Source organism: Micromonospora sp. NPDC049240 (genome assembly GCF_040647835.1).
Classification (GTDB): domain Bacteria; phylum Actinomycetota; class Actinomycetes; order Mycobacteriales; family Micromonosporaceae; genus Micromonospora.
In genome coordinates this window covers 1-57,671 of sequence record NZ_JBEZCX010000011.1, presented here as the reverse complement: position 1 = coordinate 57,671, position 57,671 = coordinate 1, and the positions used below count along the sequence as shown (strand labels likewise).

Genomic DNA, 57,671 nt, shown 5'->3' with positions numbered 1-57,671 from the left:
GCCACCGCGGATCGCTCCGCACCTGCTCACCGCCGACGAACTGGCCGAGCCGTGGATGGCGCAGACCCTGCTCGACGCCGGCGAACAGGCGCTGGCCGACGGCGACGTGGACACCGGCCGGCGCTACCTGCGCCGCGCCAACCGGGACTGCGCCGACGAGTGCCTGCGGGCGCGGATCCGCTCCGCCCTGGCCCGCGCCGAGTGGCGGCTGGACCCGCAGGGCGCGGTCCCCCACCTGCTCGGCATCGCCACCGCCGTACGCGCCGGCCACCTGGACACCCGACAGGCCGCCGGTCCGATCCAGTACCTGCTCTGGCACGGCCAGATCGGCCGGGCCATGGAACTCATCCACCACCTCGGTGAACGCGCCGACGGTGCGGACGCGCGCTCGGCCGGCGACCTGATGATCATCAAGGGCTGGATGGCCACGCTCTATCCCGGGGTCCCGCTCGACGCGGTTGCCGCACCGGCCGGCACCACCCGGGACCCGCTCGCCCTCGCCCGGGTCCGACACCGCCTGCGCGGTGTCCTCCTGCTCGACACCGTGCTGGGTCGGGGCGACCTCGGCGCGCTGGAGAACGCCGAACGCACGCTCGGGACGCTCGGGCTGGACGACGAGCCGAACATGTGGAGCGCCGTCTGCGCGGTGATCGCCATGATCTACGCCGACCGGCTCGACCTGGCCGGCGAGTGGTGCGACCGGCTGGACCGGATCGCCTCCGCCCGCCGGCACCGGACGCCGCGTGCCCTGCTCACCGCCGTCGCCGCCACCGTGGCGGGCCGACGCGGCGACCTGCGCCGGGCGCGTGAACTCGCCGAGTCGGCGCTCAACCGGCTGTCCCCGAAGGGGTGGGGTGTCGTCATCGGCGCGCCGCTTGCCATCCGGCTGTGGACGCTGACCTGCCTCGAGGAGTGGGACGAGGCGGCGGCCTGCCTGCGTACGCCGGTGCCGCCGACGCTGTTCGAGACCCCGTTCGGCCTGCACTACCTGCACGCCCGGGGTGTGCACGCCCTCGCCGCGGGCAGCCCCGAGGCGGCCCTGGCCGACTTCCAGCTGTGCGGGCAGCTGATGACCTCGTGGCGGCTCGACCAGGCGCCGCTGGTCCCCTGGCGGACCGAATCGGCGCGGGCGCTGCTGCGGATGGGCCGCCGGCAGCAGGCCGAGAAGGTGGTCCGGGAAGAGCTGGACCGGCTCCGCCCGACCGACCTGCGCTACCGGGGCGCCGCGCTGCGGGTGCTCGGCACCGTCCAGGAGGGAGCGGAGCGGATCCGGCACCTGCGGTGCGCGGTACGACTGCTGCGCCAGTGCGGGGACCGGGTCGAGCTGGCGCGCGCCCTCGGCGACCTCGGCCAGGCCCAGCAGCAGGCCGGCGACCTGCGTCAGGCACGCAGCACGGCCCGCGCCGCGCGGGACCTCGCCGAGGAGTGCGGAATCCCGGTGCTGCGGCCGACCGCGGCCGGCCGGGCCACCGCGCCCGATCCGGCTTCCGACGCCGGAATCCTGCTCACCGGCCTCAACGACGCGGAGTCCCGGGTCGCCGCGCTGGCCGCGCAGGGGCACACCAACCGGGAGATCGCCGAGCGGATGTTCCTCACCGTCAGCGCCATCGAGCAGCGGCTGACCCGGATCTACCGCAAGCTGGACGTCAACTCCCGCAGCGAACTGGCCGCCCGGCTGCGGCTCGACCGCTGAGCCGACCGGCCACCCCGTACCCCTGACGGTCCGCCCGCGGCCGGCCACTCGGCCGGCGGGCCCCGCCGAATTGTGGTCTCCTCTCCTCGATCGGCCGTCACCTGCTGTCCATCGGGCCGAAACCGGCCCGTCATCCGGTCTGCCCACGCCCCCCTTCCGGACGGCCACGCAACCCCTAACGTCCGGTCGGCACCGCAGGTTTACCGCCGAAACGGTGGGGTCCCGGGACCGTTGTCGCACGCCAGGGCCGATGCCAGACTCGCCTGGAGCCGGAACGGTCGTCCGACGACACGCTCCGGTGGGGAGGATTCCAGGGTCCACCCGGCCGGCGACCCGGTGCGCTTCACCCCTGTTTCGCGTCTGCGGCGGGTGTGGTGAAGGGGTCGTCGACGACACCGGGCGGAGCGGCCTGCCGGCGGCGGTGACCCCGTCGCGGCGCCGCCGACGAGAAGGGCTGACGACACACGTGCTGGTACAGCGAGAGGAACAGCTCACCCTGCTGCGCGAGACCTTCCAGAACTGCGAACGGCAGCGGAGGGGACACGTCTCGCTCGTCACCGGCGCGGTGGGCAGCGGCAAGACGAGCGTGCTGGAGTCGTTCGGCGACTGGGCGGCCAACGCCGGTGGCCGGGTGCTCAGCGCGACCGCGTCGCGCGCCGAGCGCGGACTGCACCTGGGGGTGCTGGGGCAACTCCTGCAGGGGGCGCGGCTCGACCCCGAGACCGGGGTACGGGTGGAGCGCCTGCTGCGCCACTCCCCGACCGCCCCGCCGGAGCCCGGACACGGCGGCGACGACGCCGCCGACCAGGTGTGGGCGCCGGTGCTGCACGGCCTGTTCAGCACGCTGCTCGAACTGGCCGAGACGGCGCCGCTCGTGCTGACCGTCGACGACGTGCACCACGCCGACCCGGCGTCGCTGCACTGCCTGCTCTACGTCGCCCGCCGGCTGCGGCACACCCCGATCATGGTGGTGCTCGCGGAGGCCCGCACGTTGCGCCCGTCGCACCCGCACTTCCGGGCCGAACTGTTCAGCCAGCCCCACTTCACCCGGATCACCCTGCCGCCGCTGACCGTGGAGGCGATCGCCCGGCTGGTCGACGACGACGTCGAGCCGGCGGCCCGCGAGGCCGCCGAGCGCTGCCTGCGGATGACCGGCGGCAACCCGCTGCTCACCCGGGCGCTCATCGAGGAACAGCCCCGGCCGGCGACGGACGAGGAACCGACCGTGGACGCCACCCTCGGCGACGCGTTCGACCAGGCGGTGCTCGGCTGCCTGTACCGGCACGAGCCGGGCGTACGCCGGGTGGCACAGGCGATGGCGGTGCTGGACCGGCCGGGCGGCCCGGCGGACCTGCTCGGCCACCTGCTCGACGTGGTGCCGGAGTCGGTCACCCCGATGGTCAGCATGCTGCGCACCACCGGCCTGCTGGACCATGATCGGCTGCGGCACCCCCGGATCCGGCGGTCCATCCTGGCCGACATGTCCGTCGACGAACGACGCGACCTGCACCAGCGGGCCGCCGAGGTGCTGCACGAACACGGCGTCGAGCCGGGCGGCGTGGCCGAGCACCTGGTCGCCGCCGGATGGGCGGAGGCCGGGTGGACCGTGCCCGTGCTGCACGACGCCGCCGCCCAGGCGCTCGCCGCCGGCCGGCCCGACGTGGCCGCCGGCTGCCTGCGCCTGGTCGGCCGCGCCGAGGTGGACGACGAACAGCGGGTCGCCATCACCGCCATGCAGGTCAGCGCGCGCTGGCAGATCAATCCGCTGGCCGTCAACGGGCAACTCGACCAACTGGTCGACGCCGCCCGGGCGGGCGGCTGGCCGGCCGACGCCGCCCTGTCCGCCGCGCCGTACCTGTTGTGGCAGGGGCGGGTCGAGGAGGCCGACGAGGCGATCGCCGGCTGCGCCGGGGACGACGAGCAGGCCCACGCGACGGGCCGTCGCCGGACGATGCACCTGCTGCTGGGGCTCTCCCACCCGGAGCACCTGGCCGCCGTACGGGAGGCGGCCGGTGCGCCGCGGACCGCGCTGCTGGCCGGCGGCTCCTCACCGGCGCAGGCGCTGGGCCTCGTCGGCGCGGCGCTGACGCCGACCGGCGACCACGACGCGGTGGCCGGCGCCGAGCAACTGCTGCACCGCCACCACTGCGACGACGGCATGCTCCCCATGTTGGCCGCGCCGCTGCTGGCGCTGCTCTGGGCCGGGCGCGCCGACCGGGTGGCCGCCTGGACGGCGGCGCTGCTGGAGCGGCCGGCCGTGCGGCACGCCCCGCTCTGGCGGGCGGTTCTGCGGGCGCTGCGCGCCGAGGCGGCGCTGCGGCTGGGCGACCTGACCGTGGCCGACCAGCAGGCCCGGGCCGCGCTCGACGACCTGCCGGTGGCCGCCTGGGGAGTCGCCGCGGCCGGCCCGCTGGCCACGCTGATCGCCTGCGCCACCGAGTCCGGGCGGCACGCCGAGGCGGATCGCTGGCTGGCGCAGAGCGTGCCGGCCGGCGCCTTCCGCACCCCGCTCGGGCTGCACTACCTGGCCGCCCGGGCCCGCCACCACCTGGCGCTCGGCCGGGCCCACGCGGCCACCACCGACCTGCGCCGGTGCGGCGAACTCATGCGCGCCTGGGGCGTGGACGTGGCCGGGCTGGTGCCCTGGCGGCTGGAGCTGGCCCGGGTGCAGCTCGCGGTGGGCAACAAGGCGCACGCCACCCAGTTGCTCCAGGAGCAGTTGCGGGTGCCGCACGGGGTGGACGACCGCACCCGGGGCCGGGCGCTGCGGCTGCTCGCCGGCACCACCGCGCCGGACCACCGGCGCAAGCTGCTCTCCGAGGCGGTGAACCTGTTGCAGGGCTGCGGCGACCGGCTGGAGCTGGTCCGCGCGCTCGGGGACACCGGGCAGACGCTGCAACGGGCCGGCGACTCGGCGCAGGCGCGGCTGCTGGTCCGTCGGGCGTACCAGCTGGCGCAGGACTGCGGCGCCTCGGTGCTGGCGCAGCGGCTGGTCCGGCGCGAGCCGGGCAGCGTGCCGGCGGGTCCGCCGGCCGAGGCGCCGGAGCCGGAGGACGGGCTCAGCGAGGCCGAACGGCGGGTCGCGGCGCTCGCCGCGCAGGGCCACACCAACCGGCAGATCTCCAGCAAGCTGTTCATCACGGTGAGCACCGTGGAGCAGCACCTGACCCGGGTCTACCGCAAGCTCGACGTCAAGCGCCGCTCGGACCTGCCGGCCCGACTGGTGGCCTTCGCCGAGCCGCTGGGCGAGGAGATCCAGACCGCCGCGTCCTGACCCCACGGGTGTAAGGCGGGGCCCCTTGTTAACGCCGGGCGTTAACAAGGGGCCCCGCCTCTACCGAATGCGTTAGGAAGGGGCCCTTCCTAAACCGCTCAGCACCAGGTCGGCGGCGGCGGTCACCCCGCCGGCGCGGCGCAGGCAGTCACGCCAGCGGGCGGCGCGGTCACGGAAGGACGGCTCGGCCAGCAGCCGGCGCAGCTTGCCGACGACGTCGTCGACGTCGAGCGGGTCCTCGTGCTCGACCGCCAACGCCACGCCGGCGTCGACCACCCGCACCGCCCCGTCGTAGCAGTCGAACCAGAACGGCATCACCAGCTGCGGCACCCCGAACCAGGCCGCCTCGTGGATCGCGTTCGCGGCGGCGTGGTTGAAGAACACCCGCACGTGCGGGTGCGCCAGCACCTCCACCTGCGACGGCAGCCACGACTCGACGCGCAGGTTGGGTGGCAGTTCGTCGGCCGGCGGCAGCAACGCGTGCCGGGCGGCGGGCAGCTTCCACAGCACCTGGTGCTCCGGCCCGAGCCGGGCGGCCACCTCGACCAGCGCGGCCACCTGCGCGGCGGTCGGGCGCATGATGGTGCCGAAGCCGACGTAGACCACCGACTCGTGGGCGTCGAGCCAGGCCCGCAGCTCGGCGCCGTCCGGGCTCGGCACGATCTCCCGGGGCACCATCGAACCCACCATGCGCAGGTTCGCCGGCGCGGTGTCGAACGGGTACTCCAGCCCGAACACCGTGTAGGCGAGCAGCGCCTGGGCCGCCTCGGCGTACTGGGAGGGGCGCAGCTCGACGTTGCTGATGCCGGCGTCCGCGCGCCGCGCCGCGGCGGCGGTGCTGCGGGCGAGCCGCTCCGGTTCGGTGAGCGTGGCCACCAGCGCGGCCCGGTAGCGGTCGTTCGCCGCCCGCTGGCTGGGGTTCATCGCCAGTGGCAGCCCGGACAACGACATCGGGTACGCCGGCGGCAGACTGTCCTGGAGGAAGTTCGACGGCGGCACCGTGACGCTGATGACGAACGGCACCCCGCGGGTGATGGCCGCGTCCAGGCCGAACGAGGCGAACGAGTCCACCACCGCCCGCGCCGGCCGCACCTCGTCGATGACCGCCAGGCAGCGCTCGTACAGGTCGTGCAGGTGGTCGAAGTCGGTGGAGGCGTCGACGTAGCTGGCGAAGTTCACCACCCGGGAGCCGGTGGACATCCGGCGGTGCGTCTCGTCGTCCCAGTGCTCCGGGCGGACCTCCACCCGAGGTGGGCCGAGCGAGACGAAGCGCACGTCGCCGTCGCCGGGCAGCGCCTCGATCTCGGCCCGCCGCTCGTCCGTGCAGGCGAACCGGACCGGTCGGGCGGCCCGGCGCTTCAGCTCGCCGGCCAGCGTGAGCAGCGGGTTGAACAGCCCCGCGCTGCCGGAGCTGACCAGCAGCAGCGGGGCGTCGTCGGGGTTCATCGCGGCCGGCCCCTAGTCCATCGCCCGGCGCATGAAGCCGCGGATGCCGACGGCGGTGAAGACCACGAACACCCCGGCGAGCACGACCAGGTCCAGCCAGAGCGGCACCGACTCGACACCGGGCGGCGCGACGAGCGACCGGGTGGCCTCGCTGACGTAGGTGAGCGGGTTGATTGCGCAGACCACCTGGAACCAGGGCAGCGAGTCCAGCGCGCGCAGCGGGAACTGGGTGGCGCCGGTGAACATCAGCGGCGTCAGCGTGACCGTGAACATGATCTGGATGCGGTGCGGCGGGACCAGGGTGCCGAACGTCAGGCCCAGGGCGGCGCCGACCAGCGCGCCGGCGGCCAGCACGCCGATCACCGGCAGCAGCGTGGACAGCGGCCAGGTGACGCCGAGGATCAGCATGCCGACCGGGATGAGCACCAGCCCGGCGACCAGGCCCCGGATCGCGCCGAAGACGATCTTCTCGAACGCGACGAGCGGGATCGCCATCGGCGACAGCAGCCGGTCCTCGATCTCCCGGGTGAAGGAGAAGTCCATCACCATCGGCAGCGCGGTGTTCTCCAGCCCGATCAGGAACGCGTTGAGCGCGATGACGCCGGGCAGCAGCACGTTGGCGAAGTCGTCACTGGCGTAGCCGAGATCCTTGAGCACCTTGCCGAAGATCAACAGCATGAACAGCGGCTGGAGGAAGACCTGGGCCAGGAACCCGCCCAGCTCCCGGCTGGTGACGAAGACGTCGCGCCACAGCACCGCCCGGAACGTGGTGAGCTGGTCGCGCAGGCGTACCGGCGGGGGTGCGGTGACGGCCGGCGGCGCCGGCGCGGCGGGGGCGGTGACGGTCACCGAAGGTCCCTTCCGGTCAGGTGGATGAAGACGTCCTCCAGGCTGGGCTGGCCGACGCTGAGGTCACGGACCTCGCAGCCGAGGTCGGTGAGGACCTTCAACGCCATCGGCACGGCGTTGGCCGGCGCACCGGCGGTGTAGACCCGGAACGACAACGGCGCGTCCGGATCCTCCGGCGTCGGCATCGGCGGCATGCCGGGGAACATCGGCAGCTCCGCCGCGCCGCCCGCGCGCAGCCGTTCGACGCGTTCCACGTCCGGCACGTCGGTCAGCGCGGTCTGCACCGCCTCGGCCGGCGCGCCGGGCGCGACCACGAGCGTCAGCGTGCTGCTGCCGGGCAGCGTCCGGGTCAGCGCGGTCGGCGTGTCCAGGGTGAGCAGCTTGCCGTGGTCGACGATGCCGACCCGGTCGCAGAGCTTCTCCGCCTCCTCCATGTCGTGCGTGGTCACCACGACGGTGACCCCGGACCGCTTCAGGTCGGCGATCCGCTCGTGCACGAACAGCCGGGACTGCGGGTCGAGACCGGCGGACGGCTCGTCGAGGAAGAGCACCCGGGGGGCGTGCATCAACGCCCGGGCGATCATGGTGCGTTGGGCCAGGCCGCCGGAGAGGAAGTCCGTGCGGGCCTTGGCGAAGTCCTTCAGGCCCATCTGTTCCAGCAGCTCGTCGGCGCGTTTCACGCGGCGGGCCCGGGACACCCGGTGGTACGCGGAGTGGAACAGCAGGTTCTGCCGGACGGTGAGCGACCGGTCCAGGTTGACCCGCTGCGGCACCACCGCGAGCAGTTGCCGGGCCACGGCCGGCGCGCGGGACACGTCCGCGCCGCAGACCAGGGCACGACCGGAGGTGGCCCGCACCCGGGTCGTCAGCACCCCGATCGTCGTGGTCTTTCCCGCGCCGTTCGGCCCGAGCAGACCGAAGACCTCGCCCGCGGCGACCGAGAAACTCAGTCCGTCCACCGCCGGCGGCATGTCGGGCCGGTACTTCTTGACCAGCCCGTCGACCACCACTGCCTCGTCCACGTCGTCATGCTCCCGTCCTGGTTCCTGGTAAGACAGTTGTCCGCCACCGCGATAGGGGGCGTTAGGGGCAGCCAAGGGGCGGCCTCACAGCCCCCGCTCGGTGAGCCACGCGTCGACGGTGGCGGCGAGTTCCGGGCCGCGTTCGCCGACCATGGTGAAGTGGTCGCCGGCCGCGTCCCGCGTCTCGTGCGGGTACGGCCACACCGACTTCCACCCGTCGGGTTCCCCGGTCCACTCCCCCAGCGGCTCGCCGGCGCGTACGAGCAGCGTCGGCGCGGCCATCGGCGTGGGGTTCCAGTCGAGGAACAGCGGCAGGTAGCCGGCCCACGCGGTGGCCCGGTGGTCGTCCATCGGGGTGTACGCGCTGTCCCGCTCGACCATCCCGTCGAGCAGCTGCGAGGTCCAGCCGCCGAGCACCTCGCTGCCGGCCGGGTAGGTGTCCATCAGCACCACCGCGGCCGGGGCCCGGCCCTGCCGCTCCAGCTCGGCGGCGAGCAGGTTGGCCACCATCGCGCCGCCGGAGTGGCCGGCCAGCACGAAGTCGCCGGATCCGACCGCGCGCAGCACGGTGTCCGCGTGCACCCGCAGCAGCGCGTCGAGGTCGGCGGGCAGTTCCTCGCCGACGCCGAAGCCGGGGTTGGGCAGCGCCCACACGTCCCGCCGGCCGCGCATCCCGGCGGCGACGCGGGCGTACTCGTGCGCGCCGGAGAGCAGCGACATGGTGCAGCAGCAGACCACCGGCGTGGCCGGCCCGTCGGCCAGCCGCATGACGGCGGCCGGTCGGGTCAGCTCCTCCGGGGTACGGAAGCTGGGCCGGAACTGGGCCAGCTTGACCAGCAGCTCGGCGTACCCGGCCGCGTCGGCGCGCGCCTTGGGCTGCCGGAACAACCCGCCGAGCAGGCCGCCCGCGCCCTCCGGTGACGCCGCGTCGGCGGGCGCGTCGGCGGCCGGCCCGCCGAGGATCACGCCCAGCAGGTGCCCGGCCAGCGCGATCGGGGTGGGGTGGTCGAAGAGCAGGGTGGCGGACAGCTCCGCGCCGGTCTCCTGGCGCAGCGCGTCGCGCAGCTCCAGCGCGGTGAGCGAGTCGAAGCCCAGCTCCAGGAAGTCCCGGTCCTCCTCGACCGCGCCCGGCCCGGCGTGTCCGAGGACGGTGGCGGCCTGCGCCCGGACCAGGTCCACCAGGATCCGGTGCCGGTCGGCGGCGGGCACGGCGGCCAGCCGGGCCCGCAGCGCGGTCGCCGGGTCGGAGCCGGTCCCGGCGGCCGGGGCGGTCGGTTCGGTCACCGCGTCCGGCACGCCGCGCAGCAGCGGGGCCGGCCGGACCGCGGTGAACGCGGGCACGAACGCCGGCCAGTCGACGTCCGCGACGGCGACCTCGTCGCCGCCGGCGGCGACGGCCCGGTCCAGCGCGTCGAGGGCCACGCCGGGGTCCAGCGGGCGGATGCCCCGACGGCGTAGCTGCTCCGGGTCGGTGGCCTCGCCGTGCCACGGCGCCCACGCCAGCACGGTGGCCGGTCGACCGGTGGCGCGGCGGCGGGCGGCGAGGGCGGCCAGGCCGGCGCCGGTCGCGGCGGTGACCGCGGCGCCGCCGCTGCCCCAGGTGGCGGCCGTGGAGACGAAGATCAGGAACTGGTCGACCGGGTGGTCGGCGCAGACGGCGTCGAGCCGGGCCACCGCCTCCAGGTGCCCGCTGACGGAGCCGGCCAACCGGTCCGGGTCGGCCGCCACGACCGGCTCGCCGGCCCCGCCGGCGTCGGCCACGTGCAGCACGGTACGCACCGGCGTGCCGGCCGCGGCCAGTCGCGCCAACGCGGCGGACAGCGCCTCCGGACCGGCCACGGTGGTCACCTCGACGCCGTGCACCGTGGTCCGCTCCGCGCCGTCGACGGTGGTCCGCTCGACGCCCTCCGGGCCGGCCCGGTCGGTGTCGGCCAGCAGGGGTGGGCCGGCCAGGAGCAGGTGGGTCACGCCCGCCTCGGCGAGCCGGCGCAGCAGGTACGGGCGGCGAACCGGGGCGTCGCCGTGCACCAGCACCGCGCCGTCCGGCCGCCACGGCCGGTCGACGCCGGCCGGCGCGCGTTCCAGCCGGCGGGCGCGCAGGCCACCGGCGCGGATCGCGAGCTGGTCCTCGACGCCGTCCCCGGCCACCACGCGGGCGAGCCGGGCGGCGTCCGGGCCGGCCGGTTCGGCGGGCAGGTCCAGCAGGCCGCCCCAGAGCCGGGGGTGTTCCAGCGCCAGCACCCGGCCCAGGCCCCAGACGGTGGCGACCGCCGGGTCGGGTGTCGGGTCGTCGGCGTCGACGGCGACCGCGCCCCGGGTGACGCACCACAGCGGCGCGGTGACCCCGGCGTCGGTGAGCGCCCGCACCAGCGCGACGGTCCCGGCGAGGACGTCCCCGCCGTCGGTGGCCGTCGCTCCGGCCGCGTCGCCGGTGGCCGCCGATCCGGCCCCGTCGGTGCCCGGCCCCGATTCGGCCGCGTCGGTGCCCGGCCCCGATCCGGCCGCCGGCGCTCCGGTGTCCGCCGACCGGTGGACGGCCGCGACGGCGGGCAGCAGCGAGATCACCCGGACCGGGGTGAGGGTGCCGAGGCGGTCGCGCAGCGTGGCGACCGGGTCGACACCGGGCGGCGCCGGTACGGGCACCGGCTCCAGGCCCTCGGCGCGTACCGCGTCGGTCACGGCGTCGAGCAGGTCGCCGGGTGGGCCCACGACCAGGCACGGGCCGGTCGGCGCGGCGCCGGTCGGCGGCTCGACCGGGGTCCAGCCGGTCCGGTAGCGCAGTCCGTCCAGGGTGGCCGACCGGCGGCGACGGTCCCGGTAGCCGGTCAGCGCCGGCAACAGGTCGCCGAGCGGGCCGGCGGCGTCGTCGTCGAGACCGAGCAGGGCGGCCAGCGCGGCCGGGTCGCCGTCCTCGGCGGTGGACCAGAACTCGCCGTCGGCCGGGTCGGCGGGGCGCGGGCCCAGGTCGAGCCGGATCGGGTCGGGCCAGAACCGCTCGTGGGCGAACGCGTACGTGGGCAGGTCGATCCGGGTGGCGTCGGTGCCGGCGAACAGCGCGGGCCAGCGTACGCCGGCGCCGCGCAGGTCCACGGCGGCGAGCGCGGCGAGCAGGCCGGCCGGTTCGGGCAGCTCACGCCGGGCGACCGGCACGAACGCGGCCGGTTCGGCGTCGGGCAGGCACTCGCGGGCCAGTGCGGTCAACGCGGCGTCCGGGCCCAGGTCCAGGAAGGTGCCGGTCCCGGCGGCGGCGAGCGTGGCCACCGCCGACGAGAACCGCACCGTGTCGCGGACGTGCTCGACCCAGTAGCCCGGGTCGGTGGCCTGCGCGTCGGTGAGCGGCTCGCCGGTGCGGTCGGAGACCAGCGGCACGCTCGGCGGCTGCCAGGTGAGTTTCTCGGCGACCACCCGGAACTCGGCCAGCATGTCGTCCATCCGGGCCGAGTGGAACGCGTGGCCGACCCGCAGCCGGCGGGTCCGGCGACCCTGGGCGGCGAGCCGCTCGCCGGCGGCGAGCACCGCGCCCTCGTCGCCGGAGAGCACCACCGACTCGGGGCCGTTCACCGCGGCCAGCGCCACCCGCGCGTCGAGCAGCGGCGTCACCTCGGCGGCGGACGCGCGGACCGCGAGCATCGCGCCGCCGGCCGGCAGCGCCTGCATGAGCCGGGCCCGGGCGGCCACCAGCGTGGCCGCGTCCGGCAGCGACAGCACGCCGGCGACGTGCGCGGCGGCCAGCTCGCCGACGGAGTGGCCGAGCAGGTGCGCCGGGCGCAGGCCGAGCGCGGTGACCAGCCGGTACGCGGCCACCTGGTAGGCGAAGAGCGCGGGCTGGGTCCACTCGGTGCGGTCCAGCAGCGCCGCCTCGGGGGTGTCCGGCGCGGCGAACGCCACCTCGCGCAGCGGGCGGCTCAGGTGCCTGTCGAGTTCGGCGGCCACCTCGTCGAACGCGGCGGCGAAGACCGGGAAGCGGCGGTGCAGCTCGGTGCCCATGCCGGGCCGCTGGCCGCCCTGCCCGGGAAAGAGGACGGCGAGCTTGCCGGCGGTCCGGGCCACGCCGCGAACCACGCCGGGCGCGGGCCGGTCCTCGGCAACCGCACGCAGCCCGGCGCGCAGCGCCGCCGCGTCGTCGCCGGTGACCGCGGCCCGGTGCGGCAGCGCCGCCCGCGTGGTGAGCAGCGCGTACGCGACGTCGGCCGGGCGCAGGTCGGGGTGGGTGTCGAGGTGTTCGAGCAGCCGGCGGGCCTGTCCGGCGAGCGCCGGCCCGGAGCGCGCCGAGACCACCCAGGGCGCCGGCGGGGCGGGGCGGCCGGTCGGCGGGGTCGGCGGGTCCTCGACCTGTTCGATGACGGCGTGGGCGTTGGTGCCGCTGACGCCGAACGCGGAGACGCCGGCCCGGCGCGGGCGGCCGGTCGCCGGCCACTGCCGCGCGTCGGTCAGCAGCTCCACCGCGCCGGCCGTCCAGTCGACGTGCGGGGTGGGCCGGTCGACGTGCAGCGTGGCCGGGAGCCGGCCGTGCCGCATGGCGAGCACCATCTTGATGATCCCGGCGACGCCGGCGGCGGCCTGGGTGTGCCCGATGTTCGACTTGACGGAGCCGAGCAGCAGCGGCGTGGACCGGTCCTGCCCATAGGTCGCCAGCAGCGCCTGCGCCTCGATCGGGTCACCCAGCGTGGTGCCGGTGCCGTGCGCCTCCACCACGTCCACCTCGGCGGCGGTGAGCCCGGCGTTGGCCAGCGCGGCCCGGATCACCTTCCGCTGGGCGGGGCCGTTGGGCGCGGTGAGGCCGCTGCTGGCGCCGTCCTGGTTGACCGCGGTGCCACGCACCACGGCGAGCACCGGGTGGCCGTGCCGGCGGGCGTCGGAGAGCCGTTCGACGAGCAGCATGCCGACGCCCTCGGACCAGCCGGTGCCGTCGGCGGCGGCGGCGAACGACTTGCACCGGCCGTCGGTGGACAGGCCGCGCTGCCGGGAGAACTCCACGAAGACGGTGGGGGTGGCCATCACGGACACGCCGCCGGCCAGCGCCAGCGTGCACTCCCCCAGCCGCAGCGCCTGGCAGGCCAGGTGCAGCGCGACCAGCGACGACGAGCAGGCGGTGTCGACGGTGATCGCCGGGCCCTCCAGGCCCAGCGCGTACGCGATCCGGCCGCTGGCCACCGCCGCCGCGCTGCCGGTGCCGAGGTAGCCCTCGACGCCGCCGCCGACGCCGGTGAGCAGCGCCGCGTAGTCGCCCTGGCTGCTGGTGGCCGCGTACACGCCGGTGGGCGCGCCGCGCAGCGCGGTGGGGTCGACGCCGGCGGACTCGAACGCCTCCCACGCGGTCTCCAGCAGCAGCCGCTGCTGCGGGTCCATGGCGAGGGCCTCGCGCGGGCTGATGCCGAAGAACGCCGGGTCGAAGTCGCCGGCGTCGGGCAGGAAACCGCCGTCGCGGACGTAGGAGGTGCCCCGGCTGGCCGGGTCGGTGTCGTAGAGCGCGTCGAGGTCCCAGCCCCGGTCGGCCGGGAACGGCGCCATCGCGTCGCGGCCGGCGTCGACCAGCTCCCAGAGCTGCTCGGGCGAGCGCACCCCGCCGGGGAAGCGGCAGCTCATCCCGATGATCGCCACCGGTTCGGTGAGCCGGTCGGCGAGTTGCTGGTTCTGCTGTTTGAGTTTCTGGTTGTCCAGCAGCGACGCGCGCAGCGCGCCGACCACCTCGTCCAGCGAGACGCTCATCGGGCCCTCCCTGCGGCCGGCCGGGTCACGAGTCGGATCCTTCGAGCGCCATCCGGACCAGTCCGGCGACGTCGAGGTCGTGGATCTCGGCCGCCGGCACCTCGGGGGCCGGGTCGGCGGCCGGCGCGGCGGTGTCGTGGCCGAGGCGCAGCAACTGGTCGAGCAGGCCGGCCTGGCGCAGCCGGTCCAGCGGGATGGCCGCGAGCACCCGCCGGACCGTCTCCTCGTCGGCGCCGCCGGCCGGCTCGTCGCCGCCGGGGAACAGCTCGTCGTCGAGGTACGCGGCCAGCCCGGCCGGGGTCGGGTAGTCGAACACCACGGTGGTGGGCAGCTCCCGCCCGGTCGCGGCGGTGAGCAGGTTGCGCAGCTCCACCGCGGTCAGCGAGTCGAACCCGAGGTCGAGGAAGCCCCGTTCCGGCTCGACCGCGTCGACCGAGGGGTGGCCGAGCACCTTCGCCGCGTCGGTGCGTACCAGGTCCAGCAGCGCGTCCCGGCGGTCGTCGGCGGTCAGCGCGCGCAGCTCGGCGAGCCGGTCCCGGCTCGCCGGCCCGGCCGCCGCGACCGGCTCGGCGGCGGCGGTGGCGAGCGCCCGCACGGCCGGCAGGTCGGCCAGCAGCGGGCTGGGCCGCAACGCGGTGAACAGCGGGTGGAACGTGGCCCAGTCGACGTCGGCGACGGTGACGCAGGTGTCGTCGGCGGCGAGCGCGTGCCGCAGCCCGGCCATCGCCGGCTCGGGCGGCAGCACCCGCAGGCCGCGGCGGCGCAGTTGCTCCGGCGCGTCGTCGTCGAACATGCCGGACTCGGTCCACGGCCCCCAGGCCACCGACGTGGCGGGCAGCCCGCGCGCCCGCCGTCGCTCGGCGAACGCGTCCAGCGCGGCGTTGCCGGCCGCGTATCCGCCCTGCCCGCCGCTGCCCCAGGTGGCGGCGATGGAGGAGAAGAGCACGAACGCGTCCAGTTCGACGCCGTCGAGCAGCTCGTCGAGCAGCTCCGCGCCGGCCAGTTTCGGCCCGATGACGTACGCCAGGTCCTCCAGCGTGGTCTCGGCCAGTGGCACCACCTCGCTGACGCCGGCGGCGTGCACCACCGCGCGCAGCGGTGGCCCGTCGGCGCGCAGGTCGGCGAGCAGCGCGGTCATGGCGGTCCGGTCGGCGGCGTCGGCGCGGGCGACCCGGCAGTCGACCCCGGACGCGGTCAGCTCGGCCAGCAGGTCGGCCGCGCCCGGCGTGTCGACGCCGCGCCGGCTGGTCAGCACGATCCGTTCGGCGCCGGCGTCGGCCGCCCAGCGGGCCACGTGCCCGCCGAGCGCGCCGGTGCCGCCGGTGATCAGGACGGTGCCGCGCGGCTGCCACGGCGTCGGGTCACCGTCGGTGGGCGCGGTGGCCAGCCGCCGGGCGTACGTCCCGTCGCCGCGCACCGCGAGCTGGTCCTCGGTGGTGCTGGTCAGCAGCGTGGCGAGCCGCCGGGCGGTGTCGTCGTCCACGGTGGCGGGCAGGTCGACCAGGCCGCCCCAGCGGGCGGGCTGTTCCAGCGCGGCGACCCGGCCGAGGCCCCACAGCGCGGCCTGCCGGGGGCTGGGCGGGGCGTCACCGACGTCGACCGCGCCCCGGGTGGCGCACCAGAGCCGGGCCGGCGCGTCCAGGTCGGTGAGCGCCTGGAGCAGTCCGACGGTGGCGGCCAGGCCGCGCGGCAGCGTCGGGTGCTCGGCGTGCGGCGTCTCGTCCAGCCCGAGCAGGGACAGGATGCGGGTCGGCCCGTCGCTGGTGGCGGCGGCGACCAGGTCGGTCAGCCGGGCGGCCAGCGTGTCGGCGTCGGCGGCGGTGTCGACCGGTTCGACGGTGGCCAGCGCGTCGGCGGTGGCGGTGTCGACCGGTTCGGTGGGGGTCGCCGCGCCGAGCGCGCCGGCCAGCGTGACCAGGTCCGGTTCGGCGGCCCGGTCGGCGGGCAGCAGCACCAGCCAGCGGCCCGGTCCGTCCGGCGCGGGCCCGGTGGTGGCGTCGACCGGCTCCCAGCGCACCCGGTAGCGGCTGCCGTCCACCACCGACCGTTCCCGACCGCGTCGCCGCCACGCCGACAGCGCCGGCAGCACCGCGTCGAACGGCTGGTCCGGGGCCACGTCCAGCTCGGTGAGCAGGCCGTGCAGGTCCTCGGCCTCGACGGCCGCCCAGAACCGGCGTTCCACGGCGGTGTCCTCGGCGGGCGGCGCGGTCAGCCAGGCCGGCGGCTGCGGCCAGTAACGCTGCCTGTCGAACACGTGGGTGGGCAGGTCGGCCGGCTGCGGGTCGGCGTCGGCGTGGAGCGCGGGCCAGTCCACGCCCACGCCGTGCACGTGCAACGCGGCGACCGCGCGCAGCAGGGTGAGCGGTTCCGGCCGGTCCCGGCGCAGCGTGGGCAGCACCGGCGGGACCGGCCCGTGGGCGGCCAGCACGCCCTGGGCCGGCGCGGTGAGCACCGCGTCCGGGCCGACCTCGAGGTACGCGGTGCAGCCGTGCTCGCGCAGCGCGGTGACCGCGTCGGCGAAGCGGACGGTGTCGCGGGCGTGCCGGGCCCAGTAGCCGGGCGCGCCGATGCCGGCCACGTCGACCGGCGCGCCGGTGACGGTGGAGATCAGCGGCACGGTCGGCGGGTGGTGCGGCAGCCGGGCGGCGAGCGCGGCCAGCTCGTCGAGCACCGGTTCCATCAGCGGGCTGTGGAACGCGTGGCTGACGGCGAGCCGTCGGGTGCGTACCCCTCGGGCGGTCCAGTCGGCGGCGGCGGCGTCGACGGCGTCGGTGGGGCCGGCGACCACGACGGCGGCGGGGCCGTTGACCGCGGCGAGCGCGAGCCCGCCGGCGAGCGTGGCGCGGACGTCGTCCTCGCTCGCGGCGACCGCGAGCATCGCGCCGCCGGCGGGCAGCGCCTGCATGAGCCGGCCCCGGGCGGCGACCAGTTCGGCGGCGTCGGCGAGGGTGAGCACGCCGGCGGCGTGGGCGGCGGCGAACTCGCCGATGGAGTGGCCGGCCACCGCGTCGGGCCGCAGGCCCCAGTCGGTGAGCAGCCGGAACAGCGCCACCTCGACGGCGAACAGCGCCGGCTGGGTGAACTCGGTGCGGTCCAGCAGCGCCGCGGTGTCGGTGCCGGGTTCGGCGTCGAGCAGCGGGCGCAACGGCCGGGACAGGTGCGGGTCGAGCGCGGCGCAAGCCTCGGTCAGCGCGTCGGCGAACACCGGGTACGCGGCGGCCAGCTCGCGGCCCATGCCGGGGCGTTGCGCGCCCTGCCCGGAGAACAGGTACGCCACCCGGGGCCGGCCGGTCACCGCGCCGGTGACCAGCACGGGCGAGTCGTCGCCGGTGGCGAGCGCGCGGAGCCCGGCGCGAAGCGCCCGCCGGTCGGTGGCGAGCACCACCGCCCGGTGGTCCAGCGCGGCCCGGGACACCGCCGAGGACCAGCCGACGTCGACAAGCGGGGGCGCGGTCGGCCCGGCGAGCCGGTCGGCCCACGGCGTGGCCTGCGCGGCCAGCGAGGCGGCGGTACGCGCGGACAGCAGCACCGGCACCACCGGCGGCTCCGCCGGCTCACCGGTCGGCACCGGCGGCTCGGGGGCCTGCTCCAGGATGGTGTGGGCGTTGGTGCCGCTGATGCCGAACGAGGAGACGGCGGCGCGGCGCGGCCGGCCGGTCAGCGGCCAGGGCCGCCCCTCGGTCAGCAGGTCCACCGAGCCGGTCGTCCAGTCCACCTGGTCGCTGGGCGCGTCGACGTGCAGCGTCGGCGGCAGGTAGCCGTGGCGCAGCGCGAGGATCATCTTGATCACGCCGGCGACACCGGCGGCGGCCTGGGTGTGGCCGATGTTCGACTTGATCGAGCCGAGCAGCAGCGGCCGGTCCGCCGGGCGGCCCTGCCCGTACGTGGCGAGCAGCGCCTGCGCCTCGATCGGGTCGCCGAGCCGGGTGCCGGTGCCGTGCGCCTCGACCGCGTCCACGTCGCCCGCGTCGAGCCGGGCGTTGGCCAGCGCCGCGCGGATGACCCGCTGCTGGGCGGGCCCGTTGGGGGCGGTGAGCCCGTTGGACGCGCCGTCCTGGTTGACCGCGCTGCCCCGGACCACGGCGAGCACCGGGTGGCCGTTGCGGCGGGCGTCGCTGAGCCGCTCGACGAGCAGCACGCCGACGCCCTCACCCCAGCTCGTGCCGTCGGCGCCGGCGGCGAACGCCTTGACCCGGCTGTCCGGGGAGAGTCCGCGTTGCCGGCTGAAGCCGACGAACACGCCGGGGGTGGACATCACGGTGACGCCGGCGACCAGTGCCAGGGAACATTCGGCGGCGCGTAGCGCCTGGCCGGCCCAGTGCAGCGCGACAAGCGACGAGGAGCAGGCGGTGTCGACGGACACGGCCGGCCCTTCCAGCCCGAGCGTGTACGACACCCGGCCGGAGAGCACGCTGCCGGCGTTGCCGGTCATCAGGTGCCCCTCCGCGCCCTCGGCGGTGAGCATGAGGTTGCGGTAGTCCTGGTAGTTGGTGCCGACGAAGACGCCGGTAGGGGTGCCGCGCAGCGTCCGCGGGTCGATGCCGGCGCGTTCGATCGCCTCCCACGAGGTCTCCAGCAGCAGCCGCTGCTGCGGGTCCATGGCGAGCGCCTCGCGGGGCGAGATGCCGAAGAAGCCGGGGTCGAAGTCGGCCACGTCGGGCAGGAAGCCGCCCTGGCGGGCGTAGCTGGTGCCCTCGACGGCGGGGTCGGTGTCGAAGAGCCGGTCGAGGTCCCAGCCCCGGTCGGTGGGGAAGTCGCCGATGGCGTCGCCGCCGGCGGCGAGCAGTTGCCACAGCCTCTCCGGGTCGTCCGCGCCGCCCGGGAAACGGCAGCTCATCGCCACCACGGCCAGCGGCTCGTCGGGGGTGGCCACGGCGGCCGGCCCGTCGACCGGCGCGCCGGCGCCGGTGAGCAGCTCGTCGAGGTGCCCGGCGAGCACCGCCGGGTTCGGGTAGTCGAACGCGAGCGTGGCGGGCAGCCGCAGCTCGGTGGCGGTGGCGAGCAGGTTGCGCAGGTCCACCGCGGTCAGCGAGTCGAGGCCGAGGTCGCGGAACGGGCGGGTGACCGGCACGTCGTCGGCGGCGCCGTAGCCGAGCGCGGTGGCGGCGCACTGGCGGACCAGGTCGCGCAGCGTCTCGGTGCGTTCGGCGGCGGTGCGGCCGGCGAGCTGCCGGGCCAGCGCCGAGCCGGGCTGGTCGACCGGTTCGGGGGTGGCCGCCGTCTCCGGGGGCCGCAGCGCGTCCCGGACCTCGGGCAGGTCACCGAGCAGCGGGCTGGGCCGGACCAGCGCGAACGCGGGCGCGAAGCGACCCCAGTCGACGTCGGCGACGACAACTGTGGGTTCGTCGCGGCCCAGCGCCCGGGCCAGCGCGGCGACGGCCGACTCCGGGTCCATGGCGACCATGCCGCCGCGGCGTAGCCGCTGCTGGGCGCGTTCGTTGTCGGCGGGCAGGCCGGCGCCGGCCCAGGCGCCCCAGGCCACGGAGAGCGCCGGCAGCCCGTCGGCGCGGCGCCGGTGCGCGAGCGCGTCGAGGTGGGCGTTGGCCGCGCCGTACGCGCCCTGCCCGGCGTTGCCGGTGGTGCCGGCGACGGAGGAGAAGAGCACGAACGCGTCCAGCTCGCGGTCGCGGGTGAGCGCGTCGAGGTGGTCGGCGGCGGCGCTCTTGGGCGCGGCGACGGTGTGCAGGCGGGCCGGGGTGACGGTGTCCACGATGCCGTCGTCGAGCACGGCGGCGGTGTGCAGCACGGCCCGCAGCGGCGCGTCGTCGGGCAGGTCGGCGAGGAGCGCGGCGAGCTGGTCGCGGTCGGTGACGTCGCAGCGGGCCACGGTGACGCGTACCCCGAGGTCGGTCAGCTCGGCGGCGAGGTCGCCGGCGCCGGGGGCGTCGGGGCCGCGGCGGCTGGCCAGCAGCACGTGCGCGGCGCCGGCGCGGGCGGCCCAGCGGGCCAGGTGCCCGCCGAGGCCACCGGTGCCCCCGGTGATCAGCACGGTGTCGCGGAGCCGGACGGTGTCGTCGGCGAGGTCGGTGGTCCGGGTGAGCCGGCGGGCGTGGGCGCCGGTGTCGCGGACGGCGATCTGGTCCTCGGGCCCGTCGGCGCCGAGCACCGCGCCGAGCAGCGCGGCGGTGGTGGCGTCGAGCCGGTCGGGCAGGTCGACCAGGCCGCGCCAGCGGGCCGGGTGTTCCAGCGCGACGGCCCGGCCGAGGCCCCAGACGGCGGCGGCGGCCGGGTCGGGGGCGGGATCGGTGTCGCCGGTGGTGACGGCGCGGCGGGTGGCGCACCAGAGCGGCGCCTCGACGCCGAGCGCACCGAGCGCCTGGACCAGGTGGGCGGTGCCGGTGACGCCGAGCGTGGTGGCCGGGTGCTCGGGGTGGGCGCGTCCGTCGAGGCCGAGCAGGGAGAGCACGGCGGCGGGCCCGTCGGCGGGCAGCGCGGCGCGCAGCCGGTCGGCGAGCGCGGCCGGGTCGTCGGCCGGATCGACGGGCACGGGTACGGGGTCGGCGCCGACGTTGCCGAGCGCGCCGAGCACGCCGGTGACGAGCGGGTCGTCGGCCAGGTCGGCGGGTACCGGGACCAGCCAGGCGCCGGTGAGCCGGGTCAGCGGCAGGTCGGGCAGCGGGGTCCAGGTGACCCGGTAGTGCCAGCGGTCGGGGTCGGGTTCGCCGTCGCGGTCGGTGACGAAGCGGGGCGGGGCGGGCCAGTACCGCTGGTGGTCGAACGCGTAGGTGGGCAGCGCGACGGTGTCCGTGCCGGCGAGCACGGTGGTCAGGTCGACGGGCAGGCCGACGCTGTGCGCGGTGGCCAGGTTGGTCAGCAGCCGGGTCGGGTCGTCCTCACCCCGACGCAGCGTGGACAGCGTGTGCCCGGCGGTGCCGAGGTCGTCCAGGATCGCGGTCACCGGCATGGTCAGCACCGGGTGCGGCGAGATCTCCACGAACGTCGTGTGACCCGCCCCGACCGCCGTGCGCACCGCGGTGTCGAACCGCACGGTCTGCCGCAGGTTGTCGTACCAGTAGTCGGCCGTCATCGTCGCCGGGTCCACCCAGTCCCCGGTGAGTGTGGACACCAGACGGGTGTGACCGGGCTGCGGCGTCACGTCCGCCAGCTCGGTGCGGAGCCGCTGCGCGACCTCCTCCACGGCGGCGGAGTGCGAGGCGTAGTCCACCGGGATCAGCCGGGCCCGGATGCCGTCGGCCTGACACGACTCGACCAGGTCCGCGACCGCCTGCGGCGGACCGGAGACCACCACGGTCGCCGGGCCGTTGATCGCCGCGATCCCCACGCCCGCGAAGCGTGATCCGTTCGCGGCCGGGCCGGTCCTGTCGCGGGTCGATCCCGCGCCGCCGGGCGCCGTCGCGCTCCCGGCCAGCCGTGCGGTGACGTCGTCGGCGGACAGGTCGACCGATGCCATCGTGCCGGTCCCGCGCAGCACGGACAGGGCACGTGACCGCAATGCCACCGTCTTCGCGGCGTCGTCGACGGACAGGATTCCCGCGACGCACGCCGCGCCGATCTCCCCCTGCGAATGCCCGATCACGGCCTGCGGGTTGACCCCCACGTGCCGCCACACCGCGGCCAGGGCGATGCCCACGGCCCACAGGACCGGCTGCACCACCTCGACCCGGTCCAGCCACGACTCGTCGTCGCCGGTCAGCACCGACACCAGGTCCACGTCCAGATACGGCGCCAACGCCACCTGGCACTCGGCCAGCGCCGCGTCGAACGGCGCGCACCGGCCCACCAGGCCCGCCGCCATCCGCGCCGACTGCGCGCCCTGACCGGGGAACACGAACACCGGGCCGGCGGGCCGCTCCGCGGTGCCGGTCACCACCGCCGGCGACGGCGTACCCGCCACGAGCGCGTCCAGACCGGACAGCAACTCCTCGGCAGACGACCCGAGCACCACCGCGCGCTGGTCGAACGCCGACCGGGTGGTGGCCAGCGACCAGGCCACCGTCGCCGGGTCGGCCGGGTGCGCGCGCAGGTGCGCGGCCAGCCGGCCGGCCTGCCCGGCGAGGCCGCCCCGGGTCCGGGCGGAGACCGGCCAGGCGGTGACGTCGGCGGCGAGCAGCCCCGGGGCGGGGACGGCGGCGGGCGGCGTGGGCGCCTCCGGCGCCTGTTCCACGATGACGTGCGCGTTGGTGCCGGAGATGCCGAACGACGACACCGCCGCCCGGCGGGGCCGGTCGCGTTCGGGCCACGGCCGCGCCGACGTCACCAGCTCCAGCGCGCCGGACGACCAGTCGATGTGCGGGGACGGCTCGTCGACGTGCAGCGTCGCCGGCACCAGTCCGTGCCGGATGGCCAGCACCACCTTGATCACCCCGGCCACGCCGGCGGCGGCCTGGGCGTGCCCGATGTTCGACTTCACCGAGCCGAGCAGCGCCGGCCCGGCGTCGCCACGGTCCTGCCCGTACGTGGCCAGCAGCGCCTGCGCCTCGATCGGGTCGCCGAGGTTGGTGCCGGTGCCGTGCGCCTCGATGAGGTCGACGTCGGCGGTGGCCAGCCGGGCGGCGGTGAGCGCCTGGCTGATCACGCGCTGCTGGGCGGGCCCGTTCGGGGCGGTCAGCCCGTTCGACGCGCCGTCCTGGTTGACCGCGCTGCCGCGTAGCACCGCGAGCACCGGGTGCCCGTTGCGGCGGGCGTCGGAGAGCCGCTCCACCAGCAGCCAGCCGACGCCCTCGGAGAACCCGGCGCCGTCGGCGGCGGCGGCGAAGGAGCGGCACCGCCCGTCCGGGGAGAGCGCGCGTTGCCGGCTCGACCCGATGTAGAGGCCGGGGGTGGCCATCACGGTGACGCCGCCGGCGAGCGCCAGCTCGCACTCCCCCGCCCGCAACGCCTGCGCGGCCAGGTGCAGCGCGACAAGCGAGGACGAGCAGGCGGTGTCGATGGAGACGGCCGGGCCCTCCAGGCCGAGCGTGTACGACACCCGGCCGGAGGCGACCGCCGCCGCCCCGCCGGTCATCGAGTGGCCCTCGTCGCCGTCGGGCGACATCATCAGCAGCGTGCCGTAGTCCTGCCCGTTGGTGCCGACGAACACCCCGGTGCGGCTGCCGCGCAGCGTGGCGGGGTCGATGCCGGCGGACTCGACGGCCTCCCACGCGGTCTCCAGCAGCAGCCGCTGCTGCGGGTCCATGGTGAGCGCCTCGCGGGGGCTGATGCCGAAGAACGCGGCGTCGAAGTCCCCGGCCCCGTCGAGGAAGCCGCCCTCGCGGGCGTACGAGGTGCCGGGGTGGTCGGGGTCGGGATGGTAGAGCCGGTCGAGGTCCCAGCCCCGGTCGTCGGGGAACGGGGCGACCGCGTCCCGGCCGTCGGTCAGCAACTCCCACAGGTCCTGCGGGTCGCGGACGCCACCGGGCAGCCGGCAGCTCATCGCGACGATCGCCACCGGCTCCAGTTCCTGGGACTGGGCCTCGCTGAGCCGGCGGCGGGTGTCGTGCAGGTCCGCCATGACCCGCTTGAGGTAGTCGCGGAGCTTGTCTTCATTGGCCATCGGTAGCCGCTTCCTCGCAGGGGACGGGAGTGAGCCGGTGCGGGTCAGGAGAGACCGAGGTCGCGGTCCACCATGGCGAACAGCTCGTCGTCGCTGGCGTCGCCGAGATGACGGCCGAGGTCGTCGTCGCCGCCGCTGCCCTGGCCGAGCCGGGTGAGCATGGCCTGGAGGCGGACCGTGGCCCGGACCCGGGCGGCCTCGTCGCGGGCCACCACGTCGAGCCCGTCGGCGATCCGGTCGAGGTCGTCCAGCAGCGCGGTCGGGGTGACCACGTCGTCCTGGGCCACCTCGGCGTAGAGGTACTCGGCCAGCGTGGTCGGCGTCGGGTAGTCGAAGACCAGGGTGACCGGCAGCGCCACCCCGCTCGCCAGGCCGAGCCGGTTGCGCAGCTCGACCGCAGTGACCGAGTCGAAGCCCAGTTCGCGGAACGCGCGGTGCTCGTCCACCGACTCCCCGGACGGGTAGTTGAGCACGGCCGCGACCTGGCCGCGGACCAGCGCGAGCAGCACCGCCATCCGGTCGCCGGCGGGCAGCCCGGCGAGCCGGTCGCGCAGCGACTCCGGGCCGTCGGGCACCTCGCCGCCGGTGGTCCGCTCGACCGTGCGCAGCCGGCGGACGTCCGGCAGGTCGCTGATCAGGGGGCCGGGCCGGGTGGCGGTGAACGCGACGGAGAACCGCTCCCAGGCGATGTCGGCGACGGTGAGGAACGCCTCGCCGTGGTCGACGGCCTGGTGCAGCGCGGCGATCGCGGCCTCCGGCGGCATCTCGGGTACGCCGTGCCGGTGCAGCAGCTCACCGAACGGGCCGTCGGCCATGCCGCCGCCGGCCCAGGCGCCCCAGGCGATGGACGTGCCGGGTAGGCCGAGTCCGCGCCGGTGCTGGGCGAGCGCGTCGAGGAACGCGTTGCTCGGGGCGTAGTTGCCGACGCCGGAGCTGCCCACCGAACCGGCGAACGAGGAGAACAGCACGAACGCGCCGAGGTCGAGGTCGAGCGTCAGCTCGTGCAGGTGGTACGCGACGTCCACCTTGGCCGCGAGGACCCGTTCGATCTGGTCGATGCGCAGGTCGTTGATCAGGGCGTCGTCGAGCACCGCGCTGGCGTGCACCACGGCCTTCAGCGGCCGGTCGGCGGGAATGCCGTCGATCAGCGCGGCCAGCGCGTCCCGGTCGGCGGCGTCGCAGGTGACCACGCTGGCGGTGGCGCCGAGGGCGGTGAGGTCGTCGACGAGTTCGGCGGCGCCGGGGGCGTCCATGCCGCGGCGGCTGGCCACGACGATGTTCTCCACGCCGCTGCGGGCGAGCCAGCGGGCGGCGTGCCCGCCGAGCGCGCCGGTGCCGCCGGTGACCAGCGCGGTGCCGGAGGGCTGCCACGGGTGCGCGGGCCGGCTGTCGCCGAGCGGGACGCGGGTGAGCCGCCGGCCGAGCAGTCCGCCGGGGCGTACCGCGATCTGGTCCTCCTCGCCGGCGGCGGTGAGCGCCGCGATCAGCAGGCCGGCGCTGCGCTCGTCGACCGCCTCCGGCAGGTCGACGAGTCCGCCCCAACGCTGCGGGTGTTCCAGCGCGGCGACGCGGCCGAAGCCCCAGATCATCGCCTGGCCGGGCGAGCGGAGCAGTTCGGCGCGGCCGACCGAGACGGCGCCGGAGGTGACCGCCCACATCGGGGCGGCCAGGCCGATGTCGCCGAGCGCCTGGACCAGCGCGACGGTGGCGGCGAATCCGCCGGGTACGGACGGGTGCATCGGGTGGACGAGTTCGTCGAACGCGAGCAGCGACACCACGCCGGTCACCTCGGTGAGCGTGCCGTCCGCTCCGGTGGTGAGCGCCTCGCGCAGCAGCTTGCCGAGCAGGTCGCGGTCGACGTCGGTGGTGCTGACCGGCAGCGGGACGACGGTGGCGCCGGCGGCGGCGAACGCGTCGACGCACGCCTCCTGCCAGGGTTCGACGATGTCGCCGGTGGGCAGCACGACCAGCCAGGTGCCGGCCATGCCGCGGTTGGTGATGCCGGTGAGCGGCTTCCAGGTGTCCTGGTAGCGCCAACTGTCGATGTCGGACTGGCGGCGCTGCTGCCGCCGCCAGCGGTGCAGCACCGGCAGCGCCGGGGCGAGCGCGTCGAGCGCCTGCCCGGCGGGGAGGTCGTCGCCGGCGAGCACCTCGGCGAGGCCGGGCAGGTCGTCGCGTTCGACGGCGGCCCAGAAGCCGCTGTCGTCCGGGCTGCCGTGGTCGGCCGCCTGGTCCTCCCGCTCGGGGCCGCCGCTGCCGTCGAGCCAGAGCCGCTGGTGGTCGAACGCGTAGGTGGGCAGCGCGACGGTGTCGGTCTCGGCGAGGACGGCGGTCAGGTCGACAGGCAGGCCGATGCTGTGCGCGGTGGCCAGGTTGGTCAGCAGCCGGGTCGGGTCGTCCTCACCCCGCCGCAACGTCGACAACGTGTGCCCGGCGGTGCCGGTGTCGTCCAGGACCGCCGTGACCGGCATGGTCAGCACCGGGTGCGGACTGATCTCGACGAACGTCGTGTGTCCCGCCTCGACCGCCGTCCGCACCGCCGAATCGAACCGGACCGTGCGGCGCAGGTTGTCGTACCAGTAGTCGGCCGTCATCGTCGCCGGGTCCACCCACTCCCCGGTCAACGTGGACACCAGACGCGTGTGACCGGGCTGCGGCGTCACGCCGGCCAGGTCGGCACGCAACTGCTGCGCGACGTCCTCCACGGCGGCGGAGTGCGAGGCGTAGTCCACCGGGATCAGCCGGGCCCGGACGCCGTCGGCCTGACACGACTCGACCAGATCCGCGACCGCCTGCGGCGGACCGGACACCACGACCGTCGCCGGGCCGTTCACCGCCGCCACCCCGACACCGTCGAAGCCGCCCAGCCGGGCGGTGACCTCGTCGGCGGACAGGTCGACCGATGCCATCGTGCCGGTGCCGCGCAGCGCGGACAGCGCCCGGGAGCGCAACGCCACCGTCTTCGCCGCATCGTCGAGCGACAGGATCCCGGCGACGCATGCCGCGCCGATCTCGCCCTGGGAGTGGCCGATCACCGCGTCGGGCGTGACGCCGGCCGCGCGCCAGACGGCGGCGAGCGCCACACCGACCGCCCACAGCACCGGCTGCACCACCTCGACGCGGTCCAGCCAGGACTCGTCGTCGCCGGTCAGCACCGACACGAGATCGACGTCCAGGTGGGGGGCCAGCGCCGTCTGGCACTCGGCCAGCGCGGTGTCGAACGGCGCGCACCGGCCGACCAGGCCGGCGGCCATCCCGGCGGACTGGGCGCCCTGGCCGGGGAAGACGAAGACCGGGCCGGCGCCGGCCGCGGACGCCGTACCGGTGACCAGGTTGCCGGCCGGCAGGCCGGCGGCGAGCGCGTCCAGGCCGGCGAGCAGGTCGGCGGGGTCCGCGCCGACGACGACGGCGCGCTGGTCGAGCGTGGACCGGGTGGTGGCCAGTGACCAGGCCACGGATGCCGGGTCGGCGGGGTGGGCGCGCAGGTGCGCGGCCAGTCGGGCGGCCTGCCCGGCGAGCGCGCCCCGGGTCCGGGCCGACACCGGCCAGGCGGTGGGGCCGGCGGCGAGCAGGCCGGCGCGGCGCGGCGCGGGGGCGTCGTCGGCGGGCGCCTCGGCCGGCTCGGCGGTGGAGGGGCGGTACTCCTCGACGATGACGTGCGCGTTGGTGCCGCTGACCCCGAACGAGGAGACGCCGCCACGGCGGGGCCGGCCCAGTTCCGGCCAGGGCCGGTTCTCGGTGATCAGCTCCACCGCGCCGGCGTCCCAGTCGACGTGCGGGGACGGCTCGTCCACGTGCAGCGTCGCCGGCAGCGTGCCGTGCCGCAGCGCCATCACCATCTTGACCAGGCCGGCCACGCCGGCGGCGCTCTGCGTGTGGCCGATGTTCGACTTCACCGAGCCCAGCCAGAGCGGCCGGTCCGCGGGCCGGTCCTGCCCGTACGTGGCGAGCAGCGCCTGCGCCTCGATCGGGTCGCCGAGCGTGGTGCCGGTGCCGTGCGCCTCCACCAGGTCGACGTCGGCCGCGCCGAGCCGGGCGTCGGCGAGCGCGGCCCGGATGACCCGCTGCTGGGAGGGGCCGTTCGGGGCGGTCAGGCCGTTGGACGCGCCGTCCTGGTTGAGCGCGCTGCCGCGGATCACGGCGAGGATCGGGTGGCCGTTGCGTTCGGCGTCGGCGAGCCGTTCCACCACGACGACGCCGCCGCCCTCGCCCCAGCCGGTGCCGTCGGCGCCGGCCGCGAACGCGCGGCACCGCCCGTCGACGGACATGCCGCGCTGGCGGGAGAAGACGATGAACACGCCCGGGGTGGCCATCACGGTGACGCCGCCGGCGACCGCCAGGTCGCACTCGCCGCGGCGCAGCGCCTGCCCGGCCAGGTGCAGCGCGACAAGCGACGACGAGCAGGCGGTGTCGACGGTGACGGCGGGGCCGTTGAGGCCGAGCGTGAACGAGATCCGGCCGGAGGCGACGCTCGTGGTGTTGCCGGTGCCGAGGTACATGTCCACGCCGTCCGGCACGTACGGCAGGCCCATCCCGTAGTTGGAGGTGCTCAGCCCGACGAAGACACCGGTGGCGCTGCCGCGCAGCGACAGCGGGTCGATGCCGGCCCGCTCGATCGCCTCCCAGGACGTCTCCAGCAGCAGCCGCTGCTGCGGGTCCATGGCGAGCGCCTCGCGGGGCGAGATGCCGAACAGGGCCGGGTCGAAGTCACCGGCGCCGTCGAGGAACCCGCCGACCCGGGTGTAGCTCTTGCCGGGCTTGTCCGGGTCGGGGTCGTACAGGCCGTCGAGGTCCCAGCCCCGGTCGTCGGGGAACTCGGTGAGCGCGTCGCGCCCGTCGGCGACCAGGTCCCACAGTTCCTCCGGGGACCGGACGCCGCCGGGGAACCGGCAGCTCATCGACACGATGGCGAGCGGTTCGGTGTCCCGCGCCTCGACGGTCTGCAGCTTGCGCTTCGTGTCGTGCAGGTCGGCGGTCACCCGCTTGAGGAAGTACCGCAGCTTGTCGTCGTCGCTCATCGCGTCCCTGCCTTGATCCGCGGTGGTCATGTCAGGAGATTCCAAACTCTTTGCTGATGAAGTCGAAGATCTCGTCGTCGCTGGCGGCGTCGAGGTCGGGCCGCTCCGGTTCCTCGGCCGGGCCGGCGAGGTCGGTGGCCTTGGCGAGCAGGTCACGCATCCGGGTGGCGAACCGGTCCCGGGTCGCCGGGTCGAGCGCCAGCGTGGTGAGCAGCGACTCGACCGCGTCGATGCCCTGGAACAGCGGCTGGGTGGAGGGCGCCGCGTCGGCGGCGATCTCGCCGGCCAGCTTCTCGGCGAGGGCGTGCGGCGTCGGGTAGTCGAAGACCAGCGTGGCGGGCAACCGCAGCCCGGACAGCGTGTTGAGTCGGTTGCGCAGGTCGACCGCGGTCAGCGAGTCGAAGCCCAGGTCGGTGAAGAGGCGGGCGGGGTCGACGGCTTCCGGCCCGGCGTGGCCGAGCACGGCGGCCACGTTCGCCCGGACCACGTCGAGCAGCACCTTGCGCCGCTCCGGGTCGGCCAGGCCGGCGAGCCGCTGGGCGAGCGGCACGCCGCCGGTGCCGGCGCCGCCCGCGTCGACCGAACGGCGCAGCGGCACCCGGACCAGACCACGCAGCAGCGGGGCGAGCACGCCCGACTCGGCCTGGCCGCGCAGCGCCGCCACGTCCAACCGCATCGGTACGACGGCGGCGGTGTCCAGCCGCCAGGCGGCGTCGAACAGGTGCAGCGCCTGCTCGGTGGCCAGCCCGGCGGCGCCCTGCTCGGTCATCCGCCGCACGTCGGCGTCGGCGAGGTGACCGGTCATGCCGCTGGCCTGCTCCCAGAGGCCCCAGGCGAGCGAGATGCCGGGCAGTCCCTGGGCCCGCCGGTGCGCGGCGAGCGCGTCGAGGAACGCGTTGGCCGCGCCGTAGTTGGCCTGACCGGCGCTGCCGAGCGTGGCGGCGGCGGAGGAGAACAGCACGAACGCGCCGAGATCCCGGCCGGCGGCGAGCCGGTGCAGGTGCCACGCCGCGTCGATCTTGGGGATGCTGACCGCGTCGATGCGGTCCGGGGTGAGCGACTCCAGCACGCCGTCGTCGAGCACGCCGGCGGCGTGCACCACGGCGGTGAGCGGATGCGCGGCGGGGATGCCGTCGAGCAGCGCGGCGAGCGCGTCCGGGTCGGCGGCGTCGCAGGCGGCGACCGTGACCTCGGTGCCGACGCCGGCCAGCTCGGTGACCAGGTCGTCGATGCCGTCGGCGGTCGCGCCGCGCCGCCCGGCGAGCAGCAGGTGCCGCATGCTGTGGGTGGTGGCGAGGTGGCGGGCCAGCAGCCGGCCCAGCACGCCGGTGCCGCCGGTGATCAGCACGGTGCCGTCCGGGTCGACGCCGCCGGGCCGGGGCTCCAGCCCGGCCGGTACGCGGGCCAGGCGCGGCGCGCGGACCTGGCCGGCGCGCACGGCGAGCTGCGGTTCGCCGGTGCCGATCGCGGCGGCGAGCAGCGTGGCGCCGGCCGGGTCGGCGTCCAGGTCGACGAGCTGGATCCGGTCGGGGTGTTCGAGCTGGGCGGTGCGGACGAGTCCCCAGGCGGGTGCCGACCGCAGGTCGACCTCGGCCGGGTCGCCGGTGGCGACGGCGCCACGGGTGACAAGCACCAGGCGGGTGTCGGCGAACCGGTCGTCGGCGAGCCATGCCTGGAGCGTGCCGAGCAGGCGGTGGGTGGTGGCGCGGGCCTGCGCGGCCAGTTCGGGGCCGGCGCCGTCGCCGGTGCCGCCGACCGGCACGATCAGCGTCCCGGGGGCGGGTTCCCCACCGGCGAGCAGCTCGGCGAAGGATTCCGGGGCCAGGTCGGGGCGGACGCGGGCGCCGGCGGCCTCGGCGGCGGCGTTGAGCGCGAGGTCGTCGCCGAGCACCACCCATCCGGTGGCGGCCGGCGACGGTCCGGCGGTCACCGGCAGCACCGGCCAGTCCACCTGGAACAGCGACTCGTGCCGGCCGGAGCGGGCCGCGCCGAGCGCGTCGCCGGTGACCCGGCGCATGATCAGCGAGTCGGCGTGCAGGACCGGGGCGCCGGTGGCGTCGGCGACCTGGAACGTGACGCCGACGTCGCCGGCCGCGGCGACCCGGACCCGCAGCGCGGTGGCCCCGGCGGCGAGCAGCGTGACACCGGTCCAGGCGAACGGCAGCCGGGGCACGCTGGCGTCGGCGCCGTCGCCCATCCGACCGAGGAAACCGCCGATGGACATGGCCTGGAGCGCGCCGTCGAGCAGCGCCGGGTGGAGCCCGAACCGGCCGGCCTCGGCGTGGTGGTCGGCGGGGAGCGCCACCTCGGCGAAGACCTCGTCGCCCCGGGTCCAGGCGGCGCGCAGGCCGCGGAAGACCGGGCCGTAGCCGAAGACGGTGGCTTCGAGGCCGGCGTAGAAGGAGTCGGAGGCGACCGGTGTGGCGCCGGGTGGCGGCCACACACCGAGGTCGAACGCGGGCGGTTCGGCGCCGCGCGGGGCGAGCAGGCCGGTGGCGTGGCAGGTCCAGGCCACGTCGGCGAGGATCTCGTCGGAGCCGTCCCGGTACGCGCGGGAGTGCAGCTGCACCGGGCGGCGGCCGGTCTCGTCGCGCTCGCCGACGGTGAGCTGGATCTGGAGCGACCCGAGTTCCGGCAGCACGAGCGGGGCGAGCAGGGTGAGTTCCTCGACCACCGGCGCGCCGGCCTGGTCGCCGGCGTGCGCGGCCAGTTCGACGAACGCGGTGCCGGGCAGCAGGATCGCGTTCATCACCCGGTGCTCGCCGAGCCACGGGTGGGTGCGGACGGACAGTCGCCCGGTGAAGACCAGCCGCTCGCTGTCGGGGAACGTGACGGCGGCGCTGAGCAGCGGGTGGCCGGCGTCCTGGAGGCCGGCGGAGGCGACGTCCTGGGCCCGGTGGGCGGGCGGGTCGAGCCAGAACCGCTGCTGCTCGAACGCGTAGGTGGGCAGCGCGACGGTGTCCGTGCCGGCGAGCACGGTGGTCAGGTCGACGGGCAGGCCGACGCTGTGCGCGGTGGCCAGGTTGGTCAGCAGCCGGGTCGGGTCGTCCTCGCCCCGCCGCAGCGTGGACAGCGTGTGCCCGGCGGTGCCGAGGTCGTCCAGGATCGCGGTCACCGGCATGGTCAACACCGGATGCGGTGAGATCTCCACGAACGTCGTGTGTCCCGCCCCGACCGCGGTACGCACGGCGGTGTCGAACCGCACGGTCTGCCGCAGGTTGTCGTACCAGTAGTCGGCCGTCATCGTCGCCGGGTCCACCCAGTCCCCGGTCAACGTGGACACCAGCCGGGTGTGACCGGGCTGCGGCGTCACGCCGGCCAGCTCGGTACGGAGCCGCTGCGCGACCTCCTCCACCGCCGCGGAGTGCGACGCGTAGTCCACCGGGATCAGCCGGGCCCGGACGCCGTCGGCCTGACACGCCTCGACCAGGTCCGCGACCGCCTGCGGCGGACCGGACACCACCACGGTCGCCGGGCCGTTGACCGCCGCGATCCCCACGCCGGGGAACGGACCGTCGTCCGGCGTGACGCCGTCGCCCGGGGCCGCTCCCGCCAGTCGCGCGGTGACCTCGTCGGCGGACAGGTCGACCGACGCCATCGTGCCGGTGCCCCGCAGCGCGGACAGCGCCCGGGACCGCAACGCCACCGTCCGCGCCGCGTCGTCGAGCGACAGGATCCCGGCGACGCACGCGGCGCCGATCTCCCCCTGCGAGTGACCGACCACCGCCTGCGGCACGACCCCGACGTGCCGCCACACCGCGGCCAGGGCGACGCCCACCGCCCACAGCACCGGCTGCACCACCTCGACCCGGTCCAACCACGACTCGTCGTCACCGGTCAGCACCGACACCAGATCGACGTCGAGGTAGGGAGAGAGCGCCACCTGGCACTCGGCCAGCGCCGCGTCGAACGGCACGCACCGGCTCACCAGACCGGAAGCCATCCGCGCCGACTGCGCACCCTGACCCGGGAACACGAACACCGGGCCGGTGGCGGCGGCCGTGCCGGTGACCAGGTGCGGCGACGGCGACCCGTCGGCGAGCGCGTCCAGGCCGGACAGCAGCTCCTCGACCGACGAGCCGACCACGGCGGCCCGCTGGTCGAACGCCGACCGGGTGGCGACCAGCGACCAGGCCACCGCGGCGGTGTCCACGTCGCCCCGCGCGCGGACGTGCTCGGCCAGGCGGGCGGCCTGCCCGGCCAGCGCGGCGCGGGACCGTGCGGAGACCGCCCACACCGTCGCGGCGGTGTCCAGCAGGCCGGCGCCGGTGGCGGCCGGGGCGGCCGGTTCGTCGCCCTGTTCCACGATGACGTGCGCGTTGGTGCCGGAGATGCCGAACGACGACACCGCCGCCCGGCGCGGGCGGTCGCCCGCCGGCCAGGGCCGCGCCTCGGTGGCCAGTTCCACCGCGCCGGCGTCCCAGTCGATGTGCGGGGACGGCTCGTCCACGTGCAGCGTGCGGGGCACGGTGCCGTGCCGCATGGCCTGCACCATCTTGATCACACCGGCGACGCCGGCGGCGGCCTGGGCGTGGCCGATGTTCGACTTGATCGAGCCGAGCAGCAGCGGCCGGTCGGCGGGCCGGTCCTGCCCGTACGTGGCGAGCAGCGCCTGCGCCTCGATCGGGTCACCCAGCGTGGTGCCGGTGCCGTGCGCCTCCACCACGTCCACGTCGGCCGGGGACAGCCGCGCGGCGGCCAGCGCCGCCCGGATCACCCGCTGCTGCGACGGCCCGTTCGGGGCGGTCAGCCCGTTGGACGCGCCGTCGGAGTTGACCGCGCTGCCGCGTACCACCGCGAGCACGTGCCGGCCCTGCCGGCGGGCGTCGGAGAGGCGCTGCACCAGCAGCAGGCCGACGCCCTCGGACCAGCCGGTGCCGTCGGCGGCGGCGGCGAACGACTTGCACCGGCCGTCGGCGGCCAGTCCGCGCTGGCGGGAGAACTCCACGAACGCGGTCGGGGTGGCCATCACGATGACGCCGCCCGCGAGGGCCATGTCGCACTCGCCGCGGCGCAGCGCCTGCCCGGCCCAGTGCAGCGCGACGAGCGACGACGAGCAGGCGGTGTCCAGCGAGACCGCCGGCCCCTCCAGCCCGTACGTGTAGGCGACCCGGCCGGAGATGACGCTGCTGGTCATGCCGGTGAGCGCGTACCCGGAGGTCTCCTCCGGGGCGAACGCGAGCAGCGAGCCGTAGTCCTGGCCGCTGGTGCCGACGAACACGCCGGTGCTGCTGCCGCGTACCCCGGTCGGGTCGATGCCGGCGGACTCGAACGTCTCCCAGGTGGTCTCCAGCAGCAGCCGCTGCTGCGGGTCCATGGCGAGCGCCTCGCGCGGGCTGATGCCGAAGAAGCCGGGGTCGAACCGGTCGACGTCGGCGAGGAAGCCGCCGCCTCGGGCGTAGAACGTGCCGGCCGCGTCCGGGTCGGGGCTGTAGAGCGTGTCCAGGTCCCAGCCCCGGTCGCCGGGCAGGTCGGTGATCGCGTCGACGCCGTCGGCGACGAGCCGCCACAGGTCGTCCGGGGTGGACACGCCGCCGGGCAGCCGGCAGGCCATGCCGATGATGGCCAGCGGCTCGTCGTCGCCGACGGTGACCGGGGCGGTCGCCGGACGGGCCGGGACCGGGACGCCCGCGATCTCGGTGTCCAGGTGGGCGGCGAGTTCCTGCGGGCTCGGGTAGTCGAAGACCAGCGTGGCGGGCAGCCGCAGGCCGAACGCGTTGCCGAGCCGGTTGCGCATCTCGACGGCGGTGAGCGAGTCGAAGCCGAGGTCGCTGAACGCGCGGCGCGGGTCGACGGCGGCCGGGTCGGGGTAGCCGAGCACGGCGGCGGCCTGCCCCCGGACGATCTCCAGCAGCGCGGCCCGCCGGTCGGTGTCGTCGAGCGCGGCGAGCTGCTGCACCAGCGACGCGCCGGTGGCCGGTGCGGCGGCGGCGCCCCGGCCGGCGCGGATCAGCGCCCGGTACAGCGGCGGGACGGTGCCGGCGAACTGGGCCCGCATGGCGGCCAGGTCGAGGCGGGCCGGCACCAGCGCGGCGGCCGGGACGCGGCAGGCGGCGTCGAAGAGCGCCAGCCCCTCCTCCGCCTCCATGGCGGACACGCCGGAGCGGGAGATGCGGTTGAGGTGGACGTCGTCCAGTTCGGTGGTCATGCCGCTGCGGTCGGCCCAGAGGCCCCACGCGAGGGTGAGCGCGGCGAGGCCACGGGCGCGACGGTGGTGGGCCAGCCCGTCGAGGAACGCGTTGGCGGCGGCGTAGTTGCCCTGGCCGGGGCCGCCGGCGGTGGCCGCGAGCGAGGAGTACGAGACGAACGCGGTGAGGTCGAGGTCGGCGGTCAGCTCGTGCAGGTGCCAGGCGGCGTCGACCTTGGGGCGCAGCACGCCGTCGACCCGGTCGGGGGTGAGCGAGGAGATGACGCCGTCGTCGCGTACCCCGGCGGCGTGGACCACGGCGGTGAGCGGGTGGTCGGCGGGGAGGTCGGCGAGCAGCGCGGCGACCGCGTCGCGGTCGGCGACGTCGCAGGCGGCGACCGTGACGGTGGCGCCGAGCGCGGTCAGTTCGTCGCAGAGTTCCGGGATGCCGGCGGCGTCCCGGCCGCGCCGGCTGGTGAGCACCAGGTGCCGCACGCCGTGCCGGGTCACCAGGTGCCGGCTCATGAGCTGGCCGAGCGTGCCGGTGGCGCCGGTGATCAGCACGGTGCCGTCGGCGTCGAACGCCGGGTCGGCCGGCTCGGCGGGCGCGGGCACCCGGGCGAGCCGGGCGCCGGCCGCGACACCGGCGCGGATGGCGAGCTGCGGTTCGTCGGTGTCCAGCGCCGCCACCAGCGCGGCGGCGGCGGTCGCCGGGTCGTCCACGTCGACCAGCACGAACCGGCCCGGGTTCTCCGACTGGGCGGAGCGCACCAGGCCGATGACGGCGGCGCCGGCCAGGTCGGTGAGGTCGGCGTCCGGCTCGGTGGCGACCGCGCCGCGGGTGAGCACGACCAGCCGGGTGGCCTCGTAGCGGTCGTCGGCGAGGAACCGCTGGAGCACGTCGAGCGCCCGGTGGGTCACCTCGGCGACCCGGCGGGGCACGTCGCGCTCGCCGCGCGGGTCGAGGAACGACGCGACAAGCACGCCGGGCGCGTCGGCGCCGTCGTCGAGCGCGCCGGTCAGGGCCGCGAGATCGGGGTACGCGGTGACGGCCGTCCCGGTGGCGGCCACCGCGTCGGCGAGCGCGGGGTCGGTGTCGAGCACCGCCCACGTGCCGGCGGCCGGTCCGGTGGGCAGCGGCAGCGGGGTCCAGTCGATCCGGTACAGCGACTCGGGTCCGCCGCCGCCGGCGGTGCGGAGCTGGTCGGCGGTGACCGGCCGCAGGACGAGCGAGCCGACCGAGGCGATCGGGGCGCCGTCGACGCCGGCGAGGAGCAGCGACACGCTGTCCGGGCCGGTGTGCCGGACCCGGACCCGGGCGGCGGCGGCGCCGGCGGCGTGCAACGCGATGTCGTTCCAGGAGAACGGCAGCCGGCCGTGGCCGGGGGGCAGGCCGGGGCCGGTCGACGCACCGGCGGCGCTGGTGAGGCCGAGTGTGTGCAGCGCGGCGTCGAGCAGCGCCGGGTGCACGCCGTAGCCGCCGGCCTCGGCGGCCGGTGTCTCGGGCAGCGCCAGGTCGGCGAAGAGGTCGTCGCCGCGCCGCCAGGCGGTGCGCAGCGCGATGAACGACGGGCCGTAGTCGTAGCCCTGGGCGGCCAGGTGCGGATAGAGCTGGTCGGTGGGCACCTCGGTGGCGTCCGGCGGCGGCCAGGCGGCCAGGTCGGACCAGCCGGGTACGCCGGGTTGCGCCGGCCGGTCGGCGAGGACGCCGCTGGCGTTGCGGGTCCAGGCGCGCGGGTCGCCGTCGGCGGTGTCACGGTCGGTCGGCTCGTCGCCGGGCCGGTCGTGGTCGGGCGCGGAGTGCAGCGACACGGACCGGCAGCCGGTCTCGTCGGCGGGGCCGATCCAGAGCTGGATGTCGACGCCGCCGGTCTCGGGCAGGATCAGCGGCGCTTCGAGGGTCAGTTCGCGGACGTGGTCGGCGCCGACGTGCGCGCCGGCCTGGAGGGCCAGCTCGACGAAGCCGGTGCCGGGCAGCAGCACGGTGTCGAAGACGACGTGGTCGGCGATCCACGGGTGGGTACGCCGGGACAGCCGGCCGGTGAACAGGAAGCCCTCGGCGTGGGCGACGCCGACGGCGGCGCCGAGCAACGGATGCCGGGCGGGGCGCAGGCCGACCGCGGTGACGTCGCCGGTCCAGCCGCCGCCGGCCTCCGGCCAGTAGCGCTGGCGCTGGAACGCGTAGGTGGGCAGGTCGACGCGGGTCGCGCCGGTGCCGGCGAACCACGGCGTCCAGTCGACGCGCACGCCGTGCACGTGCAGCTCCGCCAACCCGGCCAGCAACGCCCCGGTCTCGTCCCGGTCGCGGCGCTGCACCGAGGTTGCGACGACCGTGTCGTCGTCGGGCAGGATCTCGGCGGTCAGCGCGGTGAGCACGCTCTGCGGGCCGACCTCCAGGAACGTGTCCGCCCCGGCCGCCCGCAGCGCGGCGATCCCGTCGGCGTAACGCACCGCCTCCCGCACGTGCCGCACCCAGTAGTCGACGCTGGTGATCTCGTCGGACTCAGCGAGCGCGCCGGTCACGTTGGACACGACCGGCAGCAGCGGCGCGGCGAACGTCAACCCGTCCAGCACGGTGCGGAACTCGGCGAGCATCGGCTCCATCAGCGGGCTGTGGAACGCGTGCGACACCGTCAACCGACGAACCCGCACACCCCGGTCCCGCCAGACGCGCTCGATCTCGTCCAGCGCGTCGACCGGACCGGACACCACCGTCGACGACGGGCCGTTCACCGCCGCGATCCCCAGCGCGGGGTGCGCCCCGATCGACGCGGCCACCTCGGCCTCCGGCGCGGCGACCGCCAACATCCCGCCGCCGGCCGGCAACGCCTGCATCAACCGACCCCGCGCCGCCACCAGCGCGCACGCGTCCGGCAGCGACAACACCCCCGCCACGTACGCGGCGGTCACCTCACCGATCGAGTGCCCACCCACGAAGTCCGGCGTCACCCCGAACGACTCGACCAGGCGGAACAACGCCACCTCGACCGCGAACAGACCCGCCTGCGTGAACCGCGTCTGGTCCAGCAGGTCACCGTCGCCGAACAACACCGGCCTCAACGGCTGCGGCAGCAACGGGTCGAGCTGCGTACAGACCTCGTCCAACGCGGCGGCGAACACCGGGAACGCCTCGGACAACTCCCGACCCATGCCGGCACGCTGCGCGCCCTGCCCGGAGAACAGCACCGCCAGGGCCTGCCGGTCACTGGCCGCGCCGGTCGCCGTGGTGGCCGTCGGCGTTCCGGCCGCGAGCGCCCGCAGGCCGGCGAGCAGGTCGTCGCGGTCGGTGGCGGCCAGCACGGCCCGCCGGTCCAGCGCCGCACGGGCGGTCGCCGAGGAGAACGCCACGTCGAGCGCGGTCGACGTCGGGTCGGCGGCCAGCCGCGCGGCCCAGCGGCCGGCCTGGTCGGCGAGCGCGGCGTCGTCGCGGGCGGACACCAGCACCGGTACGACCGGGCGGGTGCGTGTCGGCGCGTCGTCGGCCGGGGCGGGTTCGTCCGGCGGCGCCTGTTCGAGGATGGTGTGCGCGTTGGTGCCGGACACGCCGAACGAGGAGATCGCCGAGCGGCGGGGCCGGTCCACCGCCGGCCACGGGGTGGCCTCGGTGACCAGCTCGACCGCGCCGGTGTCCCAGTCGACCTGCGGCGTCGGCGCGTCCACGTGCAGCGTGGGCGGGACGAGCCCGTGCCGCATCGCCTGCACCATCTTGATCACCCCGGCGACGCCGGCCGCCGCCTGCGTGTGCCCCAGGTTCGACTTGACGGAGCCGAGCAGCAGCGGCGCGGCGTCGCCCCGGTCCTGCCCGTACGTGGCCAGCAGCGCCTGCGCCTCGATCGGGTCACCGAGCCGGGTGCCGGTGCCGTGCGCCTCCACCACGTCCACGCCGCCGGCGGCGAGCCCGGCGTTGGCCAGGGCCTGCTGGATCACCCGCTGCTGCGACGGGCCGTTCGGGGCGCTCAGCCCGTTCGACGCGCCGTCCTGGTTGACCGCGCTGCCGCGCAGCACGGCGAGGATCGGGTGGCCGTTGCGGCGGGCGTCGGAGACGCGTTCCAGCAGCAGCACACCGACGCCCTCGGACCAGCCGGTGCCGTCGGCGGCGGCGGCGAACGCCTTGCACCGGCCGTCGGCGGCCAGCCCGCGCTGGCGGGAGAACTCCACGAACGCGCCCGGCGTACACATGGCGGTGACGCCGGCGACGACGGCGAGCGTGCACTCCCGCTGCCGCAGCGCCTGCCCGGCCAGGTGCATCGCCACCAGCGACGACGAGCAGGCGGTGTCGACGGTGACCGCGGGCCCTTCCAGGCCGAACGTGTAGGCGATCCGGCCGGACACGACGCTGCCGGCGTTGCCGGTCATCAGGTGCCCTTCCAGGCCCTGCGCGGCGGCGGTCATCAGCACGGTGCCGTAGTCCTGGCCGGTGCTGCCGGCGAACACGCCGGTGCGGCTGCCGCGCAGCGTGTGCGGGTCGATGCCGGCCCGCTCGAAGACCTCCCAGGTGGTCTCCAGCAGCCACCGCTGCTGCGGGTCCATGGCGAGCGCCTCGCGCGGCGAGATGGCGAAGAAGCCGCTGTCGAAGTCGGCCAGGTCGGTGACGAAGCCGCCGTGGCGCGCGTACGAGGTGCCGGCGTCCTCGGGGTCGCCGGCGTGTAGCGCGTCGAGGTCCCAGCCCCGGTCGGTGGGGAACTCGGTCATCACGTCCCGGCCGGACGCCACCACCTCCCACAGCTGCTCCGGGGTGCGGATGCCGCCGGGGAAGCGGCAGCTCATGCCGACGATCGCGACCGGCTCCTGCTCGCCGGCCTCCACCTCGCGCAGCCGCTGCCGCACCTGGTGCAGGTCGGCGGTGACCCGCTTGAGGTAGTCGAGAAGCTTCGCCTCGTCAGCCATGGTCCGCCCATTCCCTGTGTTGCCCCGAGCCGGCAGTGGTCACGTCAGGACACCCCCAGCTCGCGGTCGATGAAGTCGAAGACCTCGTCCGGGGTGGCGTCCTGGAGCTTGTCGGCGACGCCGTCGCCGTCCGCCGGGGCGTCCACCTCGTTGAGTGAGGCCAGCAGCGTCCGGAGCCGTTCGGTGATCCGCAGCCGCGCGCCCCGGTCGGGGGCGGCGCCGGACAGCGCCGCCTCCAGCCGCTCCAGTTCGCCGAAGACCGGCGCGGCGGCGGCCACTCCCCCGTCCACGACGGCGGCGCGGACGTAGTCGGCGAGCAGCGCGGCGGTCGGGTAGTCGAACACCACCGTGGCGGGCAGCCGGACGCCGGTGGCGGCGGTGAGCCGGTTGCGCAGCTCCACCGCGGTCAGCGAGTCGAAGCCGAGGTCCCGGAACGCCCGGTCGGGTTCGACGGCGGTGTCCGAGGCGTGCCCGAGCACCGCCGCCGCCTGGCCCCGGACGAGGTCGAGCAGCGTCTTGCGGCGTTCCGCCTCGCTCTGCCCGGCGAGCAGGGCGGCGAGCGACTCGGCGGAGGGGCCGGCGTCGTCGGCGCGCTCGGCGGTGGCGCGGAGCGCCTCCGGGATGCCGGTGAGCAGCGGGCTGGGCCGCACCGCGGTGAAGCCGGGCACGTACCGGGCCCAGTCGATGCCGGCGACCACGGTGACCGGTTCACGGCGGGCGAGGCAGCCGGCGAGCGCGGTGAGCGCGAGGTCACTGTCGAGCCGGGCGACACCGCTGCGCCGCCGGCGTTCGGCCACGGCGGGGTCGGCGTCGGCCATGCCGCCGGTGGCCCAGGGTCCCCAGGCGACGGAGGTGGCCGGCAGGCCCCGTCGGTGCCGCTGCTCGGCCAACGCGTCGAGGTAGGCGTTCGCGGCGGCGTAGCTGCCCTGCCCGGCGGCGCCGAGCTGGCCGGGCAGCGCGGAGAAGAGCACGAAGGCGCGCAGGTCCCGATCGGCGGTCAGCTCGTGCAGGTGCAGCGCGCCGAGCACCTTGGGCCGCAGCACGTCGGCGATCCGGTCGGCGGTGAGACCGTCGAGGACCCCGTCGTCGAGGATGCCGGCGGTGTGCACGACGCCGGTCAGCGGCGCGTCGGCGGGCACCTCGTCGAGGAGCTTGGCGAGCGCGGCCCGGTCGGCCACGTCGCAGGCGGCGACCGTGACCCGGGCGCCCCGGTCGGTGAGGTCGCGGACCAGGTCGGCGGCGCCGGGCGCGTCGGCGCCGCGTCGGCTGACCAGCATCAGGTGCGTCGCGCCCCGGTCGGCGAGCCAGCGGGCCACCTGCCCGCCGAGCGCGCCGGTGCCGCCGGTGACCAGCGTGGTGCCGGCGTGGTCGAGTTCCGGGTCGGTGCCGCCGCCGGGCGCCCGGACGAGCCGGCGGACCAGCAGCGTGACGCCGTCGACGGCGAGCTGGTCCTCCCCGTCGGGGCCGGTGAGCGCGGCGCAGAGCAGGTCCCAGCCGTGGTCGTCGAGCGTGGCCGGCACGTCGACCAGGCCACCCCAGCGTTCCGGGTGTTCCAGCGCGACGACCCGGCCGAGGCCCCAGAGCAGGGCCTGTTCGGGCCGGCCGGCGCCACCGTCGCGGGTGGTGCCGGCGGCGCCCCGGGTGACGCACCACAGCGGCGCGGCCACGTCGAGGTCCCCGAGCGCCTGGATCAGCGCCAGCGAGCGGGCCAGGAACGGCGGCACCGGCTCGGTGGCGTCGACCGGGCCGTCGGCGAGCGCGAGCAGGGAGAGCACCCGGTCGGCCGGGTCGGGGCCGGCGGCGGTGAGCCGGGCGGCGACGGCGGCGCGGTCGGTGTCGTCGGCGGGCAGCAGCACCAGCCGGGCGTCCGCGCCGCGCCGGGTCAGTTCGGCCACCGCCGTCTCCGCCTCGGCGGCGCCGGCCTCGTCGGCGACGACCCACCAGACGCCGGTGAGGTAGCCGACCGGAATTCCGCCGTACGGCTGCCAGACGGCGCGGTAGCGCAGGTCGTCGAGCGTGGACCGGTCGCGTTGCCGGCGGCGCCAGTCGGCGAGCAGCGGCAGGGCCGCGCCGAGCCGGTCGAGGGATTCGGCGGCGTCGGCGGCGGTGAGATCGGCGAGCGCCGCGAGGTCCTCGTTGTCGACGGCGGCCCAGAAGGCGGCGTCGACGCCGGTCGGGCTCTCCCCGGCGGCGGGCGCGTCGAGGCTGGCGCGTGGCCAGTAGCGGGCCCGGTCGAACGCGTAGGTGGGCAGCGCGACCGTGTCCGTGCCGGCGAGGACCGTGGTCAGGTCGACGGGCAGGCCGACGCTGTGCGCGGTGGCCAGGTTGGTCAGCAGCCGGGTCGGGTCGTCCTCACCCCGACGCAACGTCGACAACGTGTGCCCGGCCGTGCCGAGGTCGTCCAGGATCGCGGTCACCGGCATGGTCAACACCGGATGCGGCGAGATCTCCACGAACGTCGTGTGACCCGCCCCGACCGCCATGCGCACCGCGGTGTCGAACCGCACGGTCTGCCGCAGGTTGTCGTACCAGTAGTCGGCCGTCATCGTCGCCGGGTCCACCCAGTCCCCGGTCAACGTCGACACCAGACGCGTGTGACCGGGCTGCGGCGTCACGTCCGCCAACTCGGTACGAAGCCGCTGCGCGACCTCCTCCACCGCCGCGGAGTGCGACGCGTAGTCCACCGGGATCAGCCGGGCCCGGATGCCGTCGGCCTGACACGACTCGACCAGATCCGCGACCGCCTGCGGCGGACCCGACACCACCACGGTCGCCGGGCCGTTCACCGCCGCCACCCCGACACCGTCGAAGCCGCCCAGCCGGGCGGTCACCTCGTCGGCGGACAGGTCGACCGACGCCATCGTCCCGGTGCCGCGCAGCGCGGACAGCGCCCGCGACCGCAACGCCACCGTCCGCGCCGCGTCGTCGAGCGACAGGATCCCGGCGACGCACGCGGCGCCGATCTCCCCCTGCGAGTGACCGACCACCGCCTGCGGCACGACCCCCACGTGCCGCCACACCGCGGCCAGGGCGACACCCACCGCCCACAGCACCGGCTGCACCACCTCGACCCGGCCCAACCACGACTCGTCGTCACCGGTCAACACCGACACCAGGTCGACATCGAGGTAGGGAGAGAGAGCCACCTGACACTCGCCCAGCGCCGCGTCGAACGGCGCGCACCGACCGACCAGACCGGAAGCCATCCGCGCCGACTGCGCGCCCTGACCCGGGAACACGAACACCGGACCGGCACCGTGCCCGGCGACCGCGCCGGCCACCAGGTTGCCGGCGTGCGCGCCGGACGCGAGCGCGTCCAGACCGGACAGGAGTTCCTCGGCCGAGGAGCCGAGCACCACGGCCCGCTGGTCGAACGCCGACCGGGTGGTGGCCAACGACCAGGCCACCACGGCGGGGTCGGCCGGGTCGGAGCGCAGGTGCCGGGACAGCCGCTGGGCCTGCCGGGCGAGCCCGTCGCGGGTCCGCGCCGACACCGGCCAGGCGGTGACGGCGGCGTCGAGCAGGCCGGGCCGGACGGCGTCCGGCTCGGTGGACGCCTCGTCGGGCAGTTCGAGGATGACGTGCGCGTTGGTGCCGGAGATGCCGAACGAGGACACCGCCGCCCGACGGCCGGACCCGCTGCCCGGCCAGGGCCGGTTCTCGGTGACCAGCTCCACCGCGCCGGCCGACCAGTCGATGTGCGGCGAGGGCGCGTCCACGTGCAGCGTCATCGGGACCACGCCGGCCCGCATGGCCAGGATCATCTTGATCACGCCGGCGACGCCGGCGGCGGCCTGGGTGTGGCCGATGTTCGACTTCACCGAGCCGAGCAGCAGCGGTTCGACGTCGGCGCGGCCCTGCCCGTACGTGGCGATGAGCGCCTGCGCCTCGATCGGGTCACCCAGCGTGGTGCCGGTGCCGTGCGCCTCCACCACGTCCACGTCGGCCGGGGACAACCGCGCGGCGGCCAGCGCCGCCCGGATCACCCGCTGCTGCGACGGGCCGTTCGGGGCGGTCAGCCCGTTGGACGCGCCGTCCTGGTTGACCGCGCTGCCGCGCAGCACGGCGAGCACCGGATGCCCGTTGCGGCGGGCGTCGGAGAGCCGTTCGACCAGGAGCATCCCCACGCCCTCCCCCCATCCGGTTCCGTCGGCGGCGGCGGCGAACGCCTTGCACCGCCCGTCGGCGGCGAGGCCGCGCTGGCGGGAGAACTCGACGAACAGCCCCGGGGTCGACATGACGGTCACGCCACCGGCGAGCGCCAGGTCGCACTCGCCGCGTTGCAGCGCGGCCGCCGCCAGGTGCAGCGCGACCAGCGACGACGAACACGCCGTGTCCACCGAGACCGCAGGTCCTTCCAACCCCAACACGTACGCCACCCGCCCCGAGACCACGCTCGCCGCGTTCCCGGTGCTCGCGAACCCTTCGACCTCGTCCGCGGACACCATCAACAGGGCCCCATAGTCCTGTCCGTTCGTGCCGACGAACACCCCTGTTCGTGAACCCCGCAAGCCACCCGGGTCAACCCCTGCCCGCTCGATGGCCTCCCACGACGTCTCCAGCAGCAGGCGCTGCTGCGGGTCCATGGCCACGGCCTCACGCGGTGAGATGCCGAAGAACCCGGCGTCGAAGTCGGCCACGTCGTAGAGGAACGCGCCGGTGCGGACGTAGGAGGTGCCGGCGGAGTAGGGGTCGGGGTCGTAGAGCCGGTCGACGTCCCAGCCCCGGTCGCCGGGCAGGTCCGACACCGCGTCCCGGCCGGCGTGCAGCAACTGCCAGAACCGCTCCGGGTCGGTCACCCCGCCCGGGAACCGGCAGGACATGGCGACCACCGCGATCGGCTCGTCGTCGGCCAGCGGCGCGGGGCCGGCGACCGCCTCGGTCTCGGCGCCGCCGCCCAGCTCCTCGTCGAGGTGGCGGGCCAGCACGGTGGCGGTCGGGTAGTCGAAGACCAGCGTGACCGGCAGCCGCAGCCCGGTGGCGGTGCCGAGCCGGTTGCGCAGCTCGACCGCGGTGACCGAGTCGAAGCCGAGGTCCCGGAACGCGTGGTGCGGGTCGACGGCCTGGCCGCCGTCGTACTTCAGGACCGTGGCCGCCTGGTCGCGGACCAGGTCGAGCAGCGCCTGCCGGCGCTGCGCGGACGCCATCCGGGCGAACGCGCCGACCGGCTCGACCTCGGTGGTCTCCTCCGGTTCCCGTTCGGCGGCGAGCCGCCGCACCTCGGGGATCTCGGCGATCAGCGGGGCCGGGCGGGTGGCGGTGAGCGCGACCCGGAACCGGTCCCAGGCGATGTTGGAGATGGTCAGGAACGTCTCGTCGTGGGCGAGGGCCTGGTGCAGCGCGGCGATCGCGAGCCGGGGCGGCATCTCGGGCGCGCCGTGCCGGTGCAGCATCCGGCCGAACTCGCCGTCGGCCATGCCACCGCCGCCCCAGGCGCCCCAGGCGATCGAGGTGGCCGGCAGGCCGAGGTCGCGGCGGTGTTCGGCGAGCGCGTTGAGGTAGGCGTTGCCGGGGGCGTAGTTGCCGACGCCGGAGCTGCCCACGGTGCCGGCCATCGCGGAGAACAGCACGAACGCGTCGAGGTCGAGGTCGCGGGTCAGCTCGTGCAGGTTGACCGCGGCGGTGACCTTGGCGGCGAGCGCGTGGTCGAGCTGGTCGAGGGTGAGGGCGCCGATCACCGCGTCGTCGAGCACGGCGGCGGTGTGCACGACGATGCGGAGGGGATGTTCGGCGGGCACGTCGGCCAGCACGGCGGCGAGCGCGTCCCGGTCGGCGGCGTCGCAGGCCGCGACCGTGACCCGGGCGCCCGACGCGGTCAGCTCGGCCTCCAGCTCGGCGACGCCGTCGCCGGACCGGCCGCGTCGGCTCAGCAGCACCAGGTGGTCGACGCCGTTGGCGGCGAGCCAGCGGGCCACGTGCCCGCCGAGCGCGCCGGTGCCGCCGGTGACCAGCGCAGTGCCGGTGGGTCGCCAGTCGCGCGGGGCGGGGGTGTCGCCGAGCGGGGCGCGCCGCAGCCGCCGCCCGTACGCGCCGGTGGGGCGCAGCGCGACCTGGTCCTCCCCGTCGGCGCCGGCGAGGACGCGGGCGAGCCGGACGGCGGCGCGGTCGTCCGGGGTGTCGGGCAGGTCGACCAGGCCGCCCCAGCGGTCCGGGTGTTCCAGCGCGGCGATCCGCCCGAAGCCCCAGGCGAGCTGCTGCGTCGGGTGGGTCAGCGGGTCGCCGGGGCCGGTGGCGACCGCGCCCCGGGTGAGCGTCCACAGCGGCGCGCGGACGCCGGCGTCGCCGAGTGCCTGGGTGAGCGTGACGGTGCCGGCGAACCCGGCCGGCACGTGCGGGTGGCCGGGCAGCGGCGTCTCGTCGAGCGCCAGGAGCGAGACCACGCCGGCGGGCGGCGTGTCCCGGTGCGTGTCGCGCAGCCGGTCGGTGAGCGCGTCCCGGTCGGGCGTACCGGTCAGCGCGATCTCGACGACGGTGGCGCCGTGCCGACGCAACGCGTCCGCCACGAAGCCGACCGCGGCGTCGGCGGGGGCATCCGCGTCGGCCCCGGCGGCGCTGACCAGCCACCAGGCGCCGGTGAGGGTCGGCGCGGCCGAGCCGTCGGGGGCGACCGGAAGCCAACTGTCGCGGTAGCGCCACGAGTCGATGGTGGCCTGGTCGCGGTGGCGACGACGCCAGGCGGCGAGCGCGGGCAGCAGCGCGGTGAGGGCGTCCTCGGACACCTCGGCGACGTCGGCCAGCTCGGCGCCGACCGCGGCCGGGTCCTCGGCCTCGACGGCCGCCCAGAACCGGGCGTCGACCTCGTCCACCTCGACCGTGCCGGCCGTGGTCCCGGCGGTCGCGGCGGCGGCCGGGCGCGGCCAGTAGAGCTGCCGCTGGAACGGGTACGTGGGCAGGTCGAGCCGGCGGGTGGACCGGCCGGCGAACGCGGGCCGCCAGTCGACGGCGGCGCCACCGGCGTACACCTCGGCGACCGCGCGGTGGAAGCGGGCCAGGCCGCCCTCGTCGCGGCGCAGCGTGCCGGTCACGGTGACCGCGGCCGGGTCGGCGGCGGCCGACTCGACGCTCTCCTGCATCGCCATGGTGAGCACCGGGTGCGCGCTGACCTCGACGAACGTCTGGTGGCCGGTGGCGGCGAGGTCGCGGACGGCGGCGTCGAAGCCGACCGTCTGCCGCAGGTTGCGGTACCAGTAGTCGGCGTCCAGGCCGGCGGTGTCGATCCACTCGCCGGTCACGGTGGACCGGAACCGGATCTCCCCGGTGCGCGGGCGCAGGCCGGCGAGCAGCTCACGCAGCCGCTCGCGCAGCGGTTCGACGTGCGCGGAGTGCGACGCGTAGTCCACCGGCACCCGGCGCACCCGCACGTCCCGCCCCTGGTAGTGGGCGACCAGTTCGTCGAGCGCGGCGGAGTCGCCGGAGACCACCACGGCGGTCGGGCCGTTGATCGCGGCGAGCGAGACCCGGCCGTCCCAGCGGCTGATCGTGGCGGTGACCTCGTCGGCGGTGGTGGCGACCGAGACCATGCCGCCGTCACCGGCGATGCCGGCGATGATCCGGCTGCGCAGCGCCACCACGGCGGCGGCGTCGTCCAGGCTGAGCCCACCGGCGACGTACGCGGCGGCGATCTCGCCCTGGGAGTGGCCGACCACGGCCGACGGGTGGACGCCGTAGGAGCGCCACAGCGCGGCGAGGGACACGCCGACCGCGAACAGCGCCGGCTGCACCACGTCCACCCGCTCCAGCGACGGCGCGCCGGGCACGCCGCGCACCACGTCGGTCAGTGACCAGTCGACGTGCGGGCGCAGCGCCGCCGCGCAGGCGGCGAACGTCTCGGCGAACACCGGGGCGGTGTCGAGCAGCTCGGCGGCCATGCCGGTCCACTGCGAACCCTGGCCGGGGAAGACGAAGACCACGTCGCCCGGCGTACCGGGGGCGCGGGTGACGGTGTCCGGCGCGGGACGGCCGTCGGCGAGCGCGCCCAGCGCGGCGGTCAGGCCGTCGCGGTCGGCGGCGAGCACCACCGCGCGGTGCTCGTGGGCGCTGCGGGTGGTGGCCAGCGACCAGGCCAGGTCGGGCAGCGCCGCGTCCGGCACGGCGTCGAGGTGCGCCCGCAGGTCGCGGGCGCGGGCGGCGAGCGCGGCGGCGCTCCGCCCGGACAGCGCCCAGGGCAGCTCCCCGGCCGGCGCGGCGTCGTCGTCCGGCGCGGTCTCCTCCGGCGGCGCCTGCTCCAGGATGGTGTGCACGTTGGTGCCGCTGATGCCGAACGAGGAGACGCCGGCCCGGCGGGGCCGGTCGCCGGCCGGCCAGGGGCGGGCCTCGGTGAGCAGCGCGACCGTGCCGGCGGACCAGTCGACGTGCGGGGTGGGCTCGTCCACGTGCAGGGTGGGCGGCAGCACGCCGTGCCGCAGCGCCAGCACCATCTTGATCACGCCGGCCACGCCGGCGGCGGCCTGGGTGTGACCCAGGTTCGACTTGACCGAGCCGAGCCAGAGCGGCCGGTCGGCGTCGCGGGCCTGCCCGTAGGTGGCGATCAGCGCCTGCGCCTCGATCGGGTCGCCGAGCGTGGTGCCGGTGCCGTGCGCCTCGACGGCGTCGACCTGGTCGGGGGCGAGCCCGGCGTTCGCCAGGGCCTGCCGGATGACCCGCTGCTGGGCCGGCCCGTTGGGGGCGGTGAGCCCGTTGGACGCGCCGTCGGAGTTGACCGCGCTGCCGCGTACCACGGCCAGGACCGGGTTGCCGTCGCGGCGGGCGTCGGAGAGCCGCTGGAGCACCAGCAGGCCGACGCCCTCACCCCAGCCGGTGCCGTCGGCGGCGCCGGCGAACGGCTTGCAGCGGCCGTCGGCGGCCAGGCCGCGCTGCCGGGAGAAACCGACGAAGATGCCGGGCGTGGCCATCACCGTGGCGCCGCCGGCGAGCGCGAGGTCGCACTCCCCCGCCTGCAACGCCTGCGCGGCGAGGTGCAGCGCGACAAGCGACGCCGAGCAGGCGGTGTCGACCGTGACGGCCGGGCCGTGCAACCCGAAGGTGTACGCGAGCCGGCCGGAGATGACGCTGGCGGAGACGCCGGTGGCGAGGTAGTTCTCGTCGCCGTCCCCGGAGGCCAGCAGCAGCGAGCCGTAGTCCTGCCCGTTGGTGCCGACGTAGACGCCGGTGCGGCTGCCGCGCAGCGCGGCCGGGTCGAGCCGGGCCCGTTCGAACGCCTCCCAGCTCGCCTCCAGCAGCAGCCGCTGCTGCGGGTCCATGGCCAGCGCCTCACGGGGGCTGATGCCGAAGAACGCCGGGTCGAACTCGCCCGCGGAGTCGACGAAGCCGCCCTCCCGCACGTAGCTGGTGCCGAGGTGCTCGGGGTCGGGGTGGTACAGCTCGGCGACGTTCCAGCCGCGTTCCTCGGGCATCGGCGACAGCGCGTCGGTGCCGCCGGCGACCAGGTCCCAGAGCTGCTCGGGGCTGGCCACACCGCCGGGGAAGCGGCAGCTCATCGCCACGATGGCGACGGGTTCGCGGTGCCTGTCGACGTCGGCGGCGACGACCGCGCCGCCGGTGTGGTCGTCGGTCCGGCCGTGCAGGTGCGCGGCGAGTTCGGCGACCGTGGGGTGGTCGAAGACCAGCGTGGCGGGCAGCGTCATGCCGGTCTCGGCGGCGAGCCGGTTGCGCAGCTCGACCGCGGTGAGCGAGTCGAAGCCCAGGTCGCGGAACGTGCGGTCGGGCAGCGGCCGGCCGGCCGGGTGGCCGAGCACCAGCGCGGCCTGGGTGCGGACCAGTTCGGTGAGCTGCGGCAGGGACCGGCCGACCACCACCGCCGGGGCGACCACGGCGGGTCCGGTGGGCACGCCGGGCAGGCCGGCGAGCAGCGGCGCGGGCCGGCCGCGTACGGCGGCGAGGCGTCCCCAGTCGACGTCGGCGACGGTGACGGCCGGCGCGGCGGCGCCGACGATCCGGCCCAGCGCGGCGGCGGCCGGCTCGGCCGGCAGCGGGTTGACGCCGCCCCGGGTCAGCCGCGCGGTCAGCTCGGCGCTGGCGGCGGCCATGCCGTCGGCGGACCAGGCGCCCCAGGCGATCGCGGTGGCCGGCAGCCCCCGGTCGCGGCGCCAGGCGGCGAACGCGTCCAGGAAGGCGTTGGCCGCCGCGTAGTTGCCCTGCCCGGCGCTGCCGATCACGCCGGCCAGCGAGGAGAACATCACGAACGCGTCGAGCCGGCGGTCGGCGGTGGCGTCGTGCAGCACCCGGGCGGCGCGGACCTTGCCGTCCAGCACGGCAGCCAGGCGGGTCAGGTCGAGGCCGTCGAGGATGCCGTCGTCGACGACGCCGGCGGTGTGCACCACGGCGGTCAGCGCCGGCAGGTCGGCGACCAGCGCGGTGACGGCGGCGGGGTCGGTGACGTCGCAGCGCACCACCCGGGCGCCGGGCAGCTCGGCGGCCAGGTCGGCGGCGCCGGGCGCGTCGGGGCCGCGCCGGGACGCGAGCACCACCTCGGTCGCGCCGGCGGCGAGCAGCCAGCGGGTGACCTGCCGGCCGAGCGCGCCGGTGCCGCCGGTGACCAGCACCGTGCCGGTCGGCCGCCAGCCGGGGCCGGCGGGAACGGCGGCGGGGACGAGCCGGCGGCCGAACGTGCCGTGCGGCCGGACGGCCACCTCGTCGTGGCCGCCGTCGGCGAGCACCGCGCGCAGCGCGTCGGCGTCGACCCGCTCGGGCGTGGCGTCGGCGGGCAGGTCGACGAGCCCGCCCCAGCGGTCGGGTTGTTCCAGCGCGACCGTCCGGCCGAGGCCCCAGGCAGCCGCCGCGTACGGGTCGACGAGCGGTTCGCCGCCGCCCACCGAGACCGCGCCCCGGGTGACGCACCAGAGCCGGCCGGCCCGGCCGGTGTCGGCGAGCGCCTGCACCAGCGTGAGCAGCAGCGCGGTCCCGGCCGGCACGGCGGGCGCGTCGGGTCGCGGCGCGTCCGGGCCGGGCAGCACGCAGAGCACGCCCCGCCAGCCCGCCTCGTCGTGGCCGCGCAGCAGGTCGGCCAGGTCACCACGGTCGGTGTCGGCGGGCACGGCGAGCACGTCGACGTCGGCGCCGGCCACCGCGAGCGGGGCGGCCCAGGGCGCCGGATCGTCGACGGCGACGACCAGCCAGCGGCCGGTCAGCGTCGGGGCGGGCGCGGGACGGACCGCCTCCCACTCGACCCGGTACGACCAGCCGTCGAGCACCGCGTCGCGCTGCCGGGCGCGCCGCCACGACGACAGCACCGGCACGGCCGGGCCGAGCGCGGCCACCGCGTCCGGGTCGTCCTGGACGGCCAGTTCGGACGCCACGGCCGGCAGGTCGCCGCGTTCCACGGCGGCCCAGAAGTCGCCGTCGGCGGCGTCCGGGCGGGGCTCCGGCCGGATCGTGCCGTCACCGGCCCAGTAGCGCTCGCGCTGGAACGCGTACGTGGGCAGGTCGACCCGGCGGGCGCCGGTGCCGGCGAACCAGCCGGCCCAGGTGACCGGGTGGCCGTGCACGTGCAGCTCGGCAAGCGCGGCCAGCAGCGCCTCGACCTCGGGGCGGTCGCCGCGTTGCGCGGCGACAGCACGGACCGGCTCGCCGGGCAGGATGTCGGCGGTCAGCGGGGTGAGCACGGCGCGGGGGCCGAGTTCCAGGAACGTGTCGGCGCCGGCGGCGCGCAGCGCGTGCACGCCGTCGGCGTGGCGGACCGCCTCCCGGACGTGCCGCACCCAGTAGTCGGCGGTGCGGATCTCGTCCGGGTCGGCCAGCTCGCCTGTCACGTTGGACACCACCGGCAGCGTCGGTGCGGCGAACGTCAACCGCTCCAGCACCGCCCGGAAACGCGCCAGCACCGGCTCCATCAGCGGGCTGTGGAACGCGTGGCTGACGGTCAGCCGGCGGGTGCGGACGCCCCGGTCCCGCCAGAGCTGCTCCAGCCGGTCCACGGCGTCCGCCGTGCCGGACAGCACCACGGCGGCCGGGCCGTTGACGGCGGCGACGTCGACCGGCTCGTCCGGGTCGGTCAGCGTGGCGCGGACGTCGGCCTCGGGCGCGGCCACGGCGAGCATCGCGCCGCCGGCCGGCAGCGCCTGCATGAGCCGGCCCCGCGCGGCGACCAGCGCGGCGGCGTGCTCCAGCGTCAGCACGCCGGCCACGTGCGCGGCGGTGACCTCGCCGATGGAGTGGCCGCCGACCAGGTCGGGCGTCAGTCCGAACGACTCGACGAGGCGGAACAGCGCCACCTCGACCGCGAACAGGCCGGCCTGGGTGAACTGGGTCTGGTCCAGCAGGTCGCCGTCGTCGAACAGCACTTCCTTCAACGGCCGGGGCAGCGCCCGGTCCAGGTAGGAGCACACCTCGTCGAGCGCGGCGGCGAACACCGGGAACTGCGCGTACAGCTCGCGGCCCATGCCGGCGCGCTGCGCGCCCTGCCCGGAGAAGAGCACCGCGAGCTGGCCGCGGGGCGTGCCGGCACCGGTGTGCACGGTGCCGGCCGGCTCACCGGCGGCGAGCGCGCGCAGCGCGGCGAGCAGGTCGTCCGGGCCGGCGGCGACGACCACGGCCCGGTGGTCGAGCACGGACCGGGACACCACCGAGGCGTACGCGACGTCGAGCGGGCGCGTGTCGGGTGCGGCGGCGAGCCAGGCCGCCCAGCGGCCGGCCTGGGCGGCGAGCGCGTCGGCGGAACGGGCGGAGAGCAGCACCGGCACCACCGGCCGGGCGGTCGGGGCCGGGGCCGGCTCGTCCTCGGCCGGTTCCGGCTCGGGCGCCTGCTCGATGATGGTGTGCGCGTTGGTGCCAGACACGCCGAACGAGGACACCGCGGCGCGGCGCGGCCGGTCGGTGGCCGGCCACGGCGTCGCCTCGGTGGCGAGCGTGACCGCGCCGGCGGTCCAGTCGATGTGCGGCGAGGGCGCGTCGACGTGCAGCGTGGGCGGGACGACGCCGTGCCGGACGGCCAGCACCATCTTGATCACGCCGGCCACCCCGGCGGCGGCCTGGGTGTGGCCCAGGTTCGACTTCACGGAGCCGAGCAGCAGCGGCGTCTCCCGCTCCTGCCCGTACGTGGCGAGCAGCGCCTGCGCCTCGATCGGGTCGCCGAGCGTGGTGCCGGTGCCGTGCGCCTCCACCACGTCGACCTGCTCGGGGGTGAGCCGGGCGTTGGCCAGCGCCTGCCGGATCACCCGCACCTGGGACGGGCCGTGCGGGGCGCTCAGCCCGTTGGACGCGCCGTCCTGGTTGACCGCGCTGCCCCGGATCACCGCGAGCACCGGGTAGCCGTGCTTCTGCGCGTCGGAGAGGCGGGCCAGCAGCAGCATGCCGACGCCCTCGGACCAGCCGGTGCCGTCGGCGGCGGCGGCGAACGGCTTGCACCGGCCGTCGGCGGCCAGGCCGCGCTGGCGGCTGAAGCCGACGAACACCGCCGGGGTGGGCATCACGGTGACGCCGCCGGCCAGCGCCAGTTCGCAGTCGCCGTTACGCAGCGCCTGCACGGCCAGGTGGATCGCCACCGACGACGAGGAGCAGGCGGTGTCGATGGTGACCGCCGGCCCTTCCAGGCCGAGCGTGTACGCGATCCGGCCGGAGACGATGCTCGTCGAGTTGCCGGTGAGCGAGTGGCCCTCGGCGTCCTGCCCGGCCTGGGCGAGGATCGCGTCGTAGCCGTGCGCGGCGGCACCGACGAACACGCCGGTGCGGCTGCCCCGCACGGCCGGCAGCGGCAGCCCGGCGCGTTCGAACGCCTCCCAGCTCGCCTCCAGCAGCAGCCGCTGCTGCGGGTCCATGGCGACCGCCTCGCGGGGGCTGATGCCGAACAGGTCGGCGTCGAAGTCCCCGGCGTCGTAGACGAAGCCGCCCTCCCGCACGTAGCTAGTGCCCGGGTGGTCCGGGTCGCTGTGGAACAGCCGGTCGAGGTCCCAGCCCCGGTCGGCGGGGAACGGGCCGATCCCGTCGCGGCCGTCGCGGACCAGCTCCCAGAGCTGCTCGGGCGAGCCGACGCCGCCCGGGTAGCGGCAGGTCATCGCCACCACCGCGACCGGCTCGGTGTCGCGGGCCTCCAACGCCCGCAGCCGCCGCCGGGTGCGCCGCAGCTCCGAGGTCGTACGCTTCAGGTACTCGACGTACTTCTCGTCCTCGCTGTTCACCGTGGTCCTACCCTCACTCGGCGTACCGATGTCGTCGCGGCCGGCGGTCAAGACGTCTCCAGCTCGCGGTCGATCAGGTCGAAGATGTTCTCGGTGGTGGCCGACTCCAGGTCGCCGTCGTCGGCGGTCGTCTCCCGCGCGGTCAGCCGGTCCAGCAGACTGTGCAGCCGCTCGGTGATGCCGCGGAACGCCTCGTCGTCCGGGTCGAGCCCGGCCAGCGCCGCCTCGAGCCGGTCGAGGTCCCGGCCGACGCCGCCGGAGGCGTCGGTCGCGCCGTCGGGCACGGCGATCCGCGTGGCGAGGTGGGCGGCGAGCGCGGCCGGCGTGGGGTTGTCGAAGACCAGCGTGGCCGGCAGTCGCAGCCCGGTGGCCGCGCCGAGCCGGTTGCGCAGCTCGACCGCGGTGAGCGAGTCGAAACCGAGTTCCCGGAACGCGCGGTCCGGCTCCACCCCGGCCGGGTCGCCGACGCCGAGCACCACGGCGACGTGCGCCAGCACCAGGTCGCGCAGCGCCCGTTCGCGTTTCTCGCCGGACAGGCCGCGCAGCGTCTCCGCGTACGCCGGGCCGCCGGCCGCCTCGGTGACCGTGCCGCGGCGCGTGCCGGCGCGGACCAGCGCGGTGAGCAACGGATGGACCGGGCCGCCGGTGCCCTGCGTGCTGATCTTCGCGGGCATCAGCGTGGGTCGTTCGGAACGCCAGGTGGCGTCGAACAGGGCCAGCGCCTCGTGGTCGGTGAGCGCCACCAGGCCGCTGCGTTCCAGCCGCCGCCGGTCGACCGCGCCGAGGTGGCCGGTGATCCCGCTGGCGGTGGCCCACAGGCCCCAGACCAGGGAGACCGCCGGCAGGCCGGACGCGCGCCGGTGTTCGGCGAGGGCGTCGAGGAACGCGTTGCCGGCCGCGTAGTTGCCCTGGCCCGGCCCGCCCATCAGGCCGGCGGCGGCGGAGTAGAGCACGAACGCGGTCAGCTCGTGGTCGCGGGTGGCGCGGTGCAGGTTCCAGGCCGCGTCGACCTTGGGGCGCAGCACCGCGGCGAGCCGCTCCGGGGTGAGCTTCTCGACGGTGGCGTCGTCGACGACGCCGGCGGTGTGCACCACGGCGCGCAGCGGGTGCCGCTTGTCCACCAGGGACAGCACGTCGGCGACCGCCTCCGGGTCGGCCAGGTCGGCGGCGACGAGCTGCACCTCCGCGCCGCCGGCCTTGAGGTCGGCGAGCAGCTCGTCGGCGCCCTCGGCGTCCGGGCCGCGCCGGCTGACCAGCAGCAGGTGCCGGGCACCGTGTGCGGCGACCAGGTGCCGGCAGAGCAGCGCGCCGAGCGTGCCGGTGGCGCCGGAGACCAGGACGGTGCCGTCGAGCCGGGGCGTCGGCGGGATGGTCAGCGTGAGCTTGCCGACGTGCCGGGCCTGGCTGAGGAAGCGGAACGCCTCGGGCGCGCGCCGGACGTCCCAGGTGCGGCGCGGCAGCGGGCGCAGCGTGCCGGCGGCGAACAGCGCCATCAGCTCCGCCAGCATCCGCCCGACCGTGGCCGGGCCGGCCGCCATCAGGTCGAAACCCTGGTAGCTGACGCCGGGGTGGTCGGCGGCGACCCGGGCCGGATCACGCGGGTCGGTCTTGCCCATCTCGACGAACCGGCCGCCGCTGTCGAGCATCCGCAGCGACGCGTCCACGTACGCGCCGGCGAGCGAGTTGAGCACCACGTCGACGCCCCGCCCGGCGCGGCGGGCCCGGAACTCGTCGACGAAGTCCAGGGAGCGGGAGGAGGCGATGTGCGCGTCGTCGAGGCCGGTGGCGCGCAGCACCGGCCACTTGCCGGGGCTGGCCGTGCCGTAGACCTCGGCGCCGAGGTGCCGGGCGATCTGCACGGCGGCCATGCCGACGCCACCGGTGGCGGCGTGCACCAGCACCGACTCGCCGGCGGTGAGCCGGCCCAGCTCGACCAGCCCGTACCAGGCGGTCAGGAAGACCACCGGCACGCCGGCCGCCTCCGCGTACGACCAGCCGTCCGGGATGCGGGTGACCATGCGGTGGTCGGTGACCGCGACGGTGGCGAACGAGCCGGCGAAGATGCCCATCACCCGGTCGCCGGGTTTCAGGTCGGTGACGCCGGGGCCGACCTCGCGGACCACGCCGGCGCCCTCGCTGCCGAGCACCTCCTGGCCGGGGACCATGCCGAGCGCCAGCACCACGTCCCGGAAGTTGAGGCCGGAGGCGCGCATCTCGACCGCGACGTGCCCGGCCGGCACCGCGCCGGCCTCGACCGGCACCGGCAGCAGCGCCAGGTTCTCCAGCGTGCCCTTCTCGGTGACGTCGAGCCGCCACGGCTGCCGGTCACCGGGTGGCGTCAGCACGCCGGTGTCCCGGGCCCGGACCAGTCGGGGCGTCCACGCGGCGCCGTCGCGGAGCGCGAGCTGCGGTTCGCCGGACGCGAGCGCGGCGGGCACCGCGTCGAGCGTGGCGGCGGCGTCGTCCAGGTCGAGCAGCGTGAACCGGCCGGGGTGTTCGGACTGGGCGGAGCGGACCAGCCCCCACACCGCGGCGCGGGCCGGGTCGCGAGGGGCCTCGCCGGGCGCGGCGGCGACCGCGCCCCGGGTGGCGAGCACCAGGCGGGCGGCCTCCAGGCGGGGTTCGGTCAGCCACCGGTGCACCAGCGCGAGCGTGTCGCGGGCGGCGCGGTGGGCGTCCGCGTCCACCCGCTCCGGGTCCGGGCCGGGGCCGCCGCGCAGGTCGACCACGATCTCCGGTACGTCGTCGTCGCCGTCCACGGCGGCGAGCAGCGCGTCCAGGTCGGGGTGGACGGTCACCCGGTGCCCGGCTCCGGCCAGCGTGGCGGCCAGCCCGGCGGGGTCGCCGCCGGGCGGGTCGGCGAGGCCGGCGCCGGCCGGGTCGGTGCGGTCGCCGGTGAGCAGCGCCCAGCGGGTCGGGGCCGGGGTGTCGGTGGCCGGCAGCAGCGTCCAGTCCAGGTGGAACACGGCGGTGCGGCGCAGCGCGGCGGTGCCGTCGTCCTGGCCGGCGGCGACCGGGCGGAACGTCAGCGACTCGACGGCGGCGACCGGTCGGCCGGCCGGGTCGGCGAGCGCGACGGCGACCGTGTCCGGGCCGAGCGAGCGGATCGTCACCCGCAGCCGGGTGGCGCCGTGGGCGTGCAGCGTGACCGCGCGGAGCGTGAACGGCAGCCAGCCGCTGCCGGCCTCGGCGGGCGTGCCGAGCAGCGCGGTGGGGCCGGTGGCGTGCAGGGCCGCGTCGAACAGCGCCGGGTGCAGGCCGAACCGGGACGCGTCGGCGGCCTGCGCCTCGGGCAGCGCCACCTCGGCGTACACCTCGTCGCCGTGGCGCCAGACGCGGTGCAGGCAGCGGAACGCGGGCCCGTAGGTGAGGCCGGCCTCGGCGGTGCGGGCGTACCAGGCGTCCAGGTCCGCGTCGACCTCGACGGCGCCGGCCGGCGGCCACTCCCCCGGCCCGGGTTCCGGTTCGGCAAGCTGCGGCAGCAGCAGACCCTCGGCGTGCCGGGTCCAGTCGGCGTCGCCGTCGTCGGCGGGCCGGGAGTGCAGCGTGACGGCCCGTTCGCCGGCGTCGCCGGGCGCGCCGACGCGTACCTGCACCTGGACGGCGCCGGTGGCGGGCAGCACGAGCGGGCTGATCAGCGTGAGGTCACCGACCTGACCGGCGTCCACCTCGTCGCCGGCCCGGATCACCATGTCGGCGAGCGCGGTGCCGGGGACGACGACGGTCCGGCCGACGACGTGGTCGGCGAGCCACGGGTGGGTACGCGTGGACAGCCGCCCGGTGAGCACCACGGTCCGGTCGTCGGCGACCGGCAGCGCGGCGCTGAGCAGCGGGTGCCCGGCGTCCTGGAGGCCGGCGGAGGCGACGTCGTGGGTGGGTCGGGCGGTGGTGGTGAGCCAGTACCGCTTCCGGTCGAACGGGTAGGTGGGCAGGTCGACGGTGGTCGTGGGGGTGAGGACGCGGGTCAGGTCGACGGGCAGGCCGAGGGTGTGCGCGACCGCGAGGCTGGTCAGCAGCCGGGTCGGATCGTCGTCACCGCGGC

At 76.5% G+C, this 57,671-nt stretch carries 11 protein-coding genes (1 of these 11 running past the window's edge); 2 read left to right on the top strand and 9 right to left on the bottom strand.

The features are described 5' to 3' along the window. On the top strand, positions 1–1,693 hold the 3' portion of the coding sequence (locus AB0B02_RS18190) for an AAA family ATPase (protein WP_357301567.1). The gene continues 1,064 nt to the left of window position 1, outside the view; 1,693 of the gene's 2,757 nt are visible here — the last part of the coding sequence; the start codon falls outside the window, past its left edge; its stop codon occupies positions 1,691–1,693. A 466-nt stretch (positions 1,694–2,159) separates the two neighbouring features. Then, positions 2,160–4,967, top strand: a complete 2,808-nt coding sequence (locus AB0B02_RS18185) for an AAA family ATPase (RefSeq protein WP_357301564.1) — start codon at positions 2,160–2,162, stop codon at positions 4,965–4,967. A gap of 72 nt (positions 4,968–5,039) precedes the next feature. On the opposite strand, the gene AB0B02_RS18180 is transcribed toward AB0B02_RS18185, so the two are convergent. The 9 genes from AB0B02_RS18180 to AB0B02_RS18140 form a co-directional block, all read right to left on the bottom strand. Further along, positions 5,040–6,413: a glycosyltransferase gene (locus AB0B02_RS18180; RefSeq protein WP_357301561.1), complete on the bottom strand. Its 1,374-nt coding sequence runs from the start codon at positions 6,411–6,413 to the stop codon at positions 5,040–5,042. A gap of 12 nt (positions 6,414–6,425) precedes the next feature. Beyond that, positions 6,426–7,262, bottom strand: a complete 837-nt coding sequence (locus AB0B02_RS18175; RefSeq protein WP_281940986.1) for an ABC transporter permease — start codon at positions 7,260–7,262, stop codon at positions 6,426–6,428. Then, the gene (locus AB0B02_RS18170) at positions 7,259–8,284 is read right to left on the bottom strand and encodes an ABC transporter ATP-binding protein (RefSeq protein ID WP_281940984.1); all 1,026 of its coding nucleotides are present in this window, start codon (positions 8,282–8,284) and stop codon (positions 7,259–7,261) included. Before AB0B02_RS18170 ends, AB0B02_RS18175 begins: the two co-directional genes overlap by 4 nt. 84 nt (positions 8,285–8,368) lie before the next feature. After that, positions 8,369–13,993 (bottom strand): type I polyketide synthase, encoded by a 5,625-nt coding sequence (locus AB0B02_RS18165; RefSeq protein ID WP_357301556.1) that lies wholly within the window; start codon positions 13,991–13,993, stop codon positions 8,369–8,371. 25 nt (positions 13,994–14,018) lie between these two features. Continuing rightward, a complete protein-coding gene (locus tag AB0B02_RS18160; RefSeq protein ID WP_357301553.1) occupies positions 14,019–23,486 on the bottom strand; it encodes a type I polyketide synthase in 9,468 nt (3,155 codons plus the stop codon). 44 nt (positions 23,487–23,530) lie between these two features. Then, positions 23,531–28,504 (bottom strand): type I polyketide synthase, encoded by a 4,974-nt coding sequence (locus tag AB0B02_RS18155; RefSeq protein ID WP_357301550.1) that lies wholly within the window; start codon positions 28,502–28,504, stop codon positions 23,531–23,533. A 31-nt stretch (positions 28,505–28,535) separates the two neighbouring features. Next, positions 28,536–39,518, bottom strand: a complete 10,983-nt coding sequence (locus tag AB0B02_RS18150) for an SDR family NAD(P)-dependent oxidoreductase (RefSeq protein WP_357301547.1) — start codon at positions 39,516–39,518, stop codon at positions 28,536–28,538. A 44-nt stretch (positions 39,519–39,562) separates the two neighbouring features. After that, positions 39,563–53,629, bottom strand: coding sequence for a type I polyketide synthase (locus AB0B02_RS18145; protein ID WP_357301544.1), 14,067 nt, complete (start codon positions 53,627–53,629; stop codon positions 39,563–39,565). A gap of 47 nt (positions 53,630–53,676) precedes the next feature. After that, on the bottom strand, positions 53,677–57,671 hold a 3,995-nt coding region (locus AB0B02_RS18140), incomplete at its 5' end, for an SDR family NAD(P)-dependent oxidoreductase (RefSeq protein WP_357301541.1).

What these genes read in the sequence shown, in the direction of transcription:
- AB0B02_RS18180 (WP_357301561.1), bottom strand. Translation starts at nt 6,413, where the DNA reads ATGAACCCCGACGACGCCCCGCTGCTGCTGGTCAGCTCCGGCAGCGCG.
- AB0B02_RS18165 (WP_357301556.1), bottom strand. Translation starts at nt 13,993, where the DNA reads ATGAGCGTCTCGCTGGACGAGGTGGTCGGCGCGCTGCGCGCGTCGCTG.
- AB0B02_RS18160 (WP_357301553.1), bottom strand. Translation starts at nt 23,486, where the DNA reads ATGGCCAATGAAGACAAGCTCCGCGACTACCTCAAGCGGGTCATGGCG.
- AB0B02_RS18155 (WP_357301550.1), bottom strand. Translation starts at nt 28,504, where the DNA reads ATGAGCGACGACGACAAGCTGCGGTACTTCCTCAAGCGGGTGACCGCC.
- AB0B02_RS18150 (WP_357301547.1), bottom strand. Translation starts at nt 39,518, where the DNA reads ATGGCTGACGAGGCGAAGCTTCTCGACTACCTCAAGCGGGTCACCGCC.